Annotated in this window: 59 protein-coding genes and 5 tRNA genes (1 of these 64 only partly in view); 54 read left to right on the top strand and 10 right to left on the bottom strand. The window is 40.0% G+C overall.

All coding sequences use genetic code 11. From position 1 onward, the window contains the following. Positions 1–591, bottom strand: partial view of a porphobilinogen synthase gene (gene hemB / locus ACKPQ5_RS09260; RefSeq protein WP_407678821.1) — the 5' portion only. Its footprint begins 393 nt before the window's first position; the window shows 591 of its 984 coding nt (coding positions 1–591); the start codon lies at positions 589–591; the stop codon falls past the left edge of the window. Between the two features lie 107 nt (positions 592–698). On the opposite strand from hemB, the gene ACKPQ5_RS09255 reads away from it, so the two are divergent. The 3 genes from ACKPQ5_RS09255 to gyrA all read left to right on the top strand — a co-directional run bounded on the left by ACKPQ5_RS09255 (position 699) and on the right by gyrA (position 7,968). Continuing rightward, the gene (locus tag ACKPQ5_RS09255) at positions 699–2,543 is read left to right on the top strand and encodes an SLC13 family permease (protein ID WP_407678820.1); all 1,845 of its coding nucleotides are present in this window, start codon (positions 699–701) and stop codon (positions 2,541–2,543) included. A 339-nt stretch (positions 2,544–2,882) separates the two neighbouring features. Continuing rightward, complete coding sequence (gene gyrB / locus ACKPQ5_RS09250) at positions 2,883–5,384, top strand: DNA topoisomerase (ATP-hydrolyzing) subunit B (RefSeq protein WP_407678819.1); 2,502 nt, start codon at positions 2,883–2,885, stop codon at positions 5,382–5,384. Between the two features lie 10 nt (positions 5,385–5,394). Next, entirely contained in the window at positions 5,395–7,968 is a 2,574-nt protein-coding gene (gyrA, locus tag ACKPQ5_RS09245) for a DNA gyrase subunit A (RefSeq protein ID WP_407678818.1), read from the top strand. Here the strand turns inward: gyrA and ACKPQ5_RS09240 are convergent. Next, the gene (locus ACKPQ5_RS09240; RefSeq protein ID WP_407678817.1) at positions 7,958–8,455 is read right to left on the bottom strand and encodes a hypothetical protein; all 498 of its coding nucleotides are present in this window, start codon (positions 8,453–8,455) and stop codon (positions 7,958–7,960) included. The genes gyrA and ACKPQ5_RS09240 overlap by 11 nt on opposite strands. A gap of 16 nt (positions 8,456–8,471) precedes the next feature. On the opposite strand from ACKPQ5_RS09240, the gene ACKPQ5_RS09235 reads away from it, so the two are divergent. Further along, positions 8,472–9,242, top strand: a complete 771-nt coding sequence (locus ACKPQ5_RS09235; protein ID WP_407678816.1) for an inositol monophosphatase family protein — start codon at positions 8,472–8,474, stop codon at positions 9,240–9,242. A 2-nt stretch (positions 9,243–9,244) separates the two neighbouring features. Here the strand turns inward: ACKPQ5_RS09235 and ACKPQ5_RS09230 are convergent. Continuing rightward, positions 9,245–9,320 (bottom strand) — tRNA-Gly (locus tag ACKPQ5_RS09230). Positions 9,321–9,470: 150 nt separating this feature from the next. On the opposite strand from ACKPQ5_RS09230, the gene ACKPQ5_RS09225 reads away from it, so the two are divergent. The 46 genes from ACKPQ5_RS09225 (at position 9,471) to ACKPQ5_RS09000 (ending at position 45,975) form a co-directional block, all read left to right on the top strand. Then, positions 9,471–9,546, top strand: a tRNA-Thr gene (locus tag ACKPQ5_RS09225). A gap of 26 nt (positions 9,547–9,572) precedes the next feature. Next, positions 9,573–10,772 (top strand): elongation factor Tu, encoded by a 1,200-nt coding sequence (gene tuf / locus ACKPQ5_RS09220; protein ID WP_407678815.1) that lies wholly within the window; start codon positions 9,573–9,575, stop codon positions 10,770–10,772. Positions 10,773–10,814: 42 nt separating this feature from the next. Next, a tRNA-Trp gene (locus ACKPQ5_RS09215) sits at positions 10,815–10,890 on the top strand. Positions 10,891–10,902: 12 nt separating this feature from the next. Then, entirely contained in the window at positions 10,903–11,109 is a 207-nt protein-coding gene (secE, locus tag ACKPQ5_RS09210; RefSeq protein WP_407678814.1) for a preprotein translocase subunit SecE, read from the top strand. Positions 11,110–11,121: 12 nt separating this feature from the next. Next, positions 11,122–11,700 (top strand): transcription termination/antitermination protein NusG, encoded by a 579-nt coding sequence (nusG, locus tag ACKPQ5_RS09205; protein WP_407678813.1) that lies wholly within the window; start codon positions 11,122–11,124, stop codon positions 11,698–11,700. A gap of 8 nt (positions 11,701–11,708) precedes the next feature. Further along, positions 11,709–12,134, top strand: coding sequence for a 50S ribosomal protein L11 (gene rplK, locus ACKPQ5_RS09200; RefSeq protein ID WP_407678812.1), 426 nt, complete (start codon positions 11,709–11,711; stop codon positions 12,132–12,134). An 11-nt stretch (positions 12,135–12,145) separates the two neighbouring features. Then, complete coding sequence (gene rplA / locus ACKPQ5_RS09195; RefSeq protein ID WP_407678811.1) at positions 12,146–12,838, top strand: 50S ribosomal protein L1; 693 nt, start codon at positions 12,146–12,148, stop codon at positions 12,836–12,838. Positions 12,839–12,850: 12 nt separating this feature from the next. Beyond that, positions 12,851–13,360: a 50S ribosomal protein L10 gene (gene rplJ, locus ACKPQ5_RS09190; RefSeq protein WP_407678810.1), complete on the top strand. Its 510-nt coding sequence runs from the start codon at positions 12,851–12,853 to the stop codon at positions 13,358–13,360. Positions 13,361–13,484: 124 nt separating this feature from the next. After that, positions 13,485–13,874, top strand: a complete 390-nt coding sequence (gene rplL, locus ACKPQ5_RS09185; protein WP_407678809.1) for a 50S ribosomal protein L7/L12 — start codon at positions 13,485–13,487, stop codon at positions 13,872–13,874. A gap of 106 nt (positions 13,875–13,980) precedes the next feature. Next, on the top strand, positions 13,981–18,180 hold the full coding sequence (gene rpoB, locus ACKPQ5_RS09180) for a DNA-directed RNA polymerase subunit beta (protein WP_407678852.1): 4,200 nt from the start codon (positions 13,981–13,983) through the stop codon (positions 18,178–18,180). Positions 18,181–18,217: 37 nt separating this feature from the next. Further along, on the top strand, positions 18,218–22,309 hold the full coding sequence (gene rpoC, locus ACKPQ5_RS09175) for a DNA-directed RNA polymerase subunit beta' (protein ID WP_407678808.1): 4,092 nt from the start codon (positions 18,218–18,220) through the stop codon (positions 22,307–22,309). An 83-nt stretch (positions 22,310–22,392) separates the two neighbouring features. After that, on the top strand, positions 22,393–22,767 hold the full coding sequence (gene rpsL, locus ACKPQ5_RS09170) for a 30S ribosomal protein S12 (protein ID WP_407678807.1): 375 nt from the start codon (positions 22,393–22,395) through the stop codon (positions 22,765–22,767). Positions 22,768–22,776: 9 nt separating this feature from the next. Further along, positions 22,777–23,250: a 30S ribosomal protein S7 gene (gene rpsG / locus ACKPQ5_RS09165; RefSeq protein WP_407678806.1), complete on the top strand. Its 474-nt coding sequence runs from the start codon at positions 22,777–22,779 to the stop codon at positions 23,248–23,250. Between the two features lie 15 nt (positions 23,251–23,265). After that, a complete protein-coding gene (fusA, locus tag ACKPQ5_RS09160; protein WP_407678805.1) occupies positions 23,266–25,422 on the top strand; it encodes an elongation factor G in 2,157 nt (718 codons plus the stop codon). 16 nt (positions 25,423–25,438) lie between these two features. Then, on the top strand, positions 25,439–25,747 hold the full coding sequence (gene rpsJ / locus ACKPQ5_RS09155; protein ID WP_407678804.1) for a 30S ribosomal protein S10: 309 nt from the start codon (positions 25,439–25,441) through the stop codon (positions 25,745–25,747). Between the two features lie 70 nt (positions 25,748–25,817). Further along, complete coding sequence (gene rplC / locus ACKPQ5_RS09150) at positions 25,818–26,459, top strand: 50S ribosomal protein L3 (RefSeq protein ID WP_407678803.1); 642 nt, start codon at positions 25,818–25,820, stop codon at positions 26,457–26,459. 13 nt (positions 26,460–26,472) lie between these two features. Beyond that, a complete protein-coding gene (gene rplD, locus ACKPQ5_RS09145) occupies positions 26,473–27,114 on the top strand; it encodes a 50S ribosomal protein L4 (protein WP_407678802.1) in 642 nt (213 codons plus the stop codon). Continuing rightward, on the top strand, positions 27,114–27,404 hold the full coding sequence (gene rplW, locus ACKPQ5_RS09140) for a 50S ribosomal protein L23 (RefSeq protein WP_407678801.1): 291 nt from the start codon (positions 27,114–27,116) through the stop codon (positions 27,402–27,404). Before rplD ends, rplW begins: the two co-directional genes overlap by 1 nt. Before the next feature lie 12 nt (positions 27,405–27,416). Next, complete coding sequence (rplB, locus tag ACKPQ5_RS09135; protein ID WP_407678800.1) at positions 27,417–28,256, top strand: 50S ribosomal protein L2; 840 nt, start codon at positions 27,417–27,419, stop codon at positions 28,254–28,256. Positions 28,257–28,280: 24 nt separating this feature from the next. After that, the gene (gene rpsS, locus ACKPQ5_RS09130; RefSeq protein WP_407678799.1) at positions 28,281–28,550 is read left to right on the top strand and encodes a 30S ribosomal protein S19; all 270 of its coding nucleotides are present in this window, start codon (positions 28,281–28,283) and stop codon (positions 28,548–28,550) included. Positions 28,551–28,553: 3 nt separating this feature from the next. Next, a complete protein-coding gene (gene rplV / locus ACKPQ5_RS09125) occupies positions 28,554–28,889 on the top strand; it encodes a 50S ribosomal protein L22 (protein ID WP_407678798.1) in 336 nt (111 codons plus the stop codon). A gap of 5 nt (positions 28,890–28,894) precedes the next feature. Further along, entirely contained in the window at positions 28,895–29,530 is a 636-nt protein-coding gene (rpsC, locus tag ACKPQ5_RS09120; protein ID WP_407678797.1) for a 30S ribosomal protein S3, read from the top strand. Positions 29,531–29,541: 11 nt separating this feature from the next. Next, complete coding sequence (gene rplP / locus ACKPQ5_RS09115; protein WP_407678796.1) at positions 29,542–29,964, top strand: 50S ribosomal protein L16; 423 nt, start codon at positions 29,542–29,544, stop codon at positions 29,962–29,964. A 10-nt stretch (positions 29,965–29,974) separates the two neighbouring features. Further along, complete coding sequence (gene rpmC, locus ACKPQ5_RS09110; RefSeq protein ID WP_407678795.1) at positions 29,975–30,172, top strand: 50S ribosomal protein L29; 198 nt, start codon at positions 29,975–29,977, stop codon at positions 30,170–30,172. Positions 30,173–30,184: 12 nt separating this feature from the next. Then, a complete protein-coding gene (gene rpsQ, locus ACKPQ5_RS09105) occupies positions 30,185–30,457 on the top strand; it encodes a 30S ribosomal protein S17 (RefSeq protein ID WP_407678794.1) in 273 nt (90 codons plus the stop codon). Positions 30,458–30,464: 7 nt separating this feature from the next. Then, a complete protein-coding gene (rplN, locus tag ACKPQ5_RS09100) occupies positions 30,465–30,827 on the top strand; it encodes a 50S ribosomal protein L14 (RefSeq protein ID WP_407678793.1) in 363 nt (120 codons plus the stop codon). A 3-nt stretch (positions 30,828–30,830) separates the two neighbouring features. Next, the gene (rplX, locus tag ACKPQ5_RS09095) at positions 30,831–31,067 is read left to right on the top strand and encodes a 50S ribosomal protein L24 (protein WP_407678792.1); all 237 of its coding nucleotides are present in this window, start codon (positions 30,831–30,833) and stop codon (positions 31,065–31,067) included. A gap of 33 nt (positions 31,068–31,100) precedes the next feature. After that, positions 31,101–31,676 (top strand): 50S ribosomal protein L5, encoded by a 576-nt coding sequence (rplE, locus tag ACKPQ5_RS09090; protein ID WP_407678791.1) that lies wholly within the window; start codon positions 31,101–31,103, stop codon positions 31,674–31,676. Between the two features lie 12 nt (positions 31,677–31,688). Beyond that, a complete protein-coding gene (gene rpsN / locus ACKPQ5_RS09085; RefSeq protein ID WP_407678790.1) occupies positions 31,689–31,994 on the top strand; it encodes a 30S ribosomal protein S14 in 306 nt (101 codons plus the stop codon). A gap of 24 nt (positions 31,995–32,018) precedes the next feature. Beyond that, the gene (rpsH, locus tag ACKPQ5_RS09080) at positions 32,019–32,417 is read left to right on the top strand and encodes a 30S ribosomal protein S8 (protein ID WP_407678789.1); all 399 of its coding nucleotides are present in this window, start codon (positions 32,019–32,021) and stop codon (positions 32,415–32,417) included. A 19-nt stretch (positions 32,418–32,436) separates the two neighbouring features. Further along, the gene (gene rplF / locus ACKPQ5_RS09075; protein ID WP_407678788.1) at positions 32,437–32,973 is read left to right on the top strand and encodes a 50S ribosomal protein L6; all 537 of its coding nucleotides are present in this window, start codon (positions 32,437–32,439) and stop codon (positions 32,971–32,973) included. Between the two features lie 8 nt (positions 32,974–32,981). Beyond that, positions 32,982–33,338: a 50S ribosomal protein L18 gene (gene rplR / locus ACKPQ5_RS09070; protein WP_407678787.1), complete on the top strand. Its 357-nt coding sequence runs from the start codon at positions 32,982–32,984 to the stop codon at positions 33,336–33,338. 6 nt (positions 33,339–33,344) lie between these two features. Then, positions 33,345–33,932, top strand: a complete 588-nt coding sequence (rpsE, locus tag ACKPQ5_RS09065; RefSeq protein ID WP_407678786.1) for a 30S ribosomal protein S5 — start codon at positions 33,345–33,347, stop codon at positions 33,930–33,932. 13 nt (positions 33,933–33,945) lie between these two features. After that, on the top strand, positions 33,946–34,377 hold the full coding sequence (gene rplO, locus ACKPQ5_RS09060) for a 50S ribosomal protein L15 (RefSeq protein ID WP_407678785.1): 432 nt from the start codon (positions 33,946–33,948) through the stop codon (positions 34,375–34,377). 21 nt (positions 34,378–34,398) lie between these two features. Then, a complete protein-coding gene (secY, locus tag ACKPQ5_RS09055) occupies positions 34,399–35,955 on the top strand; it encodes a preprotein translocase subunit SecY (protein WP_407678784.1) in 1,557 nt (518 codons plus the stop codon). 33 nt (positions 35,956–35,988) lie between these two features. After that, positions 35,989–36,363, top strand: coding sequence for a 30S ribosomal protein S13 (gene rpsM / locus ACKPQ5_RS09050; protein ID WP_407678783.1), 375 nt, complete (start codon positions 35,989–35,991; stop codon positions 36,361–36,363). A 10-nt stretch (positions 36,364–36,373) separates the two neighbouring features. Further along, positions 36,374–36,949 (top strand): 30S ribosomal protein S11, encoded by a 576-nt coding sequence (gene rpsK / locus ACKPQ5_RS09045; protein ID WP_407678782.1) that lies wholly within the window; start codon positions 36,374–36,376, stop codon positions 36,947–36,949. 35 nt (positions 36,950–36,984) lie between these two features. Then, complete coding sequence (gene rpsD, locus ACKPQ5_RS09040) at positions 36,985–37,593, top strand: 30S ribosomal protein S4 (protein ID WP_407678781.1); 609 nt, start codon at positions 36,985–36,987, stop codon at positions 37,591–37,593. Positions 37,594–37,628: 35 nt separating this feature from the next. Continuing rightward, positions 37,629–38,627 (top strand): DNA-directed RNA polymerase subunit alpha, encoded by a 999-nt coding sequence (locus ACKPQ5_RS09035; RefSeq protein ID WP_407678780.1) that lies wholly within the window; start codon positions 37,629–37,631, stop codon positions 38,625–38,627. A 22-nt stretch (positions 38,628–38,649) separates the two neighbouring features. Beyond that, positions 38,650–39,297 carry a 50S ribosomal protein L17 gene (rplQ, locus tag ACKPQ5_RS09030; RefSeq protein WP_407678779.1) on the top strand — a complete coding sequence of 216 codons (648 nt, stop codon included), beginning with the start codon at positions 38,650–38,652 and terminating at the stop codon, positions 39,295–39,297. Positions 39,298–39,457: 160 nt separating this feature from the next. Next, a complete protein-coding gene (gene guaA / locus ACKPQ5_RS09025) occupies positions 39,458–40,996 on the top strand; it encodes a glutamine-hydrolyzing GMP synthase (RefSeq protein ID WP_407678778.1) in 1,539 nt (512 codons plus the stop codon). A gap of 17 nt (positions 40,997–41,013) precedes the next feature. Next, positions 41,014–42,309 carry a histidinol dehydrogenase gene (gene hisD, locus ACKPQ5_RS09020; RefSeq protein WP_407678777.1) on the top strand — a complete coding sequence of 432 codons (1,296 nt, stop codon included), beginning with the start codon at positions 41,014–41,016 and terminating at the stop codon, positions 42,307–42,309. A gap of 17 nt (positions 42,310–42,326) precedes the next feature. Continuing rightward, positions 42,327–43,424 carry a histidinol-phosphate transaminase gene (gene hisC / locus ACKPQ5_RS09015; protein ID WP_407678776.1) on the top strand — a complete coding sequence of 366 codons (1,098 nt, stop codon included), beginning with the start codon at positions 42,327–42,329 and terminating at the stop codon, positions 43,422–43,424. Then, positions 43,397–43,999 carry an imidazoleglycerol-phosphate dehydratase HisB gene (hisB, locus tag ACKPQ5_RS09010; RefSeq protein ID WP_407678775.1) on the top strand — a complete coding sequence of 201 codons (603 nt, stop codon included), beginning with the start codon at positions 43,397–43,399 and terminating at the stop codon, positions 43,997–43,999. The genes hisC and hisB overlap by 28 nt, the downstream gene beginning before the upstream one ends. A 9-nt stretch (positions 44,000–44,008) precedes the next feature. Further along, positions 44,009–44,656: an imidazole glycerol phosphate synthase subunit HisH gene (gene hisH / locus ACKPQ5_RS09005; protein WP_407678774.1), complete on the top strand. Its 648-nt coding sequence runs from the start codon at positions 44,009–44,011 to the stop codon at positions 44,654–44,656. A 32-nt stretch (positions 44,657–44,688) separates the two neighbouring features. Further along, complete coding sequence (locus ACKPQ5_RS09000) at positions 44,689–45,975, top strand: citrate synthase (RefSeq protein ID WP_407678773.1); 1,287 nt, start codon at positions 44,689–44,691, stop codon at positions 45,973–45,975. A gap of 3 nt (positions 45,976–45,978) precedes the next feature. Here ACKPQ5_RS09000 and ACKPQ5_RS08995 read toward each other — a convergent pair whose 3' ends face one another. Further along, positions 45,979–46,764, bottom strand: coding sequence for a VC0807 family protein (locus ACKPQ5_RS08995; RefSeq protein ID WP_407678772.1), 786 nt, complete (start codon positions 46,762–46,764; stop codon positions 45,979–45,981). A gap of 52 nt (positions 46,765–46,816) precedes the next feature. Between ACKPQ5_RS08995 and ACKPQ5_RS08990 the strand changes: the two genes are divergently transcribed. From ACKPQ5_RS08990 to ACKPQ5_RS08980, 3 genes are read left to right on the top strand one after another with little or no spacing between them, the layout of a single operon-like run. Then, on the top strand, positions 46,817–47,455 hold the full coding sequence (locus ACKPQ5_RS08990) for a phosphopantothenoylcysteine decarboxylase domain-containing protein (protein WP_407678771.1): 639 nt from the start codon (positions 46,817–46,819) through the stop codon (positions 47,453–47,455). Continuing rightward, entirely contained in the window at positions 47,452–48,651 is a 1,200-nt protein-coding gene (locus ACKPQ5_RS08985) for a sensor histidine kinase (protein WP_407678770.1), read from the top strand. Before ACKPQ5_RS08990 ends, ACKPQ5_RS08985 begins: the two co-directional genes overlap by 4 nt. 2 nt (positions 48,652–48,653) lie before the next feature. Beyond that, the gene (locus ACKPQ5_RS08980; protein WP_407678769.1) at positions 48,654–50,021 is read left to right on the top strand and encodes a sigma-54-dependent transcriptional regulator; all 1,368 of its coding nucleotides are present in this window, start codon (positions 48,654–48,656) and stop codon (positions 50,019–50,021) included. Positions 50,022–50,029: 8 nt separating this feature from the next. Here the strand turns inward: ACKPQ5_RS08980 and ACKPQ5_RS08975 are convergent. From ACKPQ5_RS08975 to purE, 4 genes are all read right to left on the bottom strand, one after another. After that, positions 50,030–50,104, bottom strand: a tRNA-Asn gene (locus ACKPQ5_RS08975). Positions 50,105–50,394: 290 nt separating this feature from the next. Continuing rightward, positions 50,395–52,533, bottom strand: coding sequence for a TonB-dependent receptor family protein (locus ACKPQ5_RS08970; RefSeq protein WP_407678768.1), 2,139 nt, complete (start codon positions 52,531–52,533; stop codon positions 50,395–50,397). Between the two features lie 179 nt (positions 52,534–52,712). Further along, entirely contained in the window at positions 52,713–53,867 is a 1,155-nt protein-coding gene (locus tag ACKPQ5_RS08965) for a 5-(carboxyamino)imidazole ribonucleotide synthase (RefSeq protein WP_407678767.1), read from the bottom strand. 7 nt (positions 53,868–53,874) lie between these two features. After that, on the bottom strand, positions 53,875–54,363 hold the full coding sequence (purE, locus tag ACKPQ5_RS08960; RefSeq protein ID WP_407678766.1) for a 5-(carboxyamino)imidazole ribonucleotide mutase: 489 nt from the start codon (positions 54,361–54,363) through the stop codon (positions 53,875–53,877). A gap of 245 nt (positions 54,364–54,608) precedes the next feature. Here purE and ACKPQ5_RS08955 point away from each other — a divergent pair. Next, a tRNA-Arg gene (locus ACKPQ5_RS08955) sits at positions 54,609–54,683 on the top strand. Between the two features lie 461 nt (positions 54,684–55,144). Here the strand turns inward: ACKPQ5_RS08955 and ACKPQ5_RS08950 are convergent. After that, a complete protein-coding gene (locus ACKPQ5_RS08950) occupies positions 55,145–55,291 on the bottom strand; it encodes a hypothetical protein (protein WP_407678765.1) in 147 nt (48 codons plus the stop codon). An 81-nt stretch (positions 55,292–55,372) separates the two neighbouring features. Further along, a complete protein-coding gene (locus tag ACKPQ5_RS08945; RefSeq protein WP_407678764.1) occupies positions 55,373–56,857 on the bottom strand; it encodes a flagellin in 1,485 nt (494 codons plus the stop codon). Between the last annotated feature and the right edge of the window lie 221 nt (positions 56,858–57,078).

Genomic DNA, 57,078 nt, shown 5'->3' with positions numbered 1-57,078 from the left:
GGAGTAAGAAAGAATACCCGTGTTTTGTTTGTTTTGTTTATCTAATTCCTCACGAATCAGTTTAACTCGGCCGTCCATCATATCGGAAGGAGCAACCAAATCGTACCCTGCACCCGCTGCTAATACTGCCCCCTGAGCTAGAATTTCGACAGTTCTATCATTTTCAACCACTCCATTACAATCGAGTATGCCGTCGTGCCCGTGTGTTGTGTAAGGATCGAGAGCAATATCACCAACAAGGGCAACATTATCAATCGCTGCCTTAATTTCGTAAGCAGTCTTGTATACCAGGGAATCGGAATTGAGGATTTCTGAGCCTAAGGGGTTTTTTTTGCTAGCCTGAATTTGAGGAAAGATAGCAAATGTATTGATCCCAATATCCTGCCATTCTTTAATTTTTGAGACCAATAAATTGAGGGGCCATCGAAATATTTCAGGCATAGAATCTATCTTTTCAGGAACTTGAGCTTGTTCAGAAACAAAAACTGGTAAGACGAGATCGTTATGAGATAATTCTTGCTCTTTGACCAAAGAACGAAGTACTGGATTATTTCTTATGCGCCTGGGGCGATGGGTTAGGTTGAAATTCATTGATGAAGGGTAATTAAAATGAAATACTAATAAGCAATTATAAATTCTATTAAATGTTACTATACCTCTAAGCTATTATGATCGCTATAAAATTCTTTGATTAATCTATGGAATGGGAAACGATTTTAGCGTTCGGACTCTTATTATCCGCTCTTATTTCTTTTTTAATGGAGAAAGTAAGTGTTGATACCACAGCCCTTACCTTACTAGGAATTATTTTACTATTTTCGGGCTTAGAAATAAGCGATAATTGGCCTTCTATACCTCAAATTTTGAGTGTCTTTTCTAACGAGGCACCTCTTACAATTGCAGCAATGTTTGTCATTAGTGCCTCTTTAAATCGTTGTAGATTAATTGAGCAAGCTTCCGATTCATTGGGCAAGTTTTGTAAATATGGATACCGCAGGTTCATGCTTATTTTACTCTTACTGGTAGCTTTTGTATCAGCTTTTATCAATAACACCCCAGTTGTGGTTGTGTTATTGCCAGTCGTGATAAGCCTTTCGAGAAAAATGGGGGTACCATCCTCAAAGATGCTGATACCGGTATCTTATGCATCTATATTTGGTGGATGCTGTACTTTGGTTGGCACTAGCACCAATATTCTAGCAAGCGGAATTATAACAAATTCTACAATTTACCAAAACATGGAACCATTGGGTATGTTTGAGTTAGCAAAAATCGGCCTTCCCTTGCTGGCAATTTCTTTAAGTTTTTTAGTTTTATTCGGAAGAAGGTTATTGCCTGACAGGGAAGCATTATCAGATATAATATCAGACTTAGACAGTAAAGAATTTTTAACTGAGGCTATTGTACATGATAATTCCCCACTTGTTGGGCAAAGAATTAAAGATTCTGGAATTACCAAACTTTCCGGAGTAAGACTTTTAGAAATTGTAAGAAATGGAGCGGCAATTTCAGCAAGGAAAACAGGGGAAAAACTGGAAGCAAAAGATCGCCTCGTTCTTTCTTGTAAACCACAGGGGATTATCGAAACTAGTGAGATAGAGGGTGTAAATTTATTAAATGAAACGGCTCTGGGTATTGAGCAAGTTTCCTCTAAAACTGGAATAATGGTGGAGTGTGTGGTGGGACCCTCTTCCTCCTTGATTTCAAGGAACCTTTCGGATGCAAGTTTCAGGGCTCGTTTTAATTTAACTATTCTTGCTGTACACCGTCGGGGAAAAAATCTTGGGGTTGAAATTGAAAAGATACGACTCCAACCAAGTGATACTTTGTTAATCTTGGGTGCCGAAGATGCAATAGAAAGGCTGAGAAAATCTGACGAGGTCATCCTGTTGGACCAGGCGGCCATGCCGATGAAGAATATGAAAAAAAAGGCCCCCATCGTGATTGCAGTTCTAATGGGAATTATAGCAGTTGCATCTTTTGGCGTACTACCGATTTCTATAACCTCTATTATTGGAGTGTCAATTTTACTGCTAACTGGTTGCCTAAAACCACGGGAAGCCTATCACGCAATCGAATGGAACATATTAATACTTATTTACGGGATGCTGGCACTTGGCATAACGATGCAAAGTACGGGTGCATCCTCAGTGATTGCATCGGTAGTAGGAGGAGTTGGGCTGGGATTATTTGAACCAGAATGGCAACCATTTGCGGTTTTAATAGTTTTATATTTATGCACCGCTTTTTTAACAGAAGTTTTATCAAATAACGCAACAATAGTTATAATGGCACCGATATCCCTTGAGGTAGCACATTTGATGAACATGCCACCAAGCGATGCAAGAGCCTATATATTAACAGCCTGTATTGCTGCATCCGCAAGTTTTGTCACGCCAATTGGATATCAGACAAATACATTTGTTTATACTGTTGGAGGTTATCAATTTAAAGATTTTCTAAAAGTGGGCATTTATTTTAACCTAATTTATTTTATTGGAACTGTTACACTCGTTTCCATTATTTGGGACTTCATTCCTTGATCGCTATTATCAAGAAAAAGCATTGAATGGAAAGGGGTCGAACGGCATTGGGATTTGCCATAAAGCTAATTATTGAATGATAGATCTTAGTTTTCATTAATACCTGTGTTGCAACGCTTTTTGAAGTATTGAAGGCCAAAATTGAAACACAAAAATAATAGGCACCCCCCACCCCTCAAGTTTTCAAGAAAAAGTTTAAATCCTACCTTGACTGAAATACCAAAAAAAAGATATAAATAGTCCATCACAATTACTCTAAAACTGAAAGCAAAATTCTCACCTTAACCTTTATATTAAAAGAACTTAAGCGTTATTAAAGAAACAATTTAATTGCCACCCATGTCAGAAGAAAAAAACATAAAAAAAGAAGAAAAGTACGACTCTTCACAAATTCAAAAGTTAGAAGGCTTGGAGGGCGTGCGAAAGCGACCCGATATGTATATTGGTGATACCAATGAAAGGGGTCTGCATCATTGTGTTTTTGAAATTGTCGATAATTCAATTGATGAGTCATTAGCGGGGTATTGCTCAGAAATAAAAGTTCACCTTCATGCAGATGGATCGTGCTCGATTCAGGACAATGGTCGAGGGATTCCGGTAGATGTTCACCCGAAGCATAATATGCCGGCATTAGAATTAGTTCTTACGAATTTACATGCTGGCGGAAAATTTGGAAAAGGGGCTTATCAGGTTTCAGGAGGCTTGCATGGGGTGGGTGCAAAATGCGTAAATGCAGTTTCAGAATGGTTTGTTGCTGAAGTTAGAAGGGAGGAAAAAATTCACCAGATGGAGTTTTCCCGAGGAATAACGACACAAAAAATGAAAGTGATCGGATCCTGCCAATCTACGGGTACAAAGGTGACTTTTCTTCCCGACGAACAAATTTTCACCGAGACTAGGGAATTCAAATTTGATGTTCTTGCAAAAAGGTTGCGGGAATTGGCATTCCTTAATCCTGGTGTTAAGATATCGTTGAAAGAAGACAAGGGCGAACGCGAGCAAACATTTGTTTTTGAGGATGGTATTAGTGAATACGTGATGTATTTAAATCAAAATAAGAATTGTTTAACGTCTGAACCAATTACGTTTTCAGGGGAGGCTCCTGCTGAAACCGGAGAGGGAACAATTATGCTTGAGGTTGCCCTAATATATAATGACTCTTTCTCCGACCAACTTTACGCATATGCAAATTCAATTCATAATGTAGAAGGTGGTACTCATCTGTCTGGTTTCCGCACAGCACTGACTCGTGTTATCAACGGATATGCGAGGCAAAACGACTTACTGAAAGAAAAAGAATTATCATTAACGGGTGATGATGTGAGAGAGGGATTAACCGCAGTAGTTTCGGTAAAGGTACCGGAGCCAAGATTTGAGGGGCAAACGAAGACCAAACTTTCTAATCGTGAAGTAGATGGGATTGTTCAGAAGATCGTTGGTGAAAAGATGAAATACTATTTTGAAATGAATCCTGACACCGCAAAGTCATTAATTCAAAAAGTGATTCATGCATCTCGGGCAAGAGAGGCAGCCAGGAAAGCCCGTGAGACGGTAAGAAAGGGAGCATTATCTGGTGGTGGACTACCAGGCAAGTTAGCCGATTGTTCTGAGAAGGACCCCGCTAAAAGTGAATTGTACATTGTGGAGGGAGACTCAGCAGGAGGTTCAGCAAAGCAGGGTCGTGATAGGCTTACTCAGGCGATACTCCCACTAAGGGGTAAATTATTGAATGTTGAAAAGGCTCGTCTAGATAAAGTTCTCAACAATGCTGAAATAAGAAGTTTGATCACTGCAGTGGGTACTGGAATCGGAGACCACGAGGGAGAAGGTGCTTTTGACGCTAGTAAAGCACGATATCACAAAATAATAATAATGACGGATGCGGATGTAGATGGAGCTCACATTAGAACTCTTCTGCTCACATTTTTGTTTAGGCAAATGAAAGGCTTGATAGAAAATGGATTTGTTTATGTTGCACGGCCTCCACTATATAAAATAAAGAGAAGAAAAACAGAACAGTATATTCAAGATGATGCGGAAATGAGTAAGATTCTTCTGTCATTGGGCTGTGAAGATATTGAGTTTAAAAGAAAAAGTGATGATTATTTATTCCCAGAAGAGAAGATAAAAATTTTAATCGAGCAGTTTTTAAAAATTGAGGCATTAGGAAAAGGGATTCAACGCTATGGATGCACTCTAACTAGGTTGCTTGCCCAACTTGATGGAAAATCAGAATCCCTTCCGCGATTTCTAGCTCGTATCCGAACTGGTAATGAGGAAGAAATTAGATTTTTCAAAGATATCGAAGCCAAGGCTGGTTTCATGTTATCACAAAATATCGTAGAAGAAAATGAGCTCGACTCTGTGAGTAGAGAAATAGAATTAAATGGCTTGAAAGTGAGTCAAAGAATTTCAATTCATGAAATATATGAATCATACGAAATTGAGAAATTATTAAAACAATGCCATGAATTAGGGATTAATTATACGCTTTTTTCTAACAAAGAAGAAGTATCTGATTATCATATCGTAACTAATAGTGGTGCTGAAAACAAAGAGGAAACAGTAGACATCTTCTCAGTAATCAACTTTTTGGAAACAATAAGGAAGCAAGGTAGGAAAGGACTTCAAATACAAAGATATAAAGGACTAGGAGAAATGAACCCGAAGCAACTCTTTGAAACGACTATGGATCCACAAAAAAGAAGTTTAATTAAAGTTGAAATAGAGGATGCAATTGCGGCCGATAATATCTTCACAATGTTAATGGGTGAAGAAGTCCCACCGCGCAGAGCTTTCATTGAAGATAATGCCCTGAATGTTTCATTTTTAGACGCCTAATAATTTTATAATGACAGACAATAATAAATCACTCTTTTCGGGAAATATAAGCGATATTATGCAATCTGCTTACATCGATTATTCGATGTCAGTGATAGTAAGTCGAGCCTTACCAGATGTTCGGGATGGTTTTAAACCAGTACATCGCAGGGTTTTGTATGCTATGCTACGGGAGGGCTTGTTGCACAGCAGGGCGTACGATAAGTGTGCTGGTGTAGTGGGAGAGGTCTTAAAAAATTATCACCCGCATGGCGATAGTTCGGTATATGATACATTAGTAAGAATGGCACAACCGTGGGTAATGAGGTATCCGTTGGTAGATGGTCAAGGTAATTTTGGTTCAGTCGATGGAGATTCTGCGGCAGCATATCGATACACAGAATGTCGATTGACTAAAATAGCGGAAGAATTACTCAAGGATATCGACGAAGATACAGTCGACTTTGCCCCTAATTACAAAGAAAGTTCTACTGAACCTACAGTTTTGCCGTCTTCCCTGCCCAGCCTCCTGATGAACGGTTCTTCTGGTATCGCTGTGGGTATGGCGACTAACATACCCCCCCATAATTTGGGTGAACTGATTGACGCCGTAACCTTACTAATCGATGAGCCTAATTGTACGATTGAGCAAATTATGGAAATACTACCGGGACCCGATTTTCCAACGGGCGGTACAATAGCGGGTAGATCCGGAATTAATTCCTACATGCATACCGGTCGTGGCATAGTAAGAATGAGAGGTACAATAACTACTGAAGAATTGCCGAATGGAAAACAACAAATAATAATTTCTGAAATTCCGTATAATGCAAATCGTGCAACTTTAGTAACTAGAATTGCAGATTTGGTGAAAGAAAAAATTCTTGATGGAGTGAGCGATCTTAGAGATGAATCGACCGAAACGACTCGTATCGTTGTAGAGCTTAAACTCGGAGAAATTGAGAGAGTTACCATCAACAAACTTTTTAAACTAACTGCACTTGAAAGTAGTTTTGGCGTTATTCTATTGGCCTTAGATAAGAGAAGGCCAAGGCAGATGAACATTAAGGAAGCTTTGGAGTGTTATGTTGACCATCGGAGAGAGGTAATTCTTAGAAGAACTCAATTCAGATTGAGGAAGGCTGAGGATCGAGCTCATATACTAGAAGGCTATAAAATTGCACAAGATAATTTAGATGATTTTGTTCGTATAATTCGAGCTTCAGCAAACCGAATTGAAGCGAAATCTAATTTAGTCGCAAAATATACTCTTTCTGACAGGCAAGTGAATGCAATTCTTGATTTACGATTATACCAATTGACTGGTATGGAAAGAGAGAAAATTGACGCTGAATATCAAGAATTAATGACGATTATCTCAGGACTCAAAGAAATTATTGAAAATGAACATATACTCTTATCCGTAATAAAAGATGAATTAAGTGCCTTGAGAGATGTATACGCAGACGAAAGAAAATGCACAATAACGGAGTATGAAGGCGATGTTAGAATGGAAGATTTAATTCCTAATGATGGTTGTGTTGTTACGATTACAAAAAGCGGATTCATAAAAAGAACTGGCGTCGAAGAATTTCGTTCACAAAATCGTGGAGGAAAAGGAGTAATTGGGAGTGGTCAAAAGGAGGAAGATCCTGTCGAAATTTTACAAACTTGCAATGCGCACGATACACTCATGTTTTTTATGAAAAATGGTCGTGTCTACGTTGGAAAAGCTTATGAAATACCAGAGGGAAGTAGAATTGCAAAGGGTAGAAATATAATCAATCTTCTCGAAATGCAAAAAAGCGAAAAGGTTGCTGCCCTTATTGCGATTGATTCCTTTGAATCTGATCAATCATTAGTTTTATGTACTCAAAAAGGAGTAATCAAAAAAACAAAGATAAATGCGTACAAAAACCATCGCAAGGGTGGAATTATTGGCATTAATGTTGATGAAGGTGATACTGTATTAAAGGCGATCAAAACGAATCCGGATGATCATATTTTAATTTTAACCAAAAACGGAAAAGGACTGCGGTTTTGCTGCGATCAATTACGAGACCAAGGCAGAGTAACTAGAGGCGTTCGTGGGATTAGACTCAAACCCAAAGATCAAGTAGATTCTTGCCTGGTGGTTGATGATCAAAAATTATTACTGATTGCAGGACAAAATGGTCTAGGTATCCGTACTCGGTTCAGTGCGTTTCTTCCAAACGGTGGAAAACTTGATAGTGATTCGGTTGAAGATGCTACCCCAAGGAAAAGAGGCGGTCAGGGTGTTACTGCAATGAATACTGACAGAATAATCGGTGCACTGAGCGTAGATCCCGAGAGTGAAATCTTAATGATCACAAGTAACGGACAGGCTGTTCGTTGCCCTGTTAATAATGTCCGGGAAACAAGCCGAGGTTCGAAGGGGGTAAAGCTCGTTAATTTATCCGGTAAAGACAAATTAACAGCTATTTCTGAAGTTATAGAACTCGACGAAGGTGATGAACTCGAAGAGGAGGGGACGGAATCCGAAAACTTGCTAGAAAACGAGCCAGAAACAGATACAGGTAATCTAAACACTGACCACGATACCAAAACTGATTCTACCGAATAAACTGTTTTATATTTACGATACTTGCTAATCTTTTATAAAGCAAGAAGGCACATATTGTATCATACAAGGCGTTGTGAGGGGTTCTTTTATCTTCTCGGCAATGTCTTTTAGCTAGTACAGAGCTCTCTTCTTTAATAAAAATATTAGTTAAGTGCTCTAATCCGTATTCTTCCAATTGGGGATAAAGTATTTTATACATTTCTTTAGTATCGAGCCACGGTCCCCATTCCACTCCATGGTTTGTACTGGTAATATTACTGTAAGGTAGATACTTTTTAAGAAGATTTTTCTCTGTTGGTACATTGTGTGATATTATAAAATCAGGTATTTTCTTAAATATTGTTTTAAAGAACTCGATACATTCAGCTTCATTTCGAATTGTTTGTTCCGCTAAACTTACTATTGTGGAATTAACTGATGTGATTAAACCTATTTCTCGTATTCCATTGGAGAGTGAACCTTCAAAGTCCAGGGCTAAAATTTGCATATTTTAAAAAATCTAAATGAATAAAATAAGTTTTCCAGTTTTTACTGAATTTGTAGAAAAAATTACAACCGAAACATCTTTATCTATCAATAAATGCTTTGATACAAATATTGTAAATAAAAGAAAAAAATGCGATGGGACAATCGTTACAGATGTTGATTTAAATACAGAACATTTTATCAGAGAACAGATTGAATTATCTTACCCGAGTCACGGAATAGTTGGTGAGGAGTTGGCAAATAAAGAAAAAAGTGCGGAAAGCATCTGGATTATTGATCCCATTGACGGAACATTTAGTTTTGCCAGGGGGATTCCTTTGTTTGGAACTTTGATAGGGTATTTGTATAATGATTACCCTGCTTATGGTTGTATGCGACTTCCTAAATTAGGGAATGATTTATTGGTTGGAGATAATGACTCTTGTTTATTAAATGGAATAAAAACAGAATGTTCACCCTTTGTTTCATGGGATGAATCTCTCATTCTAACAACAGACGAAAAAAGTATTTCACAATCTTCTATTGCTTCAAATTGGCAAAGGTTAAAGAAACGAGAGGCTCAATTTAGAACCTGGGGTGACTGTTATGGGTACTATCTTTTATGCACTGGAAAGGCTGATGCAATGTTAGATATCGATTTAAAACCCTTTGACATTTTACCACTGATACCAATTTTAAAAGGTGCAGGTTTATCGATAGTAGATTTTTCAAAAAAGAAAGATTTTACTTCCATAGTGGCTTGTAAACCCGAAATAGAACAAGAGTTTGCTCAATTGCTAATAAGTTGAAATGGAGCGGGCGAAGGGATTCGAACCCTCGACATCCACCTTGGCAAGGTGGTGCTCTACCAACTGAGCTACGCCCGCGTTCCGAGATAAACTATCTAAAATTTATCTAAGTAAATCAAGTTTATAATGTAAAAAGTAGAAACATGTTTGTGACAAAAATTTGGTTTTACTTGACAAAAAATCACTTTTCTCTACCTTCAAACACTTTTCTCTAACTCCATGCCCCCCGCCCATGTAGCTCAGTCGGTAGAGCGCGTCCTTGGTAAGGACGAGGTCGGCGGTTCAAATCCGCTCGTGGGCTCCACATAAAATTCAAACTAAGTCAAACAAATGGCCAAAGAACAGTTCCAACGCACAAAACCCCACGTTAATGTAGGTACCATCGGTCACGTAGACCATGGTAAAACAACACTCACGACAGCAATTTTACATGCTCAAGCCCGTCAAGGACTTGCAGAAGTAAAAAGCTATGCCGATATAGCGAAAGGCGGAACAGTACGTGACTCGTCTAAAATTGTAACGATTGCAGTTTCTCATGTTGAGTACGAATCAGCAAACAGGCATTACGCTCATGTAGACTGCCCTGGTCACGCTGATTTTGTTAAGAATATGATCACGGGTGCAGCTCAAATGGACGGAGCTATTTTAGTAGTAGATGCTACTACTGGCCCCATGCCTCAAACTAGAGAACATATCCTTCTTGCTCGCCAAGTAGATGTTCCTAATTTGGTAGTTTTTCTCAATAAATGCGACCTTATGTCTGGTGATGACGAAGAATTACTTGAATTAGTCGACATGGAAATTCGCGATTTGTTGAGCAAGTATGAATTCGATGGTGACAATGCAAAAATCATCCGCGGTTCTGCTACCAAGGCACTTGAAAATGAAGAGAGTGATTTGGGCCTAGGTTCGATTCAGAAATTAATGGATGCCATTGATACTGAAGTAGCCGAACCCGTACGTGATGTTGACAAACCTTTATTGATGGCAGTGGAAGGCGTTTTTACAATTACAGGACGTGGTACTGTTGCAACTGGAAGAATCGAGCGTGGAAGAATCAAGGTCGGTGAAGAAGTTGAAATTGTTGGTCTTGGAGAATCTCGTAAGACTACATGTACCGGTGTTGAGATGTTTCGTAAGGAATTAGGACAAGGTCAAGCAGGTGATAATGTTGGAATACTGCTTCGTGGAATTGAAAAAGCTGATATACAGAGAGGTCACGTACTTGCTGCTCCAGGTAGCATAAAGCCCCATGTCAAAGCGAAAGCCCAAATTTATGTTCTTAACAAAGAAGAAGGTGGAAGGCACACCCCATTTTTCAAAGGTTATCGTCCACAATTCTTCTTTGGTACCGCAGATGTCACCGGGATTGTTCATTTACCTGAAGGTGTTGAAATGGTAATGCCAGGTGACAATCTGGGTGTTGAAATAGAACTTCAAAAGTCAATCGCAATGGAACCTGGACAAAGATTTGCTATTCGCGAGGGTGGCAAAACTATTGGAGCGGGTAACATTACTGAAATTTCTTAATCATTTAGATTACTACTCGCAAATCCACCCAATTAAAACTTGGGGAGAATAGCTCAATTGGTAGAGCAACGGTCTCCAAAACCGTAGGCTGTGGGTTCAAGTCCCTCTTCTCCCGCCATTTATAATAAAATTGAATCCGTTTAAGAAAGTTAGAACCTTTTACAAGGAGACTATTGCTGAACTTGGGAAAGCAAGTTGGCCCACTTTTGCTGAGCTTCGCGAATCTACAATAGTTGTTGTAATCGGTGTAGTTATATTAGGCTGCTTTATTTCTGTTTCAGATTTTTCTTTATCTAATTGGGTGGAGTTTGTAACTCAATACCTTCGGTCTAGCTAATCCTTACACTTCATGAACGATACTTTATCAACTGGAATGAGATGGTATGCCGTACAATGTCTGTCTAATCACGAGGACAAAGTGCGCCGTTACTTTGCCAAGTATAAAGAAGAAGATGAGCATTTCGCGAAGAATTTGAATGAAGTTCTTGTTCCTATCGAAACTGTATCTGAGGTTAAGAACGGCAAAAAAAGACAAAGGGACCGTAAGTTTTATCCCGGTTATGTATTTGTAGAAATGAAACTTTATGATGATCAAGGTACTCTTAAGAAAGAACCTTGGTATAAGGTCAAGGATACGGACGGTGTAATTAACTTTATTGGTAAGGAAAATCCAACACCGCTTCGTGATGATGAGATTTCACGTATCTTAAATCAAGTGGATGAAGCAAAAGGAAAAGAAGTTCCAAAAGTTCAATTTACTGTTGGTGAAGTGGTCAAAATACTAGATGGACCTTTCTTAAACTTAACTGGTGAAATTGAGGACATTGACCCAGCAAAAGGAACTCTTAAAGTTTCGGTTTCCATTTTTGGCCGATTCACTCCTGTTGAACTAGAATTTTGGCAAGTCGAAAAAGCCGATCAAGAATAATATTTATAATGTCTAAGAAAGCTGTTGGTCTTATTAAACTTCAATTACCTGCTGGTGCAGCCAATCCTGCACCCCCTGTTGGTCCAGCGTTGGGTGCACAAGGTGTAAACATCATGGGTTTTTGTAAAGAATTTAACGCAAAAACTAAAGATCAAGCAGGTTTGATCTTACCGGTTGTAATAACAGTATACTCAGATCGTTCATTTAGTTTTATTCTTAAGTCACCCCCTGCTTCCGTACTACTGAAGAAAGCTGCTGGTTTAGCCAAAGGTTCTGGTGTTCCGAATCGAGATAAGGTCGGTACGGTAACCCGTGATCAAATCAAGGACATTGTAAAGACTAAGCAAAATGATTTAAACGCATCTGATGAAGATGCTGCTTGTAGGATAATAGAAGGTACGGCAAGAAGTATGGGAATCGAAGTCTCCAATTAATCTAATTTAACATGATTTCTCGTAGTAAAAAATATCGCAAGTCTATGGAAGGTTTTTCACAGGACGAAACAAGCACACTTTCGGATGCGTTCGGTAGACTTGAAAAATTTGAAAAAGTAAATTTTGATGAAACAATAGAACTCTCTTGTTCTTTAGGCGTTGATCCTAAGCAAAGCTCTCAGGGTGTAAGGGGAATTGTAAATTTACCCCATGGAAGCGGTAAAGAAGTTCGTGTGATTGTTTTTACCGATAATGCGGATGAAGCTAAAGCAGCAGGTGCTGATCATGCTGGACTTGATGAGTTAATCAAAAAGGTCAAAGACGGATGGATGGACTTCGATGTGGCCCTTGCTACAACAGATTCAATGAAAAGTGTTCGCAGTATTGCTCGTGTGCTTGGTCCAAGAGGTTTGATGCCTACCCCAAAAGCTGGTACAGTTACCGATAATGTTGCGGAAGCAATTACTGCGGTAAAGGCAGGAAGAGTTGAATTTAAAATGGATAAAACTGGTTCACTCGCTGTCGTCGTGGGTAAAAGATCTTTTACTTCAGTTCAGTTGCAGGAAAATACGTCGACTGCGTTAGAAGCGGTTTTGTCCTCGAGACCAGATGGCTTTAAGGGAAAATTTATTAAAAATGTTTACATTAGCAGTACAATGAGCCCGAGCGTTAAACTCGACACCAGTACTCTTAATCTTTCGTAATATATCTACATCATGAGACCTGAAAAATCCTATTTAATTAAAGAGGCTTCCGACTACCTCTCTCGCTCCGATTACTTTTTTCTTACCGATTACAAGGGAATAAATGCGGAAGAAACATCCGAACTAAGGAAAAAGCTTTCAGAACGAGGAGCTGAATTTCATGTCGTAAAAAATAGTTCACTTACGATCGCAACGAAGGAAAAAGAATTACCTGATTTATCAGACCATTTATCAGGTCATACTGCAATCGTGGTTGGGGGAGATGACCCATCGGGTGTAGCAAAAGCACTTGGTGAATTCTTGAAAGAAACCAAAAAAGTAACTGTCAAAGCTGGAACACTTGGAGATCGAGTTTTAAATACTGACCAAGTTAAGCAATTGGCAAATCTACCGAGCTTAGAAGTTCTTCAATCCCAATTACTTTCATTACTCAATACACCTGCGACTCAACTAGTATCCATCCTTAGTGCACCAGCACGTTCGATGGTTACTGTTTTACAAGCAAAGGCAGATAATTCCTAAACCATTTTCTGGATATTCTATCCGAAAAATAAAACTATTAACCACCAACCTAGAAGAAATTAGGGGTAATTCCTTAAACACCAATAGGTACTAATCATATTCAGGACAGGAGGTATATATTAACATGTCAGACATAACAAAAGACCAAGTAGTTGATTGGCTCAGCGGCCAATCAGTAATAGAGATCGCAGATCTCGTTAAAGAGCTCGAAGACAAATGGGGCGTTAGTGCAGCAGCACCAGCAGCCGTAGCAGTCGCAGCACCAGCCGGCGGCGGAGATGCCGGTGGAGCAGCAGAAGCACAAACTGAATTCAATGTTGTTCTCATTGAATTTGGAGGCAACAAAATTGCCGTTATTAAAGAAGTCCGTGCAATTACCGGTCTTGGATTAAAAGAGGCTAAAGAACTCGTAGAAGGAGCGCCCAAGCCAGTCAAGGAAGCAGTCTCCAAGGATGAGGCAGATGAGATTGTTAAGAAATTAGAGGCTGCAGGAGCAAAAGTAGAAGTTAAATAATGCATTTCTCTCTTTCTTTCTAGTTTTAAAGTAAAGCCGTATGGTTGCTATGCAATCTGCGGCTTTTTTTGTTCTTTCCCTACCCCACAAGTTACCAACCAATAATATGGATACAGCAATTCGAAAAAATTTCGGTAAGCTTACAGAAGCCATCGAGCCACCAAACTTGCTTCAAAATCAAGTTGATTCTTTTCATGATTTTCTTCAAAGAGAAGTTCCATCAACTCATCGAAAAAAAGCAGGCTTAGAGGCTGTTTTTACAGAGGTTTTTCCTATCATAAGTTATGACGAAAAATCTCGTTTAGAATATGTGAGTTACACCATTGGAGAATCTAAGTTGTCTGAAATGGATTGTATCGATCAAAACTGTACATATGCAGCTCCATTACAGGTCAAACTTCGCTTGCGACTTGAAGTAGAAGGACAGAGTAAACCTTTCTACAGTGAAGAAGAAATTTTTATGGGTGAGTTGCCTATAGTAACAGAACGGGGATCCTTTATTATAAATGGAGCCGAACGTGTTGTTGTCAGTCAATTACACCGTTCGCCTGGCGTTAGTTTTGAGGAGTCGGTCCACAGTAGTGGAAAGACGTTGCACGGATTCCGTATAATTCCGGATCGTGGAACATGGATAGAGGCACAATTTGACCAACATGATTTACTGTATGTGTACTTAGATCGTAGAAGAAGAAGAAGAAAGTTTTTAATTACCACTTTTTTACGGGCCTTACTTGATTCAGATTCTGATAAAGACAAAGATTCCGATCAAAAAATAATCGAACTTTTCTATGATATTGAAATATTATCTATTGAAGAATTGTTAAAAAAGGAGAATGTTTCAAATTATGTGCTAGTCGAACCAATGTTTGACCGTACAAAAGGTGCTGTTCTAGCAAAAGCATTTGAACCTCTTACTAAAACATATCTTAGATCTTTCCAGAAAGCAGGAGAGACACAACTCCGTGCAATTGACACTTCTGTTGATGAAGGTGCAATCATACGTTGTCTCAAAAAAGACACCACTAAAAACAAGGATGAAGCACTAAAAGAAATTTATAAAAAACTCCGACCTGGTGAGCCACCTGACCGTGCTAATGCCGAAGCGCTTATTAAGAGGCTATTTCTTGATTCCAAGCGTTACGATTTGGCTAAAGTGGGTAGGCACATGCTTAATCTGAAATTAAATTTAGACACCCCATTGGAAGTTCGGGTAACGACTGTTGAAGATTTAGTTGCGGCCACTCGGAAGCTTACCGATTTCAAACGAGGTAAATCCAACGAAGAAAAAGCCCGGGAAGATGCGGGTAAGTTTTTCGATATGGGGATCGATGACATTGACCATTTAGGTAATCGTCGAGTTAGAACCGTAGGAGAATTACTAGCAAACGTTTGCCGAAGTGGCTTATCAAGAACGGAGCGTGTTGTTCGAGAAAGGATGACTCTGTATGACCAAGGAGTTGAATCACTTTCACCTGGTAAGTTAATCAACCCAAAGGCTCTCACCACGGTTGTGAGAGATTTTTTTGCAAGGAGTCAACTTAGCCAATTTAAAGACCAAATTAATCCACTTGCCGAGTTGACTCACAAGCGCCGATTATCTGCATTAGGACCGGGTGGACTTAATCGAGAGAGAGCTGGTTTTGAAGTTCGGGATGTACACCCAACTCATTATGGCAGGATTTGCCCGATCGAAACTCCCGAGGGACCCAATATCGGATTAATAAACACGCTTTCTACTTATGCTAAAATTGATGAGTTCGGATTTCTTCAATCCACTTATCATCCTTGCTTGAATGGATATATTGGAATTATTTCCGCAAAGGATCATGTCGAGGAATCTCATCCCCTCAATAATCTCAGAAATTTAGAAAATGAACGGGCTTTCGATAAATGTCGTTTTAAGCAGGGGGCTACACATTTAATTTATTTCGATGAAATAAGTAAACATGCAGAACTTAATTGGGCACTTGAAATTCTTTCCAATGAGACAATCGCGAAAAATGACATTATCGTGTTTACGCAAAAGGGGGGAGCTGAATCAATCCCTGCACTCGCTGAGATACTAAATGTTCCTAAAATCAAATTTGTAAAAGAATTAGAGGGAGTTGTTTTAAAACAGGCAAATTTCATTCATTCAAAGTCATTAATAAATGGTGTCATTGATCTCAATGCTTTCGCGGAGGAACAGTATTTAATCGCCCAAGCTAACACTGAGTTAGACAAATCCTCCAACAAGATCATTGGTCGTGTTACCTGTCGTGCTCGAGATCAAGTTAGTGAATACGATGCCAATCAGGTAGAATTCATGGATGTTTCACCCAAGCAAGTAGTATCTGTTGCTGCGGGTTTAATTCCATTTCTAGAGCATGATGATGCGAATCGAGCCTTGATGGGTGCTAACATGCAGCGACAAGCAGTACCATTACTTCAGTCTGATTCGCCATTGGTTGGTACAGGCATTGAAAAGAAGGTCGCAGAAGATTCTAAAACTGTAACAGTATCAGAATCCGAAGGTGTTGTTGCGCTTGCTGATGGAAACAGAATCGTTGTAACAGATGATGGTACTCTTCCACCGCGTTTTCTCAAGGAACCCAAAAGCGACCACAAGAGAGGCATTTATTGCTACGATTTAAGAAAGTTTTTGCGCTCCAATGCTGGAACATGCTTTAATCAAAAACCTATAGTTCGAAGAGGTAATAAGGTAATGATTGGCGATGCTCTTGCGGACGGTGCTTGCACCGATAATGGGGAGTTGGCGATTGGTCGTAATATTCTCGTAGCCTTCATGCCTTGGAAGGGATATAATTTTGAAGATGCAATTTTGATCTCTGAAAAAATGATCAAGGATGATATCTATACATCCATTCATATTGAAGAGTTTGAGGTCACGGCACGGGATACAAAACTCGGACCGGAAGAAATTACTAGGGATATACCAAACGCAGGAGAGGAAGCATTGCGTAACCTTGATCATCTAGGTGTAGTTCGTATTGGTGCAGAAGTACGACCAAGTGATATTCTCGTCGGTAAAATTACGCCTAAAAGTGAAACAGATTTAGCGCCAGAAGAAAAATTATTGCGGGCCATATTTGGTGAAAAAGCAGCGGACGTAAAAGATAGTTCCCTTAAGGTTCCATCAGGTACACAAGGTATCGTTATGGATGTAAAGGTTTCAAGTCGAACCGATGCGGAGCAGGAAAAGCTTTCCCCTTCAGACCTTCGCCGTCAAAGTAAGCAAATAAAAGAAGATTACAGAAACCAAACTGATAGCCTTCGTTCACAATTAACGGAGTCACTCTCCAACATTCTTTTGGGCGAAAAAATTCCATTAAATGTTACAAACTCTGAAACTGGTGACATAATCATTCCTTCTAATCGCAAGATTACTAAGACATTATTAAGAAGGTTATCTTCAGTTCATCGTTATATTGATATTCCGCCTTCTCCTGTTCGAATTAAAGTTTTTGAAATAATCGAAAGTTACGAATCTAAATTTAACGATCTAGAAGATGATCGTGATCGTAAGATTGAGTCAATAGAACAAGGTGACTCGATTGATCAGGGAGCGATTAAAAACGTACGGGTATTTGTAGCCAAAAAGCAAAAAATGCGCGTGGGTGACAAAATGGCAGGTCGACATGGTAATAAAGGTGTTGTGGCAAAAATTGTTGCCGAAGAAGACATGCCTTTTCTTCCAGACGGTACTCCAATCCAAATTTGCTTAAATCCTTTAGGTGTTCCTAGTCGGATGAATGTAGGTCAGGTTTTGGAAACCCATTTAGGTTGGGCCTGTAATAAATTAGGCTTTAAAGTAGCTACACCAATATTTGACGGTATTTCTGAAGATAGAATCCGAGATTATCTTAAAGAAGCAAATCTACCAGAGACGGGAAAGACTGTATTATATGACGGTTGTACAGGAGAAGCTTTTTATCAAAAGATCGTCGTGGGTTATATGTACATGCTCAAATTGAATCACTTGGTATCAAGTAAGATACACGCACGTGCAGTTGGTCCATACAGCTTAATTACCCAGCAACCTCTCGGTGGTAAAGCCCAATACGGCGGACAGCGATTTGGAGAAATGGAAGTATGGGCATTAGAAGCATACGGGGCTGCATATACTCTACAGGAGATCCTCACTGTGAAGTCGGATGATGTAGCCGGACGCACAAAGATTTACGAGTCTCTTGTAAAGGGTGACAACTCTCTACAGGCCGGTACTCCTCAGTCTTTTAATGTACTGATGAAGGAAATGCAAAGTCTCTGCCTAGATATACGAGTCTTAGGCGAAGACTCCCTATAAAATAAATATTTTAAATAACCCCTCGAAAAGGTAAATCATGAGCGTTGAAGCAGTAAATGAAGCACTAGGTGTGGAAGTTGGACCCATGGATCGGGTTTCCATAACAGTAGCCTCTCCAGATGTAATAAGATCTTGGTCTAAAGGAGAAGTTAAAAATCCGGAAACAATTAATTACAGAACATTTAAGCCTGAGCCAGGTGGATTGTTTTGTCAGAAAATTTTTGGCCCTGTCCGGGATTATGAATGTGCATGTGGTAAGTACAAGCGCATCAAATACAAAGGTGTAGTTTGTGATCGTTGCGGGGTGGAAGTTACCGTTTCACGAGTTCGCCGTGATCGCATGGGACACATAGAATTAGCAGTTCCTGTTTCCCACATTTGGTTCCTTAAGAGTATGCCAAGCAGGTTGGGATTAATGCTCAACATGACAGCTAAGAGTTTAGAAAGAGTTCTTTATTATGAGCAGTACATGGTGACCGACCCAGGTAGTACTCCTTTGGAAGAAAAACAATTGCTCTCTGACAAGGAATTCCGAGAAGCCCAGGATGAGTTCGGAGACGAGTTCGAGGCGAAAATGGGTGCTGAAGCGGTTCGTGATGTCTTAGGTCGCATAAACTTGGAAGAAGAATTAGAGGATCTTTATGATCAAATGCATGACACCAAGTCGAAGCAAATTAAGAAAAAGCTTTCTAGTAGATTAAAAGTTACCCAAGGTTTCTTACACTCAGGTGCTTCACCTGAATGGATGGTTTTAGATAGTATTCCTGTTATTCCACCCGATCTTCGTCCACTCGTTCCATTAGAAGGTGGCCGATTTGCAACAAGTGATCTCAATGACTTGTATCGTCGTGTCATTAACCGAAACAACCGCCTTAAAAATCTTCTCCAACTTAAGACGCCTGATGTAATCATCCATAATGAAAAGCGGATGTTGCAGGAAGCGGTAGATGCACTTTTTGATAACGGTAGGCATGGAAGAGCGATTACAGGTTCTGGAAATCGTGCACTTAAGTCATTGAGTGACATGCTGAAGGGTAAGCAGGGTCGATTTCGGCAAAATCTTCTTGGAAAACGGGTGGATTACTCGGGACGGTCGGTTATTGTTATTGGACCTGAGTTGAAGTTGCATCAATGTGGACTTCCTAAGAAAATGGCATTAATTCTATTTGAGCCATTTATCATTCGTAGATTGAAAGAACTTGGTTTTGTTCATACTGTTCGCGGAGCGAGGAAGATGATTGAGAGTCGCTCTCCTGAAGTTTGGGACATTCTGGAAGAAGTTACCAAAGGCCATCCCGTTCTCTTGAACCGTGCCCCTACCCTCCACCGATTATCGATTCAGGCTTTTGAACCCGTTTTGATCGAAGGAAATGCGATCCGAGTGCACCCGTTAGTTTGTACTGCATACAATGCAGACTTTGATGGTGATCAAATGGCAGTCCATGTTCCCCTTTCAGTGGAGGCAGTCATGGAGGCTAAACTGTTGATGATGGCGACACACAATATTTTCTCTCCTTCGAGTGGAAAGCCTATACTTACACCTTCTCAGGATATTGTTTTGGGTTCCTATTTCCTGACAATGAACCCCAAGACAGAACCAAAGGAAGGTCAACGTGTACCTCTTATTGGTTGTTTGGAGGAAGCATTAAGCGCATTACATGTTGGAGTTCTAACCTTACACGATTGGATAGACATGAAAAATCCGGATAAAGGTAAAGAATCTTTATTTGGAATAACCAAAAAAAGCGTTGTTCGTACAACAGTAGGTCGTGTTTTATTTAATACCATTTGGCCTGATGAATTAGGTTTCTTTAATCAACCTGCACTTAAGGGAGATTTAGGTAACCTTATCTTAGAAACATTTCGTAATCGAGGTAAAGAAGAGACAATTGAATCTCTTGACCGACTGAAGGAAATGGGATTTGACATGGCTACCAAAGCAGGTATCTCGATTGGAATTTTTGACATGATTATTCCACCCGAGAAAAAGCAGAGAATTGCTGTTGCTCGTAAGGAAATCGATAAGGTTGAAGACCAATTTAAGAAGGGTATTATTACCCGAGGTGAGAGACACAATAAGATTATCGATGTATGGACTACCGCAACGGATGATATCGCTAAAGAAGTATTCACTTGCCTAGACGAAAATCTCGGAAAAGATACGATCAATCCAGTTTACCTGATGATGGATTCAGGTGCACGGGGAAATCGCCAACAAGTTCGACAGTTGTGTGGAATGCGTGGTTTAATGGCAAAGCCCTCTGGTGAGATCATTGAGCAGCCAATTTTAGCATCCTTTAGGGAAGGCTTGTCGGTCCTTGAATATTTTATGTCCACACATGGTGCTCGTAAGGGGTTAGCAGATACTGCTTTGAAGACCGCTGACGCGGGTTATTTGACCCGTAAATTATGTGATGTTGCGATGGATTGTATTATCGTTTGTGATGACGATGACCGTCGAGACGGAGTAGTCAAGAAGGCTATCATGGAGGGAGATAATGAGATTGTTCCCCTTAGAGATCGTATCATCGGTAGATATTCTACGGATGATATTAATAATCCATCTAATCCTAGTGAAATTGTAATTCCTTCTGGATCTTTAATAACGGAAGAGATTGCTTCCGATATTGATGCCCTCGGTATCACACGGGTGAAAGTAATGTCACCGCTTTCCAGTCGAATTAAAAACGGTTTAACAGCCCTAGAGTACGGTACCGATCCATCTACTAATAGTTTAGTGAAGGAAGGTTCGTCCGTTGGTATTATTGCAGCACAATCTATTGGAGAACCTGGTACTCAACTTACGATGAGGACATTTCATATTGGGGGAATCGCAAGTGCGGGAAGAGAAGATCCGGTTATCAATGTTAGAAAAGCTGGAAAACTTCGCTTCAAGGGCTTACGATTGGTAACTCTTGCAAATGACCAGCAGGTGACTTTAAATAAGACAGGATCTATCCAAGTTTTGGATGAAGATGATCGAATTGTAGATGATTACCCAATACCCGCTGGTGCATTGTTGCACTTTAAAGACAGTGACCCAGTAGAAGACGAGGCATTATTGGCTCAGTGGGATCCCTACAATATACCTATTCTTTCCGAGAAAAAAGGCGTTATCTCCTTCGAGGACATGCTTCCAGGTGTGACTACAAAAGTCGAAAGGGACGCATCCGGTGGACGATCGATGGTTGTGATTGAGCATAAGGAAGATTTGAATCCCCAAGTGATTGTTAAAGACTCCAAAGGCAATCCAATTGCTACCTATTCTGTACCAACGGGTGCACAAGTTGCGGTTGATGAAGGAACTAGGATAGATGCGGGTTCAATTATTGCTAAGACTCCACGACAAGCCTCGAAGACACAAGACATTACCGGTGGACTTCCACGGGTAGCAGAGCTTTTTGAAGCACGTCGGCCCAAGGAGGGAAATGTTGGGCAAATGGCTAAAATAGATGGCATTGTGTCAGAAGCTGGTACATTACGATCTAAAAAGAGACTACTCGTAACGAACGAAGAATCTGGTCAGGTCGAAGAACATTTAATTCCCCACGGAAAACATGTATTGGTTCAACCAGGAGATTTTGCTCAAAAAGGGCAGTTAATCACTGAGGGAGCCAAAGATCCCCATGAAATTCTAGAGATTCTAGGACCATCTGCAGTCCAAGAATATTTAATTGAGGAGATCCAAAAGGTTTACCGTCTTCAGGGAGTTACAATTAACGATAAGCACCTAGAGGTAATAATATCAAGAATGCTTTTCAAGGTTCGTATTACGGATCCAGGTGATACCGAGTTTTTCTGGGGTGATCAAATAGATCGATTCGCCTTTATGAATTCGAATGAAGATATTTCTGAAAAAGGAGGTAAGCCAGCTGAAGGAGAACCGATTCTTTTAGGAATTACTAAAGCTTCATTAGAAACTGACAGTTTTATTTCTGCTGCTTCGTTCCAAGAAACCACTCGAGTTCTAACGAACGCTGCAACACTTGGCAAAATTGATGACTTAAAAGGATTTAAGGAAAATGTCATCATGGGACATTTAATTCCGGCAGGAACTGGTCTACCAAAATGGCGTAGACTTAAGATAGATACTCTCGGTCAGGCTAAGACGGAAGATAAAATTGCCTAATTATTTCTTCACATTAATAAATAAAACTTGAGAAAACAGAAAAACCTGTTACTTTAACCAACTTTTCCTCAAAAATCTACTCCATGCCCACAATAAATCAATTAGTTCGAAAAGGTCGTCGCCCTCAAAAAGCAAAGACTAAGTCACCCGCACTTAAAGCATGTCCTTTCAGAAGAGGTGTATGCGTTCAGGTTACTACTAGAACTCCAAAGAAGCCAAATTCCGCAATACGTAAAGTTGCGAAAGTTAGACTAACAACAGGACATGAAGTGATTGCTTACATACCTGATGAAGGTCATAATTTACAAGAACACAGTATTGTATTGCTTCGAGGTGGTCGTGTAAAAGATTTGAATGGTGTTAGGTATCATATTGTAAGAGGGACGCTAGATTGCCAGGGTGTAGAAAAAAGACGACGCAGTCGTTCTAAATACGGCGTAAAACGCCCAAGAAAGTAGGAGTTTATTATGTCACGCAGACGAAAAGCAGTTAAAAGACCATCCCGTCCAGACCCAAGGCACGGAAGCCCCCTTGTAAGTACCCTCGTTAACGCAGTAATGCAGAGTGGAAAAAAAACAGTGGCTCAACGAATAGTTTATGGTGCGATTGAGAAAATGGCAGAGAAGCTTGAAAAAGGAAATCCTGTTGATTTAGTTTTGGGTGCACTGGAGAATATTCGCCCCAAGATCGAAGTGAAAAGTCGACGAGTTGGGGGGGCCACTTACCAAGTACCTATCGAAGTTCCTTTTGAGCGTCAGCAAAGCCTTGCATTTCGTTGGGTAGTAAAAGCTGCCAGTGCTAAAAAAGGTGCACCTATGGCAGATTCGTTAGCCAACGAATTAATAGATGCCTACAATAACACTGGATCTGTTGTAAAAAAGCGTGAGGAAACTCATAAAATGGCACAAGCAAATCGTGCGTTTGCTCACTTACGTTGGTAAGTATAATTTTTCTCAATGAGTAATAACGAAAATTTTTCTTCAGCGAACTCTGAAAGTCGCCCATCCCTTTTAGAGCATACCCGTAATATTGGGATAGCAGCACATATCGATGCAGGTAAAACAACTTGTACTGAGCGTGTTTTATTTTATTCTGGCGTTGTTCACAAAATTGGTGAAGTTCACGATGGTGGTGCAACCACAGATTGGATGGAGCAAGAGCGTGAGCGTGGAATTACAATTACTTCCGCCGCAATTTCATGTGGATGGACTACTTCCGAGGGACCTTTTGCTACAATACCTCATCGCATCAATATAATCGATACGCCCGGCCACGTAGATTTTACGGCCGAGGTGGAAAGATCCTTACGAGTTTTAGATGGTGCAATCGGTGTATTTACTTCAGTGGAGGGTGTACAACCGCAGTCTGAGACAGTTTGGAGGCAAATGGACAAGTACAATGTACCTCGTCTTGGCTTTATTAATAAAATGGACCGTATGGGTTCCAATTTCTTAGCTGCTGTCACTAGTATGAGAGACAAGCTGGGTGCAAATGCACATCCATTGTTTTTAGCAATTGGTGCAGAAGAAAACTTTCGAGGTCTTGTTGATTTGGTCAAGATGGTTGCGTATATTTATGACGAAACTGATGAATCAGGTGTTCGCTTTACAGTGGAAGAAATTCCCGCTGACCTTAAAGATTTAGCTGACGAGTATCGCGAAGCTTTACTAGAAGCCGTTTCTGATTTTAGTGATGATATTGCAAATAAATATTTAGATGGTGAAGAAATTTCAGAAGCCGAATTTAAGTTAGGTATCAGAAAAGCCACACTCTCCTTGAAATTTATTGGCGTTATTCCTGGTAGTGCATTTAAAAATAAAGGCGTTCAAATGCTCATGGATGCTGTGGTTGACTACTTACCCAGTCCCCTTGACCTTCCCCCAATGAAGGGAGAGGATTCAGATGAAAATGCGGTAGAGGTTGCTCCCAACGACAGTGCTAAAGTTGCTGGACTTGCTTTCAAGCTAATGTCCGATCCTTATGTTGGAAAATTAGTATTTTATAGAATATATCAGGGAACATTAAAAAAAGGTTCTAGTCTGTATAATCCCAGGACTCGTAAAAGTGAACGTGTTTCTCGACTTATGGTTATGAAGGCAAACGACCGTGAAGATATTGATGTTGCTTATTCAGGTGATATTTGTGCACTCATTGGTGTTAAAGATGTTGTTACAGGTGATACTCTTGCGGACAAGGATTTGGATTTGCGATTGGAGCCACCCAGTTTTCCGGAACCTGTTATTTCCATGTCGATCGAACCAGCTACCAAAGCCGATCAAGAGAGAATGGGAATTGGATTGCAACGATTGGCGGAAGAAGATCCTACTTTCGGACTTTCCACTAACGAAGAAACTGGACAAACGATTATTTCCGGTATGGGCGAACTTCACCTTGAAATCATTCGTGATCGTCTTTTTCGTGAGTTTAAGGTAGATGCAAATGCCGGTAAGCCTCAAATTGCATATCGCGAAACCATGCTTAAACCTTCTGATGGAAATGGTAAATTTATTCGTCAGTCTGGCGGACGTGGTCAGTATGGTCATGCAGTTATTAAAATGGAACCCCTCGAAAAGGGTAAGGGTGTCGAACTCGAAAATAAGATCGTAGGTGGATCTATTCCTAAAGAATTTATTAAACCCACTTTCGATGGTATTAAAGAGGCAGCACTTTCAGGTGTAGTTGCTGGGTATCCAGTAATTGATTTCAAAATTACCCTTGTAGACGGCTCTTTCCATGATGTTGATTCCTCTGAAATGGCATTTAAAATGGCTGGTATATTTGCATTTAAAGACGCGATGAAAAATGCCAATCCTATTTTGCTTGAGCCGATCATGCAGGTTGAAGTATCCACGCCTGAAGAATATCAAGGTGAACTAATGGGTGATTTGAATCGTAGGCGCGGTCAAATTCAAGGAATGGAATCTCGCGGAAATGCTTGCATCATACAAGCATTTGTACCCCTTGAAAACATGTTTGGTTATTCTACTGATATGCGATCCCTTTCTTCAGGCAGAGCAGATTATTCCATGACACCATCCCATTTTGAGCAAGTACCCCAAAGTCTTGTGCAATCAATTGTCGAAACTTTAAGCAGGGAACCTGCAAGAACATAATATACTCAATTTATAGATGAACGGACAGCGCATACGCATTAAACTTCGCGGCTTTGACTATCGTGTAATCGACCAGTCAGCCATAGACATTGTTGATACGGCTAAAAGAACTGGTGCACGAGTTGCTGGACCAATTCCTATGCCTACACGTATTGAAAGATACACAGTAAATCGTTCTCCTCATGTCGATAAGAAATCAATGGACCAATTTGAGTTAAGAACTCACAAAAGACTCATTGATATAATTGAGCCCACTGTTCAAACTGTGGACGAACTCAAAAAACTCAATTTACCCGCCGGTGTGGAAATTAACATTAACGTATAAATAGGTTATTTTATAAAATTAAACCTTTAAAGCAGGTCTCAAATGGTTAAAACCGCCTGCCGCTTAAAGAATGAAACTTGAACTACTAGGAAAAAAACTTGGCATGAGCCAAGTGTATGATGCGGACAATAATCTTGTCCCTGTAACGATAATTGAAGCGGGTCCTTGCCCTGTCTTACAAGTTAAGACTGGGGACAAAGATGGTTACTCTGCTATTCAGATTGGCTTCAACCCAAATGGGAAATCGCCCAACAAGGCGAATTCTTGTAAGAAAGGTCACGCTAAGAAAGCAAATGTAAGTGCGCAGCAAATTTCTCAAGAAATTCGCTTATCTGATGATCACGATTTCAAGCAAGGAAATGTCATTACTGTCGAGGACTTCAAAGAAATTAAGATGGTGGATGTAGTTTCGAAAACTAAGGGTAAAGGCTTTCAGGGAGTTGTAAAGCGCTGGAATTTTGCAGGTGGTCCTGCTTCTCATGGTTCTATGTTCCATCGACGAGGTGGTTCTTACGGTCTCTGTCAGTGGCCAGGTCGCATCTTCAAGAATAAGAAAATGCCAGGTCATATGGGTGATGTCAGTCGTACTACTCAGAATTTACAAGTTGTTAAGGTGCTACCGGAGAAAAATTTAGTTTTGATTAAGGGAAGCGTACCTGGGCACAAGGGTTCAATTTTAACTCTTCGCGTGGCAAAGAAGTCCAGAAAGTAAACTATTATTTGTAATGAAATTTAAATTATTCAAAGCGGATGGCTCTCCTAGTGGGGATGTTGATATCAAAAGTTTCCCTACTCTCGAAGAAGGAAAAGGCGTCGACGCCTTAAGGCAGGCAATAATTGCAGTACATGCAAACAACCGCCAAGGAAACGCATCGACCAAAGTGCGTTCAGAAGTTAATGGCTCGGGCAAGAAAATTTACCGCCAAAAAGGTTTAGGTGTTGGACGTGCAGGAGATAAAAATGCGATTCAACGTCGCGGAGGCGGCGTGGCATTTGGACCAAGACCAAGATCTTACAATCAAAAGTTGAACAAGAAAATTAAACGTCTTGCTATGGAGCGGGCTTTAATAGATCAGGCTAATTCCGAGAATATTTATTTAATTGAAGATTGGTCAGTTGCAGAACCTAAAACCAAACTTTTTAAAAGCTTAATTGGAACTATCGCACCAAATTCTAAAAAAGTGCTAGCAATTGGTGATTCATTCGAGGACAAGTTTGCCCTAGCCGCCAGGAATTTGTCAACTGCACGATTAGGACGTGCACAAGATTTAAGTCCCCTTGATATTGTGCAAACTGATCAAATAGTTATGAGCCTTAAAGGGCTGGATGTATTATTAGCTAAATTCGGTAAGGAGGAGACTAAATAATGAAAGAGTCAGTAACTATATTAAAAGAAGCATTGCTTACCGAAAAAGCAACTATGCTCTCGGCCAATCTTAACAAATATGTGTTTTCCGTGTCTAGTTTTGCTAGTAAGTCCAATGTCAAAGATGCAGTAGAAAAGACATTTAGTGTAAAAGTTTTAAAAGTAAATTCTTTAGTTGTTAAACCCAAAGCTAAAAGAGATCGTGCTCGACGTAACAAGCTTGGTTTTAAGAGTGGTATGAAGAAAGCAATTGTAACCTTAAAGTCGGGCGACAGCATCGACCTAGCATAGGAGAATAATACCATGCCAATTCTACAACAAAAACCAGTCACGCCTTCCGGTAGATTTTTTCTTAAAAACAAAGTAGATCTCGATACTAAGAGGCCGGAACGTTCTTTAACAAAAGGTGTTCACCGCAAGAAAGGTCGAAATGCTTACGGTCGAATCACTTCGAGACGACGTGGTGGTGGACACAAAAGGCTTTACCGTCAAATTGACTTTAGAAGGCAACGATTGAACGATGAGGCAAAAGTCATTGCCTTAGAGTATGATCCTAATCGTACTGCCCACTTAGCTTTGCTTGAATATGCAGACGGCGAAAAAACCTATATCTTAGCTCCTTCCACTGTTGTTGTTGGTGATGTTTTGGTAAGCTCAAATGAGAAGGTCGATTTTAAACCCGGCAATGCATTACCATTAAATTTGATTCCCTTAGGTACTAGAGTCCATTGTGTTGAAATGTTGCCAGGAGCTGGAGCAAAATTGGCAAGATCAGCTGGCTGTGAGGTACGCTTAATTTCTGTTGATGGCAACCACGCCTCCTTGAAGATGCCTAGTGGTGAGATTCGTCTTGTTAAAGAGGTGTGTAGGGCGACCATTGGATCGGTTGGCAATTCAAGTCACCAAAAGGCGACTATTGGAAAAGCGGGTCGTAATCGCTGGAAAGGTCGTCGCCCCCGAGTGCGTGGTGTTGCCATGAATCCTGTCGACCACCCCATGGGTGGTGGTGAAGGGAGAACATCAGGAGGTGGTCACCCGAGTTCACCTTGGGGTCAGTTATCTAAAGGCTTTCCGACAAGAAAAAAATCCAAACTCTCGAATTCACAAATTCTTGTTCGCCGAAATGGCAGAAGAGTTAAGTAATATTTTATACATAGAAATTTTGTTATGACACGTTCAATTAAAAAAGGATTCTTTGTAGAGCCAGGCTTGATGAAGAAAGTTATTACTGCACAAAATGCTGGTGACCGTAAACCCATAAAGACTTGGTCTAGAAGATCGACAATCACTCCAGATTTTGTCGGACTCAATTTTACAGTTCACAATGGCAAAAGCTTTTTACCAGTTTATGTTACTGAAAATATGGTAGGCCATAAACTAGGTGAGTTTTCTGCCACTCGTACATTTAAAACTCACAATCCCCACACTCAGAAGTAAATCATGGAAGTAAAATCATATTCTAAATACATGAGAATTTCTCCCAAAAAAGCGCGAGAAGTGGCACGTATTTTACCAGGAAAAAAAGCTACAGAGGCAGTTTCTTTGCTTAAGTATATTCCTCGAAAAGCAGCTCGTATGCTCGACAAAACTTTAAAATCCGCAATGGCAAATGCTGAAAATAATTCTAATTTGAATGCTGACGATTTAATTATCAGCAAAGCAATTGTTGAAGAAGGTCCTGCACTCAAAAGGTTTAGACCTTGTGCTCGTGGTTCATCACATCCTTACAAAAAGAGAATGAGTCATCTCTACATTGTTTTAACAGACGAAGCTTAATTATTATGGGACAAAAAGTAAATCCAATAGGTTTTCGTTTAGGAGTCAGGCGCAATTGGAGTGCTCGATGGTATGCGAACAAACATGATTATTCAAAGTTTCTAGAGGAAGATAATTTAATTCGTGGGTTTCTCAAAAAGAAACTTCGTTTTGCTTCAGTTCCTAGAGTAGTTATCGAACGAGCTTCTACACGCACTAGAGTTACAATTTGGACTGCCCGCCCAGGTATCGTAATAGGACGGAAAGGCCAGGAGTTAGATACATTACGAGACTCCTTAAATCGTACAATCAGCAAGGATATCCGTCTAGAGATACAGGAAATAAAAAAACCTGATCTCGTTGCTTCACTCGTTGCTGAAAACGTTGCATTACAACTAGAGCGTAGGATTGCATTCCGTCGTGCTATGAAAAAAGCCGTTCAGACTACCATGTCAATGGGTGCTGAAGGCATCCGAATTCAGTGTGCTGGTCGACTTGGTGGTGCAGACATTGCAAGAACCGAACAGACACGCGAGGGAAGAGTTCCACTTCACACGCTTCGTGAAAATATTGATTACGGTCTTGTTGAAGCTAATACTGTCTACGGAATAATTGGGATCAAGTGTTGGATCTGCCTTAAGGACGAAGACAAAATTTTCTAATATTGTAAGTTATGCCAAAATTACTTCCATCCCGTACTAAGTATAGAAAAGTTTTCAAGGGTCGTGTCCGTGGCACCGCTTCCAAAGGCAACACAGTTTCTTTTGGGGAGTTTGGTATCCAATCTCTTTCCCGTGGTAGGATGACATCCAATCAAATTGAAGCTGCTCGTGTGTCGATCAATCGTCATTTAAAGAGAAAGGGCAAAGTTTGGATTCGTGTGTTTCCTCACAAGCCAGTTACGAAGAAACCCGCTGAAACCCGTCAAGGTAAAGGTAAGGGTCCTGTAGATCATTGGGTCGCAGTTGTTAAGCCTGGTCATGTTCTTTTTGAAATTGCAGGTTGTTCTCTTACACTTGCCCGAGAAGCCTTGGGTCTAGCCGATGCTAAATTACCATTTCGATGCCGATTGGTTCAGCGTCAACAATCATTCTAATATTTGGACAATGAAAATCTCAGAAATCAAAGAATTAACAGTTACAGAACTTAACAAGAAGTTTCGAGAATTAGGGGAAGAGCTTCTACAACTCCAAATCAGGAAGCAGACCGGTCAAGTTGAAAAACCACACTTGATCAAAAGCATCCGTAGAGATAGGGCCAAAATTTTAACCACTCTTTCGGCTAACAAAGCACAATCTGCTTAAACATATAATTTTATGACCACAGAAGAAGCTAGAAATAATCGTAAAGAATTGATCGGGTTCGTCCGTGCAAAGACTGGAGACAAATCCATAAAAGTTGTTTATGAGTACAAAACTCCTCACCCACTTTATAAAAAGGAGATTCGACGAAAAACTACTGTTCATGTACATGATGAAGAAAACGTCTCTTCGGTTGGAGATAAGATCAAGATCATAGTAACAAGACCAATGAGTAAGTTAAAGAGATGGCGTGTTCTTGAAATATTAGAAAAAGCCCCCGTAGCATAATTTTGCCATGATACAATTACTGAGTAGGCTAGAAGTAGCAGATAACACAGGTGCCAAGAAAGTTCGTATGATTAGACGGATTGGTCAGAACAAAAAAACTGCATCTATTGGCGATATTATTGTTTGTCATGTCAAGGAATGTACAACCGACTCTGCAGTTAAAAAAGGAACGGTAGTTCGTGCTCTTGTCGTGCGAACCAAAACAGCAGTTCGTAGAAGAGATGGTAGCTATTTACGCTTTGACGAAAACGCAGTAGTAATCGTTAACGATGACGGAACTCCCAAGGGAACTCGAATTTTTGGACCAGTTGCACGAGAACTTAGGCAAAAATATATGAAGATAATTTCATTAGCCCCTGAGGTACTTTAAATTATGGCAAACAAACTAAAAAAAGGAGACGAAGTTGTCGTCATATCTGGAGATCATAAAGGCAACAAAGGTAAAATTTTACAAATGCTTCGTGAAAAAAATCGAGTAATTGTAGAGGGCGTAAATATGATCAAAAAACACGAGAAAAAAACTCAGGATAATCCACAAGGCGCTATTATCGAAAGAGAGGCTTCTTTGCATTTTTCGAATGTTCGCAGAACCGACCTCAAAAACAAGTAATACTTTGTAGCATTAATACTGAATTATTGATTCATGAATATACCTGAACTAAAAAAAATTTATATAGACGAAGTTGCACCAGCTTTGCTTAAAAGCTGTGGATTGAAGAATGTGCATCAAGTGCCAAAGATCGAAAAAGTAGTACTTAATAGTTCCTTTGGTGCTGAACTTGATAAAAATGGTATTGAAGAACTCAGAAAGGACATGACTGCGTTGTCGGGCCAAGCACCAATCGTTATTCGTGCCAAAATGAGTGTTTCTAATTTTAAGTTGAGGGAGGGCATGCCAGTAGGAATTAAGGTCACGTTGAGAGGTAATGTAATGTGGGATTTTCTACTCCGCTTAATCGCTATCTCGTTACCTAATATTCGTGATTTTCGTGGTGTCCCCGCCAAACTTGATGGTTCTGGTAACTACACCCTGGGAATAATAGATCATAGCATTTTTCCTGAAATTAATGTGGAACGCCAACGAACTAATACAGGATTAGATATTTCAATTGTAACTTCTGCTAGTAACGACGCAGATGGTAGTGAACTTCTCAAATTACTCGGGATGCCCTTTCGCAAGAATTCTTCAGAATCATCAAATCAGCAAGAAGCTGCTTAATTATTTTATATTATGGCCAAGAAATCAGTAATTCACAGAAACAAGAAGCGCGAAAGGCTTGTTGCACAATATGCAGCAAAGCGCACCGCTCTAAAAAATATTTTATCAAACCCTGAAACTTCAGAGGAAGATTTTTACAAAGCCCAAGCGAAGCTTACTAAATTACCTAAAAATTCTTCTCCTGTTCGTTTAGTCAATCGTTGTACATTAACGGGGCGTCCCCGTGCGACGATTCGCAAATTTGGACTCTCTAGAATTTCATTTCGTGAGCTTGCTCTTCAAGGCAAAATACCGGGTGTAATTAAAGCCTCTTGGTAGATCTATATCTAACTCTTAAAAATTATGTCAGTTCACGATACAATAGGAGATTTTATAACCGTAATACGAAATGCAGGTAGTGCTGGTAAAAGTACATGTTCCTACCCTCATTCAAACCTTCGCGTAGGAATTGCAAAAATTCTTAAATCACGTGGTTTTGTAGCAAATTGTGATGAACAATCTGCTGAAAATGGTCACAAGAATATTCAAATCACACTTAAGTATGTTGATGGCCAGCATGCCATAAGGGGTATTAATAGAGTAAGCACACCCGGGAGGCGTACTTATTGCGGGTATCGAGAAATACCCCGTGTGCTTGGTGGATTAGGTATCTCTATCTTGAGTACTCCGAACGGCATCATCGACGACAAAACAGCAAGAAAAAATAAGCTTGGAGGTGAAATCCTCTGTAGCGTTTGGTAACATTTATTTATAATTCCCCATGAGCAGAATAGGAAAAATTCCCGTAGTAATCCCGTCCGGTGTCGATGTAACAATTGACGGCCAAAGCGTCCGCGTGAAGGGTCCAAAGGGTGACATCACTCAGGAGTTTTCGCCCCTAGCACAAATTACAAAGAGTGAAGACACAGTAGTCATCACACCAACTGACAGTTCACGATCTGCTCAAGCTAATTATGGCACTGTACGTTCTATCATTGCAAATATGGTGCAAGGTGTGAATAAACCCTACAGTAAAAATTTACTGATCGAAGGAGTAGGTTTCCGAGCAACAGTGAAGGGTCCAAAAATTGATTTAGAACTCGGTTACTCGCACCCAATTTTACACGATATCCCCGAAGGTGTTACAGTAACAGTTTCGGACAATGTAAAAATTCTTGTTGAAGGAGCCGATAAACAGAAAGTGGGACAAGTTGCTGCTGAAATCAAAAGTTATTATCCCGTCGAGCCTTACAAAGGTAAGGGCGTTCGAATACTCGGTGAATATGTTCGCCGAAAAGAAGGTAAAAAATCTGCTTAATTAGAATAATGAAACTTTCAAAGAAAAAAGAATTAGCTCAGAAACGTCGTTGGCGAATACGTAAAAAGGTAAACGGTACAGCCGAAAGACCTCGCGTTGCTGTTAGGTTTACAAACAAAAATATTCACGCCCAGTGTATTGACGACGAATTAGGTCACACTGTTCTTGGTGTTGCGACTACCCATTCTGACTTTAAGGACTTACTGCCCAACGTGGCAGGAGCTCAAAAGCTTGGCGTTGCCGTTGGCGAACAAATTAAAGCAAAGGGCTACAAATCAATTGTCTTTGACCGTTCCGGTCGGAAGTATCACGGGTGCGTAAAAGCGTTTGCAGATGCAATACGCGAACAAGGATTAAAATTTTAAATTACCATGAGTAAACCGAATCGAAGAAATAAGAAATTACCAGAAGTAAACAAGGATGAACCTGAACTTTTTGAGAAAGTGGTTCACATTAATCGTTGTGCTAAAGTAGTTAAAGGTGGACGACGTTTTAGTTTTGCTGCCCTTGTTGTAGTAGGCGACCAAAACGGAAAAGTTGGTTTTGGCTACGGCAAGGCGCAGATGGTTCCTGATGCAATTCGCAAGGGAACTGATAAGGCTAAAAAAGCGATGAAGAATGTTGCAGTTTATGGTGATACTGTACCGCATCAGATAGTAGGAACTTATGACGGCGGGAAAGTTTTGTTAAAACCAGCACGTCAGGGAACGGGTATTATTGCTGGCGGAGGCGTAAGAGCTGTTCTTGAAGCTGCAGGTGTGAAAAACATTCTTTCTAAGTCACTCGGGTCGAACAATCAATTGTCAGTAGTTTCTGCAACTATGGATGGACTGCTACAGCTTAGAACACCCAAAACAATTTCTAATATTCGAGGTGAAGAAGTTACGGGCCCCTCTTACATGGAAGCTCCCAAACCTTTACCAGTTGCTGTTCCTGAAACAACTGAAGTTTCTGCCTAAATTTTATATTATCATGAAAGAAAATGAAATTCCAGCTGGAGCAAATCGCAAAAAAAGATGCGTAGGTAGAGGCCATGGAAATGGTCACGGAAAAACTTCTGGTCGCGGGCACAAAGGTGCAGGTGCACGTTCAGGCTACTCGTTAAGAGCTGGCTTTGAAGGTGGACAGATGCCACTTTTTAGAAAACTCCCTCAAAGAGGTTTTAATCGTACTAGGTTCCAATCTCCTTGTGCCATAGTGAATTTAAATGAATTAGAAAAGTTATCTTCGGACAAGGTAGATCTCGAATCCCTGATAAATGCAGGTTTGATTAGGTCTAATTCTACTGTTGTTAAACTTCTTGGGACTGGTGATGTTAATAAACCCTTTACCGTTAAAGTGGACCAGATATCCAAGTCAGCAAAAGATAAAATTTTAGCTGCCGGCGGTACCGTATCCGAATAATTTTAACTTTCTATCGCGAGCATGCTTTCAGCATTTACAAATTGTTTAAAAATCCCTGAACTAAGGCAGAAGATTTTCTTCACCTTGGCTCTACTTTTTATTGCCCGTGTTGGGGCAAATATTCCTCTGCCTGGTGTTGACCCTTCTCCAATCAAGGAGTTTTTTGAACTAAGAGAGCAATCGAGAAGTGAGACTGAAGGTAATGATATTCTTGGGTTTTACAACATGTTTACTGGCGGTGCATTACTTAATGGTGCCCTATTTGCCTTAGGAATAATGCCCTACATCAGTGCATCTATCATAATGCAATTGATGGGTGCTGTTTTCCCACAACTAGCAAGACTTCAGCAGGAGGGTGAACCGGGTAGGCAAAAGATATCTCAATACACAAGATATCTAACTATAGTAATTTGTCTTATACAGGGTGGATTACTGGCATTAGCACTACGAGATAGTCCGGGCAGTCTTATCCAAGGCTTTAACCCAGCCGAGATCGGTTTGGATGGAAAACCACTCGGTGCAATTGTTGTGGCTACCTCCCCTTCCATATTTTTAATTACTACAATTATTTTCCTTACAACAGGGTCCTTAATTTTGATGTGGTTAGGGGAACAGATAACCCAGCGCGGTATTGGAAATGGAATTTCTTTATTAATTACCGTAGGAATTTTATCTGATCTCCCTAAGGCCCTCGCCGATGCATATGCGCTCATATTTCTAGCCCCTGCTGGTGACAATATGGTGATCGTAAAAGCCCTGCTAATGGTGGGTCTCTTTCTAGTTGTTGTTGGTGGTATCATTGCAGTTACACAAGCTCAGCGTAAAATTCCTGTCCAGTATGCCAAAAGAATGGTTGGACGAAAGGTTTTTGGCGGACAGAGTTCTTTCCTTCCGCTTAAGGTGAATTACGCAGGAGTAATGCCCGTTATTTTTGCAAGTGCCATTCTGATGTTTCCTGCCCAATTGCTTCGTACGCTAGGAGCTGCAATAGCAGATTCCCCTTCAGAAACTAATTGGGCAATTGATCTTGCAAATGTTTTCGCAAGTCGCGGTTGGTTTTACTATATTGTATATGGTGGTTTGATTCTCGTATTTAGTTATTTTTGGGTATCTATAATGTTTAAACCCGTTCAAATCGCCGATGATCTGAAAAAGAATGGTGGATATGTCCCTGGTGTTCGTCCAGGTGAACACACCGCTCGTTTTCTAGATTTCGTAATGACTCGGTTGACATTAGCGGGTGCTATATTCTTGACTGCTATTGCAGTCTTCCCGGATTTTATCTTCAAGACTGCGAATGTTTCCTATAATGTAGCAACCTTTTTTGGAGGTACTGGTATGCTTATTATTGTGGGCGTTGTGTTAGATACGATGCGCCAACTAGAAACATTTCTTCTACAAAGACATTACGATGGCTTCCTGCGAAAGGGCCGAATTCGTGGAAGATCTTCGAGCAACAGTCAGGGAATAGAATCCCTTGAACTGAAAGACTTTGAAGCGCAATGGCGCCCTTTAATTTTTATCGCAATAGCATTATTCTTACTAGGACTCGTCGGGTTCATATTGAAGAGTACTTGATCAAAAAAATTTAACCTCAACAGATATAATATTATGGCTAGATTGCTCGGAGTAGATATTCCAAACAGAAAGAAAATTGAATTTTCTTTGAGATACATTTATGGCGTCGGTCCAACCCGTGCTAAAAAGATACTTGAGGTCACCGGGATCGATCCAGATCGTCGAACCCAGGAACTTAACGAACAAGAGATCAGCCTTATTAGTAATTACATCATTGATCAAAAAATTATGGTCGAGGGTGATTTACGCCGCGCGGTTACCAATAATCTTAAACGTTTACAAAGTATTCGTTGCTATCGAGGTTTGAGGCATCAACGCGGTTTACCAGTTAGAGGACAAAGAACTATTACAAATGCTCGTACTCGAAAAGGTGGGCGTAAAACCGTAGGTGTGGTTAGAAAAGCATAATTTTTTTACAATGAGCGAAGAAGAAAACAAAGATAAAACAGCTGAAACTGTAGACGAAGTAGTCAAAACTGATCAAGTTAAGAAGGTTGTCGAACCAAAAGCGGAAAAGAGTTCCGAGGCAAACACTTCTGATAATCCCGAGAAAGCAGAGAAAACAGAAAAGAAGGAAGAGACAGCAGCAGACTTACTTGGTGCCAATATTGAGCAGGTAAAAATTCGAAAGGCCAAAGGTAGCAAGAACATTACCTCTGGAATTTGTTATGTAGTCGCTACTTTTAATAATACTAAAGTTTCTTTCACCGACATGAAGGGCAATGTAATTTCATGGTCTAGTTCTGGAAAATGTAATTTCCGTGGGTCTAGAAAATCCACAGCTTATGCTGCACAAGTAGTTACTCAAGACGCCGGGAAAGTAGCAATGTCCCATGGTATGAAAGAGGTTTTAGTTAAAGTAAAAGGACCTGGTATGGGTCGTGATTCTGCAATTCGAGCCCTACAGAGTCTTGGATTCAGTGTTTCTTCTATTCTCGATGTTACTCCTGTTCCTCACAACGGGTGCCGAGCACCTAAGAGAAGAAGAGTTTAAAATTAATTAACAGTTTTATCTAACAAAATTTTATTATGTCTCGATATACCGGTCCAACTACAAGAATTAATCGCCGATTTGGAATGGCGTTGTTCCCTGCAAATAAAGCCTTTGAAAGAAGAGCCTACCCTCCTGGACAGCATGGTCCATCTTTTCGCAGAAAAGTCAGTGATTATGGCCAAGGCTTGATTGAAAAGCAAAAGCTTAGGATGATGTATGGCTTAACTGAGAAGCAATTTCGCAATATGTTCGAACGTGCGAAAAGTAAGAAGGGCGTAACCGGTGAAGCCTTTCTCACAATGTTAGAAACACGATTAGATAATGTAGTCTATCGACTTGGCTTTGCCAAGACTAGGCAAGCAGCAAGGCAATTTGTTAATCATGGACATCTTTTAGTGAATGGAAAAAAAGTGGACATACCTAGTTATTTTGTTGTTGCAGGTGATGTAATCGGAGTGCGTGAAAAGACATCTTCACGACAAGTTGCAACCCAAAATCTAGAAGGTTCTCAATATCATCCTTCCCCACCTTGGGTCGAAGTCAATGTAGATTCCCTTCAAGGAACGGTAACTCGTCTCCCGCAATCTGATGAACTCGAACAAAGTATTAATGTTCAACTGGTAGTTGAATTTTATAGTCGTTAATCTTATTTTTTTACATATTTAACCCCAAAATTATCATGGCAACAAAACTTGGAAAGTTTGAATTACCTAACCGTCTTATTAAAGAAGAGGAAACCGCGACAGATAAATACGCTAAGTTCATTGCAGACCCATTTGAATCTGGATACGGTCACACCATTGGAAATGCCTTTCGTAGAGTCTTACTAAGTTCAATTGAAGGTGCCGCTATTTCTTCTATTAAAATAGAGGGGGTTCAACACGAATTTCAAAGCGTAGATGGTATTGTAGAGGATGTAACTGATATTGTTTTAAATCTCAAAAAGATTCTTATTGTTAGTCACAAAGCAGACCCTGTTACTCTAACACTTGATGTCGAGAAGGAAGGAGAAATTACAGCGGGCGATATCTCGCCAATGGAAGGAATAGAAATTATCAATCCTGAGCAGTTGATTCTTACTACCGATCGTAAGAAAAACATCTTGGCCGATATGATTGTTTCAGTTGGGCGCGGTTTTTGCCTTGGTGAAGACAGTAAAATTGAAGGTCAGCCTATTGGAATGATTAATGTTGATGCTCTTTTTAGTCCAGTCAAACTTGTTAAATACGATGTTCAAAATACCCGTGTTGGACAAATGACGGATTACGATAAACTTATTTTGGAAGTAAATACTGACGGTAGAATTACGCCTGATGATGCTCTTAAACAATCTGCTGCAATACTTCGACATCATCTAGATGTTTTTGATCAAATCAGTGAAGAGCAGATTGAATTCGAAAGTCACACCAAGGAAGTAAGTGAAGAGCAGAATCGTTTAAAGAATCTTCTCGGAATGAGTGTTAACGAAATTGAACTGTCAGTTCGTGCAGCCAACTGTCTAAACAATGCAAATATTGTAACAGTTGGAGAACTTGCCACGAAATCTGAACCAGAAATGCTTAAATATCGCAACTTTGGAAAAAAATCCCTGAACGAAATTAAAGCCAAACTCGAACAGCTTGGTTTATCGCTTGGAATGAAATTCGAAAGTCGTTTACTAGAAACAATTGCCAATTAATAACCTATTATAATTTAACAAGATGAGACATAGAAAACACAATCATCTTCTAGGGGTCAAAACAGCCCATAGAATTTCCTTGATTGCCAACTTATCTTGTTCGCTCATTGATAATGGGCGGATTAAGACAACTCTTGCAAAAGCACGTGCACTACGCCCTTCAATTGAAAAAGCAATTACTTTAGCAAAGAAAGCACATGCTTCTGACGATGCAGCCAAAAAGGTTCATTTTCGTAGGCAAGCTATCGCACGATTGAGAAGTAAGACTGCTGTTAAAAAGCTTTTTGACGAATTGGTAGAACAATTTGCAGGACGAAATGGTGGTTACACAAGAATTTATAAGTTGGCGATACCTCGCTTGGGTGATGCTGCAGACATGGCTATCATTGAATTTGTAGAAGAAATACAAAAGAAGAAACCTAAGAAGAAGCGTGCACCAAAAAAAACTAAGACCAAGCCATCAGCAAAAGAAGAAGAGTCCTCTACAGTAGAAAATTCCCCTGAAAATAGCGAACAAGCAGTTGAGTCTGCAGTTGTAGAAGAAGATACTACTCCCACAACGGTTGAGCCATCAGAAGAAGCATCCGCAATTGATTTACCAGAATCGAAAGTTAAGGATGAAGATCAAGTTGTAGAAGAAAAGAAGACAGCCGAAAAAAATCCAGAATAAATAACATTTTTCGATTTGTAGAATTCTATTTCATAGGTTCTACCTCTTCAGACTTCTTGACTAAGTTTGTGTTGCTAAAAGGTGTGCTTATCCTTTTTTAATAATTACTTTGCTTTGTACGTTTTATATTTCATTCTTTATGACTAATTAAGACCTCCTTATGCCACAAACAATCATAGTTCTAGATTTTGGTTCCCAATATACACAAGTAATTGCGAGGCGAATACGTGAGGCAAATGTTTATTCGAAGGTATTACCTTTTAATACTAAGATTGGAGACATTAAAAGGTTAAGACCGGTTGGTATTGTTTTATCTGGTGGACCTGCAAGTGTTTTGGCAAAAGGCTCACCTAAACCCAAAGCGGAAATTTTTTCATTAGGAATTCCCATATTGGGGATTTGTTATGGGTTACAATTAATGGGAAAAATGCTGGGTGGTGAGGTTAAAAACAGTAATCATCGAGAATACGGCAGAGGAAAATTGAAGGTGTTAAAGAAGGGTTTATTATTCAAGGATTTGCCAACACAACTCACGGTTTGGAATTCCCATGGCGATTGCCTGGTAAAAATGCCTAAGGGTTTTAAAGCTTTAGCTCAAACTGAGAATTCGAACTTTGCCTCGATTGAAGATTCGACCAGAAAGTTTTATGGTTTGCAATTTCATCCTGAAGTAGAGCATTCAGAGAAGGGAAATGAAATTATTAGAAACTTTCTTGTTACAATCTGTAAGTGTAAATGCGATTGGGATATGGAGGATTTTACTCAAAGTGCGATCGATGAAATAAAAAATAAAGTTGGAAACAAGAAAGTTATTCTTGGCCTTAGCGGAGGAGTTGATTCGTCTGTCGCAGCCGCTCTTATTCATCGTGCTATAGGAGATCAACTCACCTGTATTTTTGTTGATAATGGATTACTCAGATTAAATGAAAGGGACCAAGTAAAGAAACTTTTTAAAAACCACATACCCGGAAAGCTCAAAGTTGCTCTCGCGGGTAGTTTGTTTCTTAAGAAGCTTAAGGGAGTTACTGATCCTGAAAAGAAACGTAAAATTATAGGTAAAACTTTCATCGAAGTTTTTGATAAAGAAGTAAAGAAGTTAGGTGACGTTGATTTTTTGGCCCAAGGTACCTTATATCCAGATGTGATTGAAAGTGTACCCATTGCCGGTAATCCTGCATCATTGATCAAGAGTCACCATAATGTAGGTGGGTTGCCTAAAAAAATGAAACTGTCCTTACTTGAGCCCTTAAGGGAATTGTTCAAAGACGAAGTTCGTAATCTAGGTCGTGCCCTCGGCTTGACTGAAAATGTTCTCATGCGCCACCCTTTTCCGGGACCCGGCTTAGGAGTTAGGGTAGTAGGGTCGATCAATTCAAATAACCTTAGGGTTTTAAGAGAAGCGGATGCCATCTTTATTGATGAACTGCATAGCTCGGGTTGGTATCATAAACTTTGGCAGGCATTTTGTGTTTTTCTTCCCGTTCGGAGTGTTGGAGTAATGGGGGATGAGAGAACTTACGAAAATGTGATTTCTCTTCGAGCAGTTACTAGTAGCGATGCAATGACAGCAGATTGGGCTGAATTACCAGATAAACTTTTAAGAAAAGTTTCAAATCGAATTATCAATGAAGTAAAGGGTGCCAATCGAGTGGTATATGACATTAGTTCAAAACCACCTAGCACTATTGAGTGGGAATAAACTTAAATCTCCTCTAAATGATTACTAGTTTTTTGAATGATGAGAGCGATCTTGAAGATCGTCTTTCAGAGTTTTGCACAGCGTCGCAAAGCGATCAAACCGTCAAGGACACAGTTTCGGAAATATTACACGAAATTCGCAAAAACGGCGATGCTGCGATGCTTGAAAAAACTCTCAAATATGATCATGCAAAGCTTAGTCAGAATGAAATTAAGGTAACAAAAATCGAGTTAGAAGAGGCAAAGTCTCAACTCACCGTTTTAGAACGCGAAAGTATAATAGAAGCGATCGAAAATGTTTCTTTGTTTCACGAAAGAAGTATTCCAGAAAATTGGAGTACATCTAATAATCATGGAGCAAAAGTAGGCGAAAAATTTTACCCCATTAATCGAGTTGGAATTTATGTGCCCGGGGGAAATGTTCCGTTAATCTCAACTGTTATTATGACAGTTACAATTGCAAATGTTGCAAAAGTAAAAGAGATTGCGGTCGTTACTCCTCCAGATTCAGAGGGTAAAATTGCACCTCAAATGCTTGCCGCTTTAGAACTGCTTGGAGTCGATGAAATTTATAAAGTGGGGGGAGCACAAGCAATTGGCGCATTAGCTTATGGTACAGATACAATTCCTTCAGTTGATAAAATTTATGGACCTGGGAATGCATTTGTTAATGAAGCGAAGAGACAAGTTTTTGGTACAGTTGGAATTGATCTGTTACCGGGTCCGAGCGAGGTAATGATTATCGCGGATTCTTCATCTAATCCGGCTTTTGTAGCTGCAGCCCTCTTATCCCAAGCTGAACATGGATCTGGAAAGGAAAAAATATTCTTACTTTTTTCGGAAAAGAGCCACTTTGATAAAATCGCTTCTGAAATTAAAACTCAACTTCAGGACCTCTCCCATATGGAAGCGGTTGCAGGTGTTTTAGAGCGAGGGTTCATGTCGATTTATCTTCCTAGCTTTAAGAGAATCTCAGAAGTTGCCAACTATATTGCCCCCGAACATTTAGAACTTCAAGTTGCAGATGAGCACATTGGCTTTTTAACCGACCATATAACAACGGCGGGTGCATTTCTGCTAGGTCACGAAACCGCAACTACTTTGGGGGATTTTATTGCTGGTCCAAGTCATGTGCTTCCAACTGGCCGTTCCTCCAGATTTTCTTCGGGTCTGAGACTACAAGATTTTTTAAGGCGTTCGAGTTTTATTCAGTATGATAAGAAGTCAGCGATTCGGGCAAAGAAGGCAGTAGCAGTTTTTTCTGAAATGGAACAGTTGGATGGACATGGAAAATCTTTTTCAATTAGGCTGTAGTCGAATAATTTCCAATAATGTCAGTTCAAGACCTTACCGCCCATTCTATTTGTAAGCATAAACCCTACATCCCGGGTAAGCAGCCCGTTATTTCTGGACGAACAATTAAGCTTAATACAAATGAAAATCCCTACCCCCCTACCCCCAAAATATCAGAGTTAATTGTTACGCAAGTAAACGAACTTCATCGTTACCCAAATTCGTCAGCAAGTGATTTAAGAGAAATAATAGCCAACTTGCACAATGTTCATCCCGATCAAATTATTGTAGGTAATGGATCAGATGATATTTTAAATCTTTGCGTTCGCTGTTTTTCAGATTCGTCGAAATCGATCGGAATGCTCGATCCAAGTTATTCCTTGTATGAAGTTTTGGGCTCATTACAGGGAACAAAAGTAATAAAGTATCCTTTTCAAAATGAAAGGTTCGAGATTGATTCTGAAATAATTACTGACTCGGGAAGCAATCTGTTTTTTTTAACTAGCCCGCATGCACCTACTGGAAGGATTTACGAAAATCTGATATTTTCTACAATCCTTCAAAAGTATCCGGGAATACTTGTAATTGATGAAGCATATGCAGATTTTGCTCCCACAAATGCACTGCCTTTATTAACTGAGAGTGAGAATGTAATCATAACTAGAACCTTATCAAAATCATATTCCCTTGCTGGTTTGAGGGTTGGTTATGCTGTAGCAAGTAAGGAAATTATTGCGATACTCAACAAGGCGAGAGAAGTTTATAATGTAGATAGAATTGCTCAATTTATTGCTCAAGTTGCCTTACAGGACCGCAGTTATTTTAAGAAGGTCACTCAGAAAATTATCTCGACCCGTGAGTTTGTTTACCAAACCTTTTTAGAGTGGCAATGGACTACCTATTCAAGTGGAACCAACTTTTTATTCACTCGACCTGTTGATTCGAAAGGGAATCACGGGAAGCAAACTGCTCAAGCACTATATCGATTTTTGACCGACAATAATGTGTTTGTTCGATATTTTCCTTCAAGTGAACTAACCTCTTCGTTTTTACGAATCAGTATTGGCAAAGACGAAGAAATGGATATTGTAATTAATTTGTTAAGCAAATGGAAACTAGTCGAACAGCAGAATTAACAAGAAATACAAATGAAACTCAAATTGAGGTTTCATTAAAATTGGATGGAGAAGGGAAGAATGAAATTGCAACCGGTATTCCATTTTTAGACCACATGCTTCAGTTGTTTTCAAAGCATGGCTTTTTTGATTTAAAAATTAAAGCCACGGGTGATATCGATATCGATTACCATCATCTTGTCGAAGATATGGGTATCACTTTAGGCCAAGCATTTAAATTAGCATTGGGAGAAAAGGCGGGAATCAAACGTTATGGTTTTTTTGTTCTGCCCATGGATGAAACATTAGTAACAGTTGCACTTGATTTAAGTAATCGTGCATTTCTTGTTTTCGACGCTCCCCTCCCAATTTCGATGGTTCGAGATTTCAATATTCAATTATTTAAAGAATTTTTTCAAGCCTTTGCTAATGAAGCAGGGTGTAATTTACATATTCGTTTGGAACATGGACAAGAACCACACCATGTCGCAGAAGCAATGTTCAAGGGTTTTGCCAAAGCTTTAGATCTGGCAACTATTTTAGAACCGAGATTAAACGGCGGCGTTCCTTCTACAAAGGGCACCCTGTCTTCCTAATTGACTCTCATGGCGATTGATTGTCACACAGTCGGTGTGGTTGACTATGGGACTGGAAACTTGAGAAGTGTAGTAAAAGCATTCGAATGCTTGGGTGCAAGAGTTCGCGTTTTACAAACTCCCGAAGGTCTTGAAGAAATTGATGCCCTCGTCTTCCCGGGGCAAGGAACTTTTGATCAGTGTATGGCGGCCTTAAATCAAACGGGCCTTGCATCCTCAATTAAGGAGTGGGTTTCCTCGGGAAAGCCATTCCTGGGTGTTTGCTTGGGACTGCAAGTGCTTTTTGAAAAGTCAGAGGAGGGAGAGTTGCCAGGGTTAGCCTTGTTCCCTGGATATGTGCAAAAGTTTTCCTTGGATAGGAAATTAAAGATTCCGCATATGGGTTGGAATTCTGTACAATGGGAAAAGGTAAGGCAGCATCCAATTCGAATTGGACTAGAGGATGGTGATCAATTTTATTTCGTTCATAGTTATCATGTGGTTTCCAAGGATATCACTCTTTGCTCCCTCACTTCCAGTTACGGATATCCTTTTATTAGTGGAATTGTGCATGGTAATTGTGTCGCTACTCAATTTCATCCTGAAAAAAGTCAGGCAAAAGGTTTGCAAATTTACCGAAATTTCCTTGAAAAGGTAGTTGCGAAATTTACTCCTTAAGGATTTCCATACTTTTAAATACCCCACACAAAATGGACAAAGAAGCTACACTTACTATTGGCGAGAATTCCTATCCCTTACACATTGTCGAAGGCACTGAATCTGAAAAGGCGATAGACATTAGTTTACTTCGTAAAGAAAGTAAGTTTATTACTTTTGACGATGGATATGGCAATACCGGATCCTGTGAAAGCAAAGTTACTTTTATTGATGGCGACCAGGGTATTCTTCGTTACCGCGGATACGATATCGCAGATTTAGCGACACGGTCCAATTTTTTGGAAACTTCTTACCTGGTAATGTATGGCAATTTGCCAACCTCTGCAGAACTAGATTTATTTAGCGAGCGTATTGCAAAATTTACACAATTACCGGATGAAGTGGTAACCGCAATTAATTCACAGCCCAAGAACTTACACCCCATGGGTGTATTAGCAGCGGGTTTGCACGCATTGGGCGGTGCCTATCCTCATTTGTGTACCAATGATCGTAAGTCAGATTTAGAGAGTTTTGATGAATCAGCCGCACTTATAATTTCAACAATTCGTACTATTGCGGCGACTAGACATCGTTTTCTCTTAAACGAGCAAGTTCCTGAAATTGATCCAACTGAAAGTTATTGTAAGAATTTCTTAACAATGATGTTTGCCAAAGAATCGGAACCAAAGGAAATTCCACCTTCTGTCACCAATGCCCTGGACTTGATCTTCTTACTTCACGCAGATCATGAGCAAAACTGCTCCACTTCAACCTGCAGAATGATAGCATCTGGAGGAGCTAACCCATTTGCTTCACTTGCTGGGGGCGTTTCTGCCCTGTGGGGTCCGTTACATGGGGGTGCGAATATGGCCGTAATTAAAATGCTTAACCAAATTCACGATGCAGGCGATGATGGTAGCCGTTTTATTGAGTCTGCAAAGCAGGGCAAGACACGCCTTATGGGCTTTGGCCATCGAGTCTATAGAAATTATGATCCAAGGGCAAAAATACTAAAAGCAGCTTGTGATGACGCTCTTGAGGCACTTGGAGTTTCGAGTCCAATACTAGAAATTGCGAGAAGGTTGGAAGAGGAAGCACTAAAGGATTCTTACTTTGTTGAAAGAAAATTATATCCTAATGTGGATTTCTACAGTGGGATTATACTGCAGGCACTTGGTTTTCCTACAGATACTTTTACGGTTCTATTTGCAATAGGCAGGTCTCCCGGATGGCTTGCTCATTGGAAAGAGATTGCAGAGACTGGTAAAAAGATACATCGCCCCCGCCAAATTTACCAAGGCTCTCCCCTTCGGCCCTATCTTCCTACAGGGGACAGATAGAAACTACTCGGCTAGGTTCTTTGGGACTTGCCCTTGGGTGAGGACATCTTCGAAGGATAATCCCGCAAGCGAGCGTATACCTTTAATTAGCAGCCAAAATGCATACGCACTCACTACCATACATGGTAAGCTGATTATCGGGAAACTCCAACCCATCATCTTTCCCACTTCATCATTAAATGCTAATTTATCGATTGAAGGTTCCGTTACGACAATTGCGATTGCGAGAAAGTAGTTCAAGCATGCGCTTAGTATAAAAGTAAGGGCAATCAACCATGTGCATTTCTTTAATAATTGGTTGAACTCATTTGTGGTCCCCCTCTCTGCTAGAGCTTGGTCTACTAAATCCACTTGAATGACATCTGGATTATACAGAAAAAGCTTAACTAAAGGCTTCTTTGTTTTTAATGTTATTACAGTAAGTAATCCGAGAATTCCAGGGAGAGCAGCTTCTTTAATTGCAAACATTGAAACTGTTGCACCCGGTAAAAGACCAATTCCCCCGGTTAAAAAAGCACTCAATGCCCCAAGTATTGATAAGAAATTCCATTTCTTTCTTCTGCAAAAATCCCAAATCCCGTACCCAATAGGAAAAGAAATTGCCAGTAAGAGCATAACGGAGCCGACCAATGTTCCATCCTTTGGCGATTGAAGCAGGTTTTCTAGTGAAGGACCAAACCAATCACCTCCTTTTCGAAGAAATACTATTGGAATAACAAGATTAAACCCTAGGTTTAACCACATGCTTTCTTTTTTTGGTTTATTATGATTTGGTAGAGTTTGATTCATTGTAGCATTTTAAAAAAAACTAAAAACTCACAAATGTCGCTCATATTATATTATGCCTAATCAACTAAATATATTAATTTCCGCTGGTCCAACAAGAGAATGGATTGATCCCGTTCGCTTTATTTCTAATCCATCTTCGGGTAGAATGGGGTATGCCTTGGCGACAAATGCACAAAAAAGAAATTATTCAGTTACTTTGGTGAGCGGTCCAGTCCACCTTCAAGAACCAAAGGGGGTTCACCTTAAACAAGTAGAGACTGCAGAACAGATGGGGAAGGCAATATTTGAAAATGCCAAGCATGCGGACATTGTTATTATGTGTGCCGCAGTTTGCGATCATCGACCTCTAGAGCAATGGGTACAAAAAAAGAAAAAAGAAGTATTTCCAAATGAAATAAAGCTTGTACCAACTATAGATATTTTACAAGAACTCGGAATTCGAAAGAAGGAAAATCAAGTATTGGTTGGATTTGCTGCTGAAACCGAAAATTTCGAGGAGAATGCAAAAATAAAGTTGAAAAAAAAGAACTTAGACTGGATTGCCCTAAATGATGTTTCTCAAGAGGGAATCGGTTTTAATGCAGATTATAACCAAATTACGATGTTATCATCGGAGGGAAAAAAAGTTAAATTTGAATATTCTGCCAAAGAAGTCATAGCTAATAAAATGCTAGATTTAATAATAAAGTGAAAGCAGGAAAAAGCCCATTAGATAAAGTTCTCGGAAGACTTGACGATTTAGATGAAGTAAATCTAGGAATACTTGTTCAGCGACTTGCCAGAGAAAGGAAGTTGCTGGAAATAGTGTTTGATGTAATACGGGACGGAATCTTGGTATTGGATGAAAAAGGCGATATAAGTTATGCAAATATCCAGGGTAAGAAAATAATTGGTTTAAAGGATAATCAAACAACCCAGGTTTCACTACTCCGTGCCGCCCCTGAGATTGCAAGAGCAATTGGATTAGGTCATGGGAAAGAAGGGACTCAAGCAGAAGTAATCGTGCGTGAAATGGAGATATCTTATCCGGAACTTCGTTACATTCGAGTATATGCAGTTCCGATCGAAGAAGTCTTTGCCAAGCAGGAAGAAAAAGAGGAAATTGGAATTGCGATTATTATTACAGATATTACCGAAGATAAAGTAAGTCTTGAAGAAAGAATAGAGAGTGAAAGAGTTGCCTGTATTATGGACCTCGCCGCTGGAGTTGCACACGAATTAGGGAACCCGCTCAATTCAATCCATATTCATTTGCAGGTATTACGCAGAAATTTAGATCTAGAAAGGGAGGATCAGGAGAAGTCAAAAAAATCACTTATTACCTGTATTAATGAAGTAGAAAGACTAGATGGAATTATAGCTCATTTTTTAAAAGCAATTCGTCCACAAACTCCAGATTTCAAGAAAATTAATTTACTAGCAGTAATTGAAGAAACTGTACACTTAAAAAAAGAAGAATTAAGTGCTAAAAGTATTAACATAACTATGGAAGCAGGAGTCCGTGAACCCCTAGTAAATGGTGATTCAGAGCAATTAAAGCAAGTTTTTTTTAATATTATTGGTAATGCAATAGAAGCAATAAATTCAAAGTCAGAAATTAAAATTTTAAGCGGCTTAGAAGATCGTTTTGTATTTGTAAAAATAATTGATCATGGGAGTGGAATAAGTAAAGATGATTTATCTAAGGTTTTTGAACCTTATTACACTACTAAAGCAAGTGGAAATGGGATTGGAATGATGATTGTACACCGAATTATGAGGGACCATGGCGGAGATGTAGGAATTGACAGTAAGGTAGGTGCGGGAACTATTGTTACCCTACGATTTCCGAGGAATTCTGAACGTAGTAAATTGTTGGAATCAAATCCTGCTGCTGATACAAAATAATAATGAAATCAAATTTACTTATTGTAGATGATGAACAGCATACCCGTGAGGGTTTGGAGTTGGCCTTGGAGGATAAATTTGAAGTCTTTTTAGCATCTAATCCCGAGGAGGCTTTTAATGTAATGGAGTCGGAATCTTTAGAGGTGGTACTAACAGATTTAAAGATGGGCAATCAATCTGGAATGACTGTAATTGATCATGCGATCGCTCTTAAAAACCAACCTGTATGTATTATGATGACGGCTTACGGGGAGGTAGAAGTCGCTGTTGAGGCAATGAAACGGGGCGCATTTGATTTTTTAACCAAACCTGTAAATTTAGAAAAACTAGATCTCTTAATAAAAAGAGGAATTGATTCTAAAAACTTGCTTAAAGAGAACAAAGATCTCCACTATCGATTAGATAAGAAATTTAGTTTCCAAGGTATTTTAGGGAAGTCACCAGCGCTGGAAATTGTTCTTGATAAGGTGAAGTTAGTCGGTCCTTCCAAAGCTACAGTTTTGTTAACCGGAGACACGGGAACTGGTAAGGAATTAATTGCCCAATCAATTCACCAAAATAGCGACCGTTCACGTGGTCCCTTTGTGCCGGTCCATTGTGCCGCACTTCCCTCTAACTTGCTTGAAAGTGAGTTGTTCGGGCATGAGAAGGGAGCATTTACAGGTGCCTCAGAAAGAAGAATAGGCCGTTTTGAATCTGCCAATCAAGGCACATTGTTCCTAGACGAGATTGGAGAAATTGATTCTGCTACTCAGGTTAAATTACTTCGCTTCCTGGAAACTAAATCAATCGAAAGGCTTGGAAGTCTAGATACAATAGAGATTGATACTCGCTTGGTTTGTGCCACCAATAAAAATTTACACCAAATGACCCAAAGCGGAGAGTTTAGAGAAGATCTTTATTACCGTCTCAATGTTGTAACGATCGAACTCCCAGCACTTCGTGAACGGGGTGACGATATTAAATTATTATTAGATCATTTTTTATCTCAATTTTCAGTAGAGAATAATTTTCCTTTACCTCATTTAAATTCTGAGACGATTAATATTCTATCTTCTTATTCTTGGCCTGGTAATATTCGCGAATTAAGAAACTTTTGTGAAAATCTGGTTGTTCTCAATCGAGGTGGAGAAATTTCCCCATATGATCTAGATGCCCGATTTTTCTCAGGCTCTTCTGACAGTAATTCTAATGTACAAGGGGTTGATACAACATTATCGGTCGAGGAAAATGAGAAGAGACTCTTGCGAAATGCGCTTTTGCAGGCAGGTGGCAATAGGACAAAAGCAGCACAGCTAATGGGAGTTAGCCGACGAACATTGCATAGAAAGATTCTTCGTTGGCCAGAATTAGATACTGAATCTAAGTAGTTTAAGAATGGCTGCTCGGGCTGGATTCGAACCAGCGACCAAGTGATTAACAGTCACCTGCTCTGCCACTGAGCTACCGAGCATTCACTTTACCTTGTATTATACTTGGTCATCTGTCAATCAAGACGAAATAAATATCAACTGTATTTTCAATTACTTTTAAACATTCTTTACAGGAACATACAAAATGGTTTGAAAAAATAAGGCCCCCGCCAAAAAAGACGGGAGCCTATGCATATTAATTAACTTTTGTTAGGTCGAAAGGGTCCTCGCCTCGTTAAGCCTACGAGGCGAGGGATTTTACTTTTGTTTTCTGCCCAAAAACAAAAGCATGAATCTTCAAGGCTTTTAAGCCTGAAACAAACAAAGGGTTTTAGAAATCATATGACATTCCAACACTCACTGCACGGGGTTTTCCCACGCGGTAGCCATCAGGTAATACACTTTGAACATAAGTCTCGTCGGTTAAGTTCGTAACCTTTGTGAAGACCGTAACTCCTTCACTTACATCATAAAAAGCAGACCAATCAAGTGAACCATATTTATTTAGCTCATTGCTGTTTGCCCCATCAGTGTATGAACTTCCTTGGTAGTGAAAGTTAAGATAAGTACTAGCTTTATCAAATACCAAACCCCCGCGAAGGTTCATCATGAAGTCTGGAACATAGGGGAATTCATTACCTGCACTTGCGCCACTAAGGTATCCAGTAGTTGGAGCGGTGGAGGACTCAAACTCCGTATTGGTGAAGGTAAAAGAAGCTGAAACGGGAATTCCAAAACCTCCATCGGTACCTAAGTCTGTAGCAAGCTGAACCTCAAGTCCATCAATCGAACCTTCTCCTATATTTGCTGACCCGGCAACTCCGTTGTTGAGGTTCGATAGAACAAGCATATCCTTGAGATGGGTATTGAAGTAAGCAAATTCAAAGGAAATGTCCGAGAAAACTCCTCTGGCACCAACTTCAAAACTGAGTGATTCTTCCTGATCCAAATTATCAGCAGCGACTGATTCAGCATCTGGGAAAGTATGCCCTTGATGAATCCCGGAGAAAAGCCCCAAGGTATCGGATAGCTCGTAAGTTCCTCCTAAACCGACTATCACATCGTCTAGTGAGCGAGCGTTTGTACCATTTGCATAATCTATACTCGAGTAACGAACGCCAGGAGTAAGGCTGAGTGCTCCAAAGTCGATGTCGTCAACAATGTAAGCTTCAAAAGCTTCCGCGTCTTTGTATGCATAGTTTGCTGAACCGTCGTCTACAATTTTGGATCGAGTAGTTGTAGTTCCTGCAACAGTTACAGTGTACTTGTCCGTGTAGTATGGATTCTTGTCATAGTCGTCTTCAATGTAACTAAAGCCGAAGTCGATATCGTTGATCCCCACTTCATAGTCAAAATTGGCCAAAATACCTTTTGATTGATAACTTCTGTCATTACTTTTTACTTCGTAGTATCCATCCGTCTCGCCTTTTAAAACGCTAATTAGTGTTGCGTCAGCGAAAACACCCTTACCAACTTTGGTTGTACTTGAAGCGGAAGTTCCAACTTTTGCTAGCTTTAACCAATTGCGGTTGAATTCATTCAAGAAAACAGTCGTGGACATGGTCAGACTATCAGAAAACTCTTTGTTATATCTAAGATAGTAACGAGTCTGGTCGGAGTCCATATTATCTGTGTCGGTATTTGCATAGCGCTGATATGGATTAGTTGCATAGTCGGCTTTGGATAGTCCTTGGTAGCTGACATCAGCATCCATGTCCATGCGTCCAGCTTTAAACTCAAGGTAATCTCCTTCACCAAACTCATAACTGAGCTTGAGCAAAATATCAGTTCTCTCAATGGGTGCGTTCCGATCTGGTGCACCATTTAGGGACTTCAATGTATGGAAACCATCAGAGCGATGATCAAACAATTCCAAGAGGTAACCAAGCTTTCCGCCACCAAAGTCTGTTCTGCCTCCAGAGTAAGCATGGGCAACGCGCTCGTTGTCTGTCCCGTAGCTAGCACGTAAATGAGATAGCTGTTGGTTCGGAATTGGTGTGGATAGATAGTTGATCACTCCACCTGTGGTATTGGGACCATGCTTGAGAGAACTTGTTCCCTTCAGGACTTCAAATCCAGCCATCCTTCCAGCTGTGGGGGAATAGTAAGCGGATGGATCAGCATAAGGTGTGGGTGCTGTGGGAATTCCGTCTTCCATAAGAGTTACTTTTGCAGAACGATTTGGATCGACGCCTCGAAGACTAATGTTCGGGAAGAAACCATAACCGGTTTCCGGTCTAACATAAACGCCGGGAACCTGTCTGAGTATGTCGTTAATGTCTGTATAGTAAAACTTGTCCAAGTCTGACTTGTCTAGTATTGCACCAGAACCCTTAAGGCTCGGAACATCGGCCTTTGTTCCGATAACATTAAAGGGGGACAATTGATCCTTTTCCCCGTGGTCATCCGCAAAAGCGGAAAACGCAATTGAAGTCGATGCAAGCATCGAAGCAAGCTTTTGTATTTTCATTTGGATATGTTGTTTGTCAGTTTTGTTTGTTGGGTTTAGTTTGTGCTCAACTTAAGGTTGATACTGAGACTCAATCTCATTTGATACTGAGACTCAATCTCAACAGTGGTTGCGTGTCAAGCCTTATACAATAATTTTTTAGTCTATACTTGGTCTAAGACTTTCTTATTCGAAAGTTTTTAAACTTTAGGTAGTTTAAATTCTTCTCTGACTGAATTTATTTTGAGGATAACTTCTTCAAGTGTCTTACCTAAAATTGAAACGTGTCCCATTTTACGACCTTTGCGTGCTTCTCGTTTTCCATAAAGATGCAAAGAGGCACCCGGGATATTCGTGATAGCAGACCAATCTGGGGATGAATGCTTTTCGGGCCATAGATCACCTAATAAGTTCATCATAATTACAGGGGATAATAAGCGGGTGCTTCCCAAGGGAACTCCGCTAATGGCACGGGCTTGGTTTTCAAATTGCGAACACACACAAGCGTTAATTGTATGATGCCCAGAGTTGTGGGGTCGCGGAGCAATTTCATTTACCAATAATCGTCCATCAGACGAGATGAAGAATTCCACCGCTAGGACTCCAACATAATTTAGAGATTCAGAAATTTCTAGAGCCAGTCTTTTCGCTTCGGATAAAAAATTATCGGGTATTCTTGCGGGTACTATTGAAACATCAAGTATATGATTTCTGTGAATATTTTCTACAGGATCGTAGGTAGCTACTTGTCCATCATTATTTCTAACCACCAGAACAGATACCTCCGTTTCCAAGGAAATACATTCTTCAATGACTACTCGTCCGCCCCCAAAGCTTTTCCATGCTTCATTAATCTCTAGGTCAGAAAGGCCAGATGTAAGCTTGAGTTGGCCTTTTCCATCATACCCGAATTCAGCTGTTTTAACGATTACATCTGCGTTCAATTGAAGAAGTCCTGATTTGAATGATTCGAGATCTTTTGCGATTCTAAATTTCGCACAACTAAAACCATTTTCAGAAAGAAAAGCCTTTTCTCGTTCTCGGTGTTGACATATTGAAACTGCTTCACTGTTTGGATACAGGGGTATGTGCTGTTCCACTGCTTCAAGGGTAGCCTGAGGAAGGTTTTCAAATTCAACGGTCGCGACATTGACTTTTTCTGTAAATTTTTTCAGGGCAGCCTGATCATCAAATGGCTCGTCTAATAGCTGATCTGCAGTAGCTGCTGCTCCGGAACGGTCGCCACCTGTCCAAGCTAAGACTTTGTATCCCATCCTTCGTGCATCCAAAGAAAGCATTCTTCCTAATTGACCACCACCAAGAACGCCAATCCACAACTCACCTTCGGTTTCCATTTAACTATTAACTTGGGGGAAGCTCGGCCGATTCAATTTTTTGTGCTTGTTCGGCTCTAAAAATTTTGAGCTTTTCTGCCAATGTTTCATTTCCATTTGCGGCAAGCATGGAGATGGCAAAAAGAGCAGCATTTGTTGCTCCCGCTTCTCCAATTGCAAAGGTAGCTGTTGGTACACCAGCTGGCATTTGAACAATCGAAAGAAGAGAATCTACTCCTTTTAAGCATTTTGATTTAACTGGAACACCTAAAACAGGAATGGTTGTCATGGATGCAGTCATTCCAGGTAAATGTGCCGCCCCACCCGCACCTGCAATAATGCATTTTAACCCTCTTTCCTCAGCCGTTTTTGCATATTCGAAAAGAAGATCCGGAGTACGGTGAGCACTTACGATTTTTGCTTCAAATGAAACCCCAAATTTTTTAAGTATATTGGCGGAATTTTCCATTGTGGGCCAATCTGATTGGCTTCCCATAATTATCCCGATGTTAGGCAAATTTGAATTGGACATCATCCAACTGATAAGAAGTAGAAGCCTGCAAGCAAGATCAATTCGTAGCATTCTAAAGAATTGAAATTAATTTATAACTGAAAGTCGAGTTGAACGGTGTTTTATAACTTAGCTCAAATTTAAAATGCATGAGATAATTATGTTTTAAAAGTTTAATTTGGGTTAAGAGCGAAGCAAAAATTTAACCGATTGACCGAATACCCGTATTTTCGTTAATTATAAGGATTGTAGCTCCTGTAGTTCAATGGATAGAACATTGGTCTCCGGAACCGAAGATCTGGGTTCGACTCCCAGCGGGAGCGCCAGTTTTTAGTAAGGGTTGTAGCGTTTTGATTTAATCTCATCAAGGAATTTTTTCGGTAATTGGGGAAATCTGCGGAAAATGTAGGAACACATGAAAAATTATTTTTAGTTAACTTTGTTGTTTCTTTTGTCTTGCCTACGGACTTCAAGTAATCACACATAGTAAGTAAGTAAGCCACTGATGAGCAATTGCTTAAATGTTTATTATTCTCCTTTAACAAAGAGATCGAAGTCAAAAAAACTTAATCAGTCGTTTTTTCCATGAATTTTACCAATTAGCTCCTTTAAACCAATCAATCGTTAAAAGATTTAATTTTCCATCTCCCCGCAGTAGGTCAACTCTCTTGCTCTTTTGATTGGGAGATCCTATCTCGCGAATAAGACAACTACAGAAAGCTTCAATGTCTCTAGCCTTAATGTTTTCACATTCTTCGTTCATGGGTAGTTAGGGATTGGTTGGGAGTCAGTCTTTGACTGGTTTGCCGTCCTTGTAGGTATAGCGTTTAGCTTCGGTCCCATCATCCTTATATGTAACCTCAACCCCATTCCCATCCTTTACATTGGTCACGGGACAGCTCTCGCCATTTGGTTTCCATGACTCGACAGACATTATCTTGCCGTCTTTCCAGTTCCCTTCACTCTCCTTCTGTCCGTTTTTATACTAGGTGGTCTCAATCCCGTCCGATTTTTCCTACTCTAGAAAATCTGTGTATAAAACATTCTCCATATCTCTCACTGCTCCCATCAAGTTCGCATTTATATCCATTTGCACTCTTGATAATCGATAAGCAGCCATTGCGGATGGAATATCAAGACCCACTGCATTTTCAAAATATCTTTCCAACCCGACATCTTTCAAGGCTAACTCATCGTATTCAGATTGAAACCTCTCCTGCTCCGCTGCATTAACAGAAATTGCCTCTGTACATTTTTCCAAAAACATTTGAAGTTCTTCCTGATCAAAATCAGCTATCGAATAAACGGGATCTATCAAACCTTTGACACCGCTTTCGGATTGATCTAACGAACCATCCTCAACTAGAACATTGAAATCAGGATCAGCCAACATAGATTCTACCGCCTCCTGTGACCTAGCGATCCATTCTTCATCGGATGCAAGAAATATGCCATTTCGCCAGTCACCACCATTCTCTGAGGATATAGCAACTTGACCACCATATTCATTTTGTACCCAACTCATCATATCCTGAGCTGGTGAATCTACTTCATTAAACTTAAGCGAACCACTATTATCGACAAATATACCAAATGCATCAGGCAACGATTCACCATTATCAGTCATAGAAAGAAAAGTATCTTTCAAAAATTGAAGTCCTTGGGCTTCTTTCGCAGTCGTATCGTCTCTGGGCATGACTTCATGCAATTCAGCAAATTTAGGCACAGGCTCCCCTGTGGGCAGTAGGTCCTTTCCATATCGAGTCTCTTCCGCACGAATTAGACCAATCTTACCATCTATATTTTTTTCTCCCATCAATCCAATCCAATTATCTATATCACGATTAAATTTAGCATGCCCATTAGGTGCATAGCTTCCAATAGATTCGTCACTAATCGCAAAAGCTAAGAGATTCTTGGGCGGGTTCTCTCCAAAACCGCTTGGTAACTTGTCTCCTGCCTGAATTTTATCAGCTAGTCCATGGTAAATCCCCCATCTTGTCATGGAATTTGTAGAATCGGGTGATATTCCAGAATTCCCTTGGTAAAGGTTTGGGTCATCAATCGCATTACCTACCAAGACTTTTGAGGCTTGAGAAGAAAAAAGGCTGATGCCATTCCACTTACTTGTTCCAATGTCCCGAATTTCCTCTTGCAGTTCCTTGAACTCTCTATCGTAAATCACCTTGGTGCTTTTGTTTGCAATTGGTGAATTCGCAAGTGTATTTAATTCCCCCATGCGGGTAAGAACTTTAGTCACCACCTTCAGCTTTCCCTGCTGTGACTGCAAAAATGAAATTGAATTTTGTAGATTTTGTTTTGTTCTGTAATTCGACAACCGTTCTAAATTCAGATTGGCTAATTTTCCAGTTTCTCCAAGATCGTCAATTGGCTTGTTTATTCGCTTACCGGTTTGGATGTGTTTTTGAATTGACACATTTTTTGAATAAAAAGAATTCAAATTTTCGATTACTGATCTAGATAAATGTAATGATTCCATGGTATAAACAATCGTCATTATATTTATATTCTTTAGCAAATTTATCTTAAATCTCTAATAAACTTCTTAAAATTCATGGTGTTTAATGGTTTACTTGTTGATTTTTGCCAAGAAACTTGCACTCTCCGGAACCGAAGATCTGGGTTCGACTCCCAGCGGGAGCGCCAGTTTTTAGAAATTCTTACTTTGAATAATTTAATTTATTGAATAAAATTCTACCT

The sequence above is a fragment of the Candidatus Seribacter sulfatis genome, assembly GCF_964187635.1.
Taxonomy (GTDB): Bacteria; Verrucomicrobiota; Verrucomicrobiia; order Opitutales; family Seribacteraceae; genus Seribacter; species Seribacter sulfatis.
The sequence above is the reverse complement of the archived record's forward strand: the minus strand, read 5'-3'. Positions and strand labels throughout refer to the sequence as shown.

What these genes read in the sequence shown, in the direction of transcription:
- ACKPQ5_RS09255 (WP_407678820.1), top strand. Translation starts at nt 699, where the DNA reads ATGGAATGGGAAACGATTTTAGCGTTCGGACTCTTATTATCCGCTCTT.
- gyrB (WP_407678819.1), top strand. Translation starts at nt 2,883, where the DNA reads ATGTCAGAAGAAAAAAACATAAAAAAAGAAGAAAAGTACGACTCTTCA.
- gyrA (WP_407678818.1), top strand. Translation starts at nt 5,395, where the DNA reads ATGACAGACAATAATAAATCACTCTTTTCGGGAAATATAAGCGATATT.
- ACKPQ5_RS09240 (WP_407678817.1), bottom strand. Translation starts at nt 8,455, where the DNA reads ATGCAAATTTTAGCCCTGGACTTTGAAGGTTCACTCTCCAATGGAATA.
- ACKPQ5_RS09235 (WP_407678816.1), top strand. Translation starts at nt 8,472, where the DNA reads ATGAATAAAATAAGTTTTCCAGTTTTTACTGAATTTGTAGAAAAAATT.
- tuf (WP_407678815.1), top strand. Translation starts at nt 9,573, where the DNA reads ATGGCCAAAGAACAGTTCCAACGCACAAAACCCCACGTTAATGTAGGT.
- nusG (WP_407678813.1), top strand. Translation starts at nt 11,122, where the DNA reads ATGAACGATACTTTATCAACTGGAATGAGATGGTATGCCGTACAATGT.
- rplK (WP_407678812.1), top strand. Translation starts at nt 11,709, where the DNA reads ATGTCTAAGAAAGCTGTTGGTCTTATTAAACTTCAATTACCTGCTGGT.
- rplA (WP_407678811.1), top strand. Translation starts at nt 12,146, where the DNA reads ATGATTTCTCGTAGTAAAAAATATCGCAAGTCTATGGAAGGTTTTTCA.
- rplJ (WP_407678810.1), top strand. Translation starts at nt 12,851, where the DNA reads ATGAGACCTGAAAAATCCTATTTAATTAAAGAGGCTTCCGACTACCTC.
- rplL (WP_407678809.1), top strand. Translation starts at nt 13,485, where the DNA reads ATGTCAGACATAACAAAAGACCAAGTAGTTGATTGGCTCAGCGGCCAA.
- rpoB (WP_407678852.1), top strand. Translation starts at nt 13,981, where the DNA reads ATGGATACAGCAATTCGAAAAAATTTCGGTAAGCTTACAGAAGCCATC.
- rpoC (WP_407678808.1), top strand. Translation starts at nt 18,218, where the DNA reads ATGAGCGTTGAAGCAGTAAATGAAGCACTAGGTGTGGAAGTTGGACCC.
- rpsL (WP_407678807.1), top strand. Translation starts at nt 22,393, where the DNA reads ATGCCCACAATAAATCAATTAGTTCGAAAAGGTCGTCGCCCTCAAAAA.
- rpsG (WP_407678806.1), top strand. Translation starts at nt 22,777, where the DNA reads ATGTCACGCAGACGAAAAGCAGTTAAAAGACCATCCCGTCCAGACCCA.
- fusA (WP_407678805.1), top strand. Translation starts at nt 23,266, where the DNA reads ATGAGTAATAACGAAAATTTTTCTTCAGCGAACTCTGAAAGTCGCCCA.
- rpsJ (WP_407678804.1), top strand. Translation starts at nt 25,439, where the DNA reads ATGAACGGACAGCGCATACGCATTAAACTTCGCGGCTTTGACTATCGT.
- rplC (WP_407678803.1), top strand. Translation starts at nt 25,818, where the DNA reads ATGAAACTTGAACTACTAGGAAAAAAACTTGGCATGAGCCAAGTGTAT.
- rplD (WP_407678802.1), top strand. Translation starts at nt 26,473, where the DNA reads ATGAAATTTAAATTATTCAAAGCGGATGGCTCTCCTAGTGGGGATGTT.
- rplW (WP_407678801.1), top strand. Translation starts at nt 27,114, where the DNA reads ATGAAAGAGTCAGTAACTATATTAAAAGAAGCATTGCTTACCGAAAAA.
- rplB (WP_407678800.1), top strand. Translation starts at nt 27,417, where the DNA reads ATGCCAATTCTACAACAAAAACCAGTCACGCCTTCCGGTAGATTTTTT.
- rpsS (WP_407678799.1), top strand. Translation starts at nt 28,281, where the DNA reads ATGACACGTTCAATTAAAAAAGGATTCTTTGTAGAGCCAGGCTTGATG.
- rplV (WP_407678798.1), top strand. Translation starts at nt 28,554, where the DNA reads ATGGAAGTAAAATCATATTCTAAATACATGAGAATTTCTCCCAAAAAA.
- rpsC (WP_407678797.1), top strand. Translation starts at nt 28,895, where the DNA reads ATGGGACAAAAAGTAAATCCAATAGGTTTTCGTTTAGGAGTCAGGCGC.
- rplP (WP_407678796.1), top strand. Translation starts at nt 29,542, where the DNA reads ATGCCAAAATTACTTCCATCCCGTACTAAGTATAGAAAAGTTTTCAAG.
- rpmC (WP_407678795.1), top strand. Translation starts at nt 29,975, where the DNA reads ATGAAAATCTCAGAAATCAAAGAATTAACAGTTACAGAACTTAACAAG.
- rpsQ (WP_407678794.1), top strand. Translation starts at nt 30,185, where the DNA reads ATGACCACAGAAGAAGCTAGAAATAATCGTAAAGAATTGATCGGGTTC.
- rplN (WP_407678793.1), top strand. Translation starts at nt 30,465, where the DNA reads ATGATACAATTACTGAGTAGGCTAGAAGTAGCAGATAACACAGGTGCC.
- rplX (WP_407678792.1), top strand. Translation starts at nt 30,831, where the DNA reads ATGGCAAACAAACTAAAAAAAGGAGACGAAGTTGTCGTCATATCTGGA.
- rplE (WP_407678791.1), top strand. Translation starts at nt 31,101, where the DNA reads ATGAATATACCTGAACTAAAAAAAATTTATATAGACGAAGTTGCACCA.
- rpsN (WP_407678790.1), top strand. Translation starts at nt 31,689, where the DNA reads ATGGCCAAGAAATCAGTAATTCACAGAAACAAGAAGCGCGAAAGGCTT.
- rpsH (WP_407678789.1), top strand. Translation starts at nt 32,019, where the DNA reads ATGTCAGTTCACGATACAATAGGAGATTTTATAACCGTAATACGAAAT.
- rplF (WP_407678788.1), top strand. Translation starts at nt 32,437, where the DNA reads ATGAGCAGAATAGGAAAAATTCCCGTAGTAATCCCGTCCGGTGTCGAT.
- rplR (WP_407678787.1), top strand. Translation starts at nt 32,982, where the DNA reads ATGAAACTTTCAAAGAAAAAAGAATTAGCTCAGAAACGTCGTTGGCGA.
- rpsE (WP_407678786.1), top strand. Translation starts at nt 33,345, where the DNA reads ATGAGTAAACCGAATCGAAGAAATAAGAAATTACCAGAAGTAAACAAG.
- rplO (WP_407678785.1), top strand. Translation starts at nt 33,946, where the DNA reads ATGAAAGAAAATGAAATTCCAGCTGGAGCAAATCGCAAAAAAAGATGC.
- secY (WP_407678784.1), top strand. Translation starts at nt 34,399, where the DNA reads ATGCTTTCAGCATTTACAAATTGTTTAAAAATCCCTGAACTAAGGCAG.
- rpsM (WP_407678783.1), top strand. Translation starts at nt 35,989, where the DNA reads ATGGCTAGATTGCTCGGAGTAGATATTCCAAACAGAAAGAAAATTGAA.
- rpsK (WP_407678782.1), top strand. Translation starts at nt 36,374, where the DNA reads ATGAGCGAAGAAGAAAACAAAGATAAAACAGCTGAAACTGTAGACGAA.
- rpsD (WP_407678781.1), top strand. Translation starts at nt 36,985, where the DNA reads ATGTCTCGATATACCGGTCCAACTACAAGAATTAATCGCCGATTTGGA.
- ACKPQ5_RS09035 (WP_407678780.1), top strand. Translation starts at nt 37,629, where the DNA reads ATGGCAACAAAACTTGGAAAGTTTGAATTACCTAACCGTCTTATTAAA.
- rplQ (WP_407678779.1), top strand. Translation starts at nt 38,650, where the DNA reads ATGAGACATAGAAAACACAATCATCTTCTAGGGGTCAAAACAGCCCAT.
- guaA (WP_407678778.1), top strand. Translation starts at nt 39,458, where the DNA reads ATGCCACAAACAATCATAGTTCTAGATTTTGGTTCCCAATATACACAA.
- hisD (WP_407678777.1), top strand. Translation starts at nt 41,014, where the DNA reads ATGATTACTAGTTTTTTGAATGATGAGAGCGATCTTGAAGATCGTCTT.
- hisC (WP_407678776.1), top strand. Translation starts at nt 42,327, where the DNA reads ATGTCAGTTCAAGACCTTACCGCCCATTCTATTTGTAAGCATAAACCC.
- hisB (WP_407678775.1), top strand. Translation starts at nt 43,397, where the DNA reads ATGGAAACTAGTCGAACAGCAGAATTAACAAGAAATACAAATGAAACT.
- hisH (WP_407678774.1), top strand. Translation starts at nt 44,009, where the DNA reads ATGGCGATTGATTGTCACACAGTCGGTGTGGTTGACTATGGGACTGGA.
- ACKPQ5_RS09000 (WP_407678773.1), top strand. Translation starts at nt 44,689, where the DNA reads ATGGACAAAGAAGCTACACTTACTATTGGCGAGAATTCCTATCCCTTA.
- ACKPQ5_RS08995 (WP_407678772.1), bottom strand. Translation starts at nt 46,764, where the DNA reads ATGAATCAAACTCTACCAAATCATAATAAACCAAAAAAAGAAAGCATG.
- ACKPQ5_RS08990 (WP_407678771.1), top strand. Translation starts at nt 46,817, where the DNA reads ATGCCTAATCAACTAAATATATTAATTTCCGCTGGTCCAACAAGAGAA.
- ACKPQ5_RS08980 (WP_407678769.1), top strand. Translation starts at nt 48,654, where the DNA reads ATGAAATCAAATTTACTTATTGTAGATGATGAACAGCATACCCGTGAG.
- ACKPQ5_RS08970 (WP_407678768.1), bottom strand. Translation starts at nt 52,533, where the DNA reads ATGAAAATACAAAAGCTTGCTTCGATGCTTGCATCGACTTCAATTGCG.
- ACKPQ5_RS08965 (WP_407678767.1), bottom strand. Translation starts at nt 53,867, where the DNA reads ATGGAAACCGAAGGTGAGTTGTGGATTGGCGTTCTTGGTGGTGGTCAA.
- ACKPQ5_RS08950 (WP_407678765.1), bottom strand. Translation starts at nt 55,291, where the DNA reads ATGTCTGTCGAGTCATGGAAACCAAATGGCGAGAGCTGTCCCGTGACC.
- ACKPQ5_RS08945 (WP_407678764.1), bottom strand. Translation starts at nt 56,857, where the DNA reads ATGGAATCATTACATTTATCTAGATCAGTAATCGAAAATTTGAATTCT.